The sequence below is a fragment of the Pseudomonas sp. LB3P31 genome (assembly GCF_054897945.1).
The window spans coordinates 1599475-1655896 of record NZ_CM142710.1 but is presented as its reverse complement, the minus strand read 5'-3'; the positions used below and the strand labels follow the sequence as shown (position 1 = coordinate 1655896).

Annotated in this window: 50 protein-coding genes and 1 riboswitch (2 of these 51 running past the window's edge); of the genes, 35 read left to right on the top strand and 15 right to left on the bottom strand. The window is 60.8% G+C overall.

The features are described 5' to 3' along the window. The 3 genes from ACYZTK_RS07425 to htpG form a co-directional block, all read left to right on the top strand. Positions 1-164, top strand: the 3' portion of a protein-coding gene (locus ACYZTK_RS07425) for a PaaI family thioesterase (RefSeq protein ID WP_462013837.1). The gene continues 313 nt to the left of window position 1, outside the view; only the last 164 of its 477 coding nucleotides appear in the window; its start codon lies beyond the left edge, outside the window; it ends in the stop codon at positions 162-164. Then, entirely contained in the window at positions 161-613 is a 453-nt protein-coding gene (locus ACYZTK_RS07420; RefSeq protein ID WP_462013836.1) for a PaaI family thioesterase, read from the top strand. The genes ACYZTK_RS07425 and ACYZTK_RS07420 overlap by 4 nt, the downstream gene beginning before the upstream one ends. An 81-nt stretch (positions 614-694) precedes the next feature. Next, positions 695-2599 (top strand): molecular chaperone HtpG, encoded by a 1905-nt coding sequence (gene htpG / locus ACYZTK_RS07415; RefSeq protein ID WP_462013835.1) that lies wholly within the window; start codon positions 695-697, stop codon positions 2597-2599. Positions 2600-2818: 219 nt separating this feature from the next. Here htpG and ACYZTK_RS07410 read toward each other — a convergent pair whose 3' ends face one another. Both ACYZTK_RS07410 and ACYZTK_RS07405 read right to left on the bottom strand, forming a co-directional pair. After that, the gene (locus ACYZTK_RS07410) at positions 2819-3679 is read right to left on the bottom strand and encodes a pirin family protein (RefSeq protein ID WP_462013834.1); all 861 of its coding nucleotides are present in this window, start codon (positions 3677-3679) and stop codon (positions 2819-2821) included. A gap of 61 nt (positions 3680-3740) precedes the next feature. Beyond that, complete coding sequence (locus ACYZTK_RS07405; RefSeq protein ID WP_462013833.1) at positions 3741-4157, bottom strand: OsmC family protein; 417 nt, start codon at positions 4155-4157, stop codon at positions 3741-3743. 153 nt (positions 4158-4310) lie between these two features. Between ACYZTK_RS07405 and ACYZTK_RS07400 the strand changes: the two genes are divergently transcribed. Further along, a complete protein-coding gene (locus ACYZTK_RS07400; RefSeq protein ID WP_462013832.1) occupies positions 4311-5321 on the top strand; it encodes an amidohydrolase family protein in 1011 nt (336 codons plus the stop codon). A gap of 64 nt (positions 5322-5385) precedes the next feature. On the opposite strand, the gene ACYZTK_RS07395 is transcribed toward ACYZTK_RS07400, so the two are convergent. The 3 genes from ACYZTK_RS07395 to purM are packed head-to-tail and all read right to left on the bottom strand — an operon-like array spanning position 5386 to position 7816. Next, positions 5386-6099, bottom strand: coding sequence for a DUF3108 domain-containing protein (locus tag ACYZTK_RS07395; protein WP_462013831.1), 714 nt, complete (start codon positions 6097-6099; stop codon positions 5386-5388). 8 nt (positions 6100-6107) lie between these two features. Then, positions 6108-6758: a phosphoribosylglycinamide formyltransferase gene (gene purN, locus ACYZTK_RS07390; RefSeq protein WP_462013830.1), complete on the bottom strand. Its 651-nt coding sequence runs from the start codon at positions 6756-6758 to the stop codon at positions 6108-6110. Continuing rightward, positions 6758-7816: a phosphoribosylformylglycinamidine cyclo-ligase gene (purM, locus tag ACYZTK_RS07385; RefSeq protein ID WP_128873302.1), complete on the bottom strand. Its 1059-nt coding sequence runs from the start codon at positions 7814-7816 to the stop codon at positions 6758-6760. The genes purN and purM overlap by 1 nt, the downstream gene beginning before the upstream one ends. A gap of 382 nt (positions 7817-8198) precedes the next feature. Between purM and ACYZTK_RS07380 the strand changes: the two genes are divergently transcribed. From ACYZTK_RS07380 to ACYZTK_RS07360, 5 genes are all read left to right on the top strand, one after another. Continuing rightward, a complete protein-coding gene (locus ACYZTK_RS07380) occupies positions 8199-9260 on the top strand; it encodes a DUF2066 domain-containing protein (RefSeq protein ID WP_462013829.1) in 1062 nt (353 codons plus the stop codon). 33 nt (positions 9261-9293) lie between these two features. Next, positions 9294-10367: an AI-2E family transporter gene (locus tag ACYZTK_RS07375; RefSeq protein WP_462013828.1), complete on the top strand. Its 1074-nt coding sequence runs from the start codon at positions 9294-9296 to the stop codon at positions 10365-10367. 228 nt (positions 10368-10595) lie between these two features. Further along, positions 10596-11300: a DnaA regulatory inactivator Hda gene (gene hda, locus ACYZTK_RS07370; protein WP_462013827.1), complete on the top strand. Its 705-nt coding sequence runs from the start codon at positions 10596-10598 to the stop codon at positions 11298-11300. Between the two features lie 213 nt (positions 11301-11513). Continuing rightward, on the top strand, positions 11514-12155 hold the full coding sequence (locus ACYZTK_RS07365; RefSeq protein ID WP_462013826.1) for a C40 family peptidase: 642 nt from the start codon (positions 11514-11516) through the stop codon (positions 12153-12155). 164 nt (positions 12156-12319) lie between these two features. Beyond that, on the top strand, positions 12320-12862 hold the full coding sequence (locus ACYZTK_RS07360; protein ID WP_462013825.1) for a C40 family peptidase: 543 nt from the start codon (positions 12320-12322) through the stop codon (positions 12860-12862). A gap of 565 nt (positions 12863-13427) precedes the next feature. Here ACYZTK_RS07360 and ACYZTK_RS07355 read toward each other — a convergent pair. Then, positions 13428-14741, bottom strand: coding sequence for a PQQ-dependent sugar dehydrogenase (locus ACYZTK_RS07355; protein ID WP_462013824.1), 1314 nt, complete (start codon positions 14739-14741; stop codon positions 13428-13430). A 129-nt stretch (positions 14742-14870) separates the two neighbouring features. Then, positions 14871-15104, top strand: a riboswitch (cobalamin riboswitch). 81 nt (positions 15105-15185) lie between these two features. Here ACYZTK_RS07355 and cobO point away from each other — a divergent pair. The 14 genes from cobO to ACYZTK_RS07285 all read left to right on the top strand — a co-directional run bounded on the left by cobO (position 15186) and on the right by ACYZTK_RS07285 (position 26812). Continuing rightward, positions 15186-15797 carry a cob(I)yrinic acid a,c-diamide adenosyltransferase gene (cobO, locus tag ACYZTK_RS07350; RefSeq protein ID WP_462013823.1) on the top strand — a complete coding sequence of 204 codons (612 nt, stop codon included), beginning with the start codon at positions 15186-15188 and terminating at the stop codon, positions 15795-15797. Further along, positions 15794-17194, top strand: coding sequence for a cobyrinate a,c-diamide synthase (locus ACYZTK_RS07345; RefSeq protein WP_462013822.1), 1401 nt, complete (start codon positions 15794-15796; stop codon positions 17192-17194). The genes cobO and ACYZTK_RS07345 overlap by 4 nt, the downstream gene beginning before the upstream one ends. Then, positions 17191-17841: a 5,6-dimethylbenzimidazole synthase gene (gene bluB, locus ACYZTK_RS07340; protein WP_462013821.1), complete on the top strand. Its 651-nt coding sequence runs from the start codon at positions 17191-17193 to the stop codon at positions 17839-17841. The genes ACYZTK_RS07345 and bluB overlap by 4 nt, the downstream gene beginning before the upstream one ends. Beyond that, entirely contained in the window at positions 17838-18746 is a 909-nt protein-coding gene (gene cbiB / locus ACYZTK_RS07335) for an adenosylcobinamide-phosphate synthase CbiB (RefSeq protein ID WP_462013820.1), read from the top strand. The genes bluB and cbiB overlap by 4 nt, the downstream gene beginning before the upstream one ends. Then, a complete protein-coding gene (cobD, locus tag ACYZTK_RS07330) occupies positions 18739-19731 on the top strand; it encodes a threonine-phosphate decarboxylase CobD (RefSeq protein ID WP_462013819.1) in 993 nt (330 codons plus the stop codon). Before cbiB ends, cobD begins: the two co-directional genes overlap by 8 nt. After that, positions 19728-21179, top strand: coding sequence for a cobyric acid synthase (locus tag ACYZTK_RS07325; RefSeq protein ID WP_462013818.1), 1452 nt, complete (start codon positions 19728-19730; stop codon positions 21177-21179). Before cobD ends, ACYZTK_RS07325 begins: the two co-directional genes overlap by 4 nt. 120 nt (positions 21180-21299) lie before the next feature. Next, on the top strand, positions 21300-21821 hold the full coding sequence (gene cobU / locus ACYZTK_RS07320; RefSeq protein WP_462013817.1) for a bifunctional adenosylcobinamide kinase/adenosylcobinamide-phosphate guanylyltransferase: 522 nt from the start codon (positions 21300-21302) through the stop codon (positions 21819-21821). Next, on the top strand, positions 21818-22873 hold the full coding sequence (gene cobT / locus ACYZTK_RS07315) for a nicotinate-nucleotide--dimethylbenzimidazole phosphoribosyltransferase (RefSeq protein ID WP_462013816.1): 1056 nt from the start codon (positions 21818-21820) through the stop codon (positions 22871-22873). The genes cobU and cobT overlap by 4 nt, the downstream gene beginning before the upstream one ends. Then, on the top strand, positions 22870-23445 hold the full coding sequence (gene cobC / locus ACYZTK_RS07310; protein WP_462013815.1) for an alpha-ribazole phosphatase family protein: 576 nt from the start codon (positions 22870-22872) through the stop codon (positions 23443-23445). The genes cobT and cobC overlap by 4 nt, the downstream gene beginning before the upstream one ends. Positions 23446-23447: 2 nt before the next feature. Then, on the top strand, positions 23448-24179 hold the full coding sequence (locus ACYZTK_RS07305; protein WP_462013814.1) for an adenosylcobinamide-GDP ribazoletransferase: 732 nt from the start codon (positions 23448-23450) through the stop codon (positions 24177-24179). 203 nt (positions 24180-24382) lie between these two features. After that, entirely contained in the window at positions 24383-24787 is a 405-nt protein-coding gene (locus ACYZTK_RS07300) for a MarR family winged helix-turn-helix transcriptional regulator (RefSeq protein ID WP_462013813.1), read from the top strand. 52 nt (positions 24788-24839) lie between these two features. Further along, positions 24840-26048: an MFS transporter gene (locus ACYZTK_RS07295; RefSeq protein WP_462013812.1), complete on the top strand. Its 1209-nt coding sequence runs from the start codon at positions 24840-24842 to the stop codon at positions 26046-26048. After that, positions 26045-26167: a hypothetical protein gene (locus ACYZTK_RS07290; protein WP_462013811.1), complete on the top strand. Its 123-nt coding sequence runs from the start codon at positions 26045-26047 to the stop codon at positions 26165-26167. The genes ACYZTK_RS07295 and ACYZTK_RS07290 overlap by 4 nt, the downstream gene beginning before the upstream one ends. A gap of 93 nt (positions 26168-26260) precedes the next feature. Next, complete coding sequence (locus tag ACYZTK_RS07285) at positions 26261-26812, top strand: glutathione peroxidase (RefSeq protein WP_462013810.1); 552 nt, start codon at positions 26261-26263, stop codon at positions 26810-26812. A gap of 78 nt (positions 26813-26890) precedes the next feature. Here the strand turns inward: ACYZTK_RS07285 and ACYZTK_RS07280 are convergent, their stop codons facing one another. From ACYZTK_RS07280 to ACYZTK_RS07270, 3 genes are all read right to left on the bottom strand, one after another. Further along, positions 26891-28162 carry an OmpP1/FadL family transporter gene (locus ACYZTK_RS07280; RefSeq protein WP_462013809.1) on the bottom strand — a complete coding sequence of 424 codons (1272 nt, stop codon included), beginning with the start codon at positions 28160-28162 and terminating at the stop codon, positions 26891-26893. A gap of 146 nt (positions 28163-28308) precedes the next feature. Further along, complete coding sequence (locus ACYZTK_RS07275) at positions 28309-28791, bottom strand: hypothetical protein (protein ID WP_045060574.1); 483 nt, start codon at positions 28789-28791, stop codon at positions 28309-28311. 275 nt (positions 28792-29066) lie between these two features. Next, positions 29067-29291 (bottom strand): hypothetical protein, encoded by a 225-nt coding sequence (locus ACYZTK_RS07270; RefSeq protein WP_008031832.1) that lies wholly within the window; start codon positions 29289-29291, stop codon positions 29067-29069. Positions 29292-30273: 982 nt separating this feature from the next. Here ACYZTK_RS07270 and ACYZTK_RS07265 point away from each other — a divergent pair. Together ACYZTK_RS07265 and ACYZTK_RS07260 are read left to right on the top strand one after the other, a co-directional pair. Next, positions 30274-30597 carry a sel1 repeat family protein gene (locus ACYZTK_RS07265; protein ID WP_462013808.1) on the top strand — a complete coding sequence of 108 codons (324 nt, stop codon included), beginning with the start codon at positions 30274-30276 and terminating at the stop codon, positions 30595-30597. 175 nt (positions 30598-30772) lie between these two features. Next, positions 30773-32137 carry a DNA recombination protein RmuC gene (locus ACYZTK_RS07260; protein WP_462014872.1) on the top strand — a complete coding sequence of 455 codons (1365 nt, stop codon included), beginning with the start codon at positions 30773-30775 and terminating at the stop codon, positions 32135-32137. Between the two features lie 184 nt (positions 32138-32321). Here ACYZTK_RS07260 and ACYZTK_RS07255 read toward each other — a convergent pair whose 3' ends face one another. Further along, a complete protein-coding gene (locus ACYZTK_RS07255; RefSeq protein ID WP_462013807.1) occupies positions 32322-35792 on the bottom strand; it encodes a hybrid sensor histidine kinase/response regulator in 3471 nt (1156 codons plus the stop codon). A gap of 349 nt (positions 35793-36141) precedes the next feature. Here ACYZTK_RS07255 and ACYZTK_RS07250 point away from each other — a divergent pair, with 349 nt between their 5' ends. Next, positions 36142-37293 (top strand): TDT family transporter, encoded by a 1152-nt coding sequence (locus tag ACYZTK_RS07250; RefSeq protein WP_462013806.1) that lies wholly within the window; start codon positions 36142-36144, stop codon positions 37291-37293. 108 nt (positions 37294-37401) lie between these two features. Further along, positions 37402-39276, top strand: coding sequence for an MFS transporter (locus ACYZTK_RS07245; RefSeq protein ID WP_462013805.1), 1875 nt, complete (start codon positions 37402-37404; stop codon positions 39274-39276). Between the two features lie 45 nt (positions 39277-39321). On the opposite strand, the gene ACYZTK_RS07240 is transcribed toward ACYZTK_RS07245, so the two are convergent. The 5 genes from ACYZTK_RS07240 to ACYZTK_RS07220 all read right to left on the bottom strand — a co-directional run bounded on the left by ACYZTK_RS07240 (position 39322) and on the right by ACYZTK_RS07220 (position 44310). Further along, on the bottom strand, positions 39322-40248 hold the full coding sequence (locus tag ACYZTK_RS07240; protein ID WP_462013804.1) for a GGDEF domain-containing protein: 927 nt from the start codon (positions 40246-40248) through the stop codon (positions 39322-39324). 375 nt (positions 40249-40623) lie between these two features. Continuing rightward, on the bottom strand, positions 40624-41364 hold the full coding sequence (locus tag ACYZTK_RS07235; protein ID WP_462013803.1) for a YciK family oxidoreductase: 741 nt from the start codon (positions 41362-41364) through the stop codon (positions 40624-40626). A gap of 179 nt (positions 41365-41543) precedes the next feature. Further along, positions 41544-42215, bottom strand: a complete 672-nt coding sequence (gene mupP, locus ACYZTK_RS07230; RefSeq protein ID WP_462013802.1) for an N-acetylmuramic acid 6-phosphate phosphatase MupP — start codon at positions 42213-42215, stop codon at positions 41544-41546. A gap of 4 nt (positions 42216-42219) precedes the next feature. After that, on the bottom strand, positions 42220-42918 hold the full coding sequence (gene ubiG, locus ACYZTK_RS07225; protein ID WP_095130152.1) for a bifunctional 2-polyprenyl-6-hydroxyphenol methylase/3-demethylubiquinol 3-O-methyltransferase UbiG: 699 nt from the start codon (positions 42916-42918) through the stop codon (positions 42220-42222). A gap of 57 nt (positions 42919-42975) precedes the next feature. Continuing rightward, positions 42976-44310 carry a TRZ/ATZ family hydrolase gene (locus ACYZTK_RS07220; RefSeq protein ID WP_462013801.1) on the bottom strand — a complete coding sequence of 445 codons (1335 nt, stop codon included), beginning with the start codon at positions 44308-44310 and terminating at the stop codon, positions 42976-42978. Positions 44311-44417: 107 nt separating this feature from the next. Between ACYZTK_RS07220 and mtnA the strand changes: the two genes are divergently transcribed. The 8 genes from mtnA to rpsA all read left to right on the top strand — a co-directional run. After that, a complete protein-coding gene (gene mtnA, locus ACYZTK_RS07215; RefSeq protein ID WP_462013800.1) occupies positions 44418-45494 on the top strand; it encodes an S-methyl-5-thioribose-1-phosphate isomerase in 1077 nt (358 codons plus the stop codon). A 412-nt stretch (positions 45495-45906) separates the two neighbouring features. Then, on the top strand, positions 45907-48564 hold the full coding sequence (gene gyrA, locus ACYZTK_RS07210; RefSeq protein WP_462013799.1) for a DNA gyrase subunit A: 2658 nt from the start codon (positions 45907-45909) through the stop codon (positions 48562-48564). A gap of 230 nt (positions 48565-48794) precedes the next feature. After that, complete coding sequence (serC, locus tag ACYZTK_RS07205) at positions 48795-49880, top strand: 3-phosphoserine/phosphohydroxythreonine transaminase (RefSeq protein WP_462013798.1); 1086 nt, start codon at positions 48795-48797, stop codon at positions 49878-49880. Next, positions 49880-50974 carry a prephenate dehydratase gene (gene pheA / locus ACYZTK_RS07200; protein ID WP_045060590.1) on the top strand — a complete coding sequence of 365 codons (1095 nt, stop codon included), beginning with the start codon at positions 49880-49882 and terminating at the stop codon, positions 50972-50974. Before serC ends, pheA begins: the two co-directional genes overlap by 1 nt. 13 nt (positions 50975-50987) lie before the next feature. Next, positions 50988-52100: a histidinol-phosphate transaminase gene (gene hisC, locus ACYZTK_RS07195; protein ID WP_462013797.1), complete on the top strand. Its 1113-nt coding sequence runs from the start codon at positions 50988-50990 to the stop codon at positions 52098-52100. Positions 52101-52128: 28 nt separating this feature from the next. Then, positions 52129-54336 (top strand): bifunctional prephenate dehydrogenase/3-phosphoshikimate 1-carboxyvinyltransferase, encoded by a 2208-nt coding sequence (locus ACYZTK_RS07190; RefSeq protein ID WP_462014871.1) that lies wholly within the window; start codon positions 52129-52131, stop codon positions 54334-54336. Next, positions 54333-55022 carry a (d)CMP kinase gene (gene cmk / locus ACYZTK_RS07185; RefSeq protein ID WP_045060592.1) on the top strand — a complete coding sequence of 230 codons (690 nt, stop codon included), beginning with the start codon at positions 54333-54335 and terminating at the stop codon, positions 55020-55022. The genes ACYZTK_RS07190 and cmk overlap by 4 nt, the downstream gene beginning before the upstream one ends. 119 nt (positions 55023-55141) lie before the next feature. Next, positions 55142-56422, top strand: partial view of a 30S ribosomal protein S1 gene (gene rpsA / locus ACYZTK_RS07180; RefSeq protein WP_162436111.1) — the 5' portion only. 414 nt of this gene lie beyond the right edge of the window; 1281 of the gene's 1695 nt are visible here — the first part of the coding sequence; it begins with the start codon at positions 55142-55144; the stop codon falls past the right edge of the window.

Here is a 56422-nt window from a genome sequence, read left to right as displayed (position 1 = left end):
AGTGCTACCGGGTGACCACCGACGTGATCTTTGCCCGCGGTTTCGCCTATCAGGACGATCCCGAACAACCGATCGCGCATGTGGTGGGCACTTTCATGCGCATGGGCAAAGCAGTGAGAGGCACCAAAGGCTTTGGCGGCGCGATTGCCGGGGGTGCAAAATGAACGACGCTTTCAAAACGCAGCTGCAGCAAGCCCATGAGCAGGGCGACTATGCCTCGCTGTTGCACCTGATTCCCTACGCCAAGCTGATTGGAGTCGAATGTTCGCGAGTGGGCGATGAGCTGCTGTTCCGCTTGCCGGCCAGCAAGGACAACATTGGTAACCCTTTACTGCCGGCCATCCATGGCGGGGTCATCGCCGGGTTTATGGAACTGTCCGCAGCGCTGCACCTGCTGGTGTTCACTGGCTCACCAGGAGTGCCGAAGATTATCGATTTCTCCCTGGATTACCTGCGGGCCGGGCAATTTCGCGATACCTGGGCCAGATGTCAGGTCTGTCGCCAGGGCCGGCGCGTGGCCAACGTGGCTGTCACAGCCTGGCAAACGACCGAAGCGGAACCCATTGCCACCGCTCGGGCGCATTTCAAAATCGAAGAGCCCTTGAAATCCTGAAGGAAGCCCCCAACTTTGATGACAACCCGCCGCCGACCCTGAAGGTCGTGGCCACTGCCATCTGATTGGAGTTTGATGACCATGAGTGTGGAAACTCAAAAGGAAACCCTGGGCTTCCAGACCGAGGTGAAGCAGCTGCTGCACCTCATGATCCATTCGCTGTATTCCAACAAGGAAATTTTCCTTCGCGAATTGATCTCGAACGCCTCTGACGCTGTCGACAAATTACGTTTCGAAGCCCTGGCCAAGCCAGAGCTGCTGGAAGGTGGCGCCGAACTGAAAATCCGCGTGAGCTTCGACAAAGACGCCAAAACCGTCACCCTCGAAGACAACGGCATCGGCATGAATCGCGAAGAAGCGATCACCCACCTGGGCACCATCGCCAAATCCGGCACGGCCGACTTCATGAAACACCTGTCGGGCGACCAGAAGAAGGACTCGCACCTGATCGGTCAGTTCGGCGTGGGGTTCTACTCTGCGTTCATCGTTGCCGATAAAGTCGACGTTTACAGCCGTCGTGCCGGCGATGCCGCCAGTGAAGGCGTGCACTGGTCGTCCAAGGGCGAAGGTGACTTCGAAGTTGCCACTATCGAGAAAGCCGAGCGCGGCACGCGTATCGTCCTGCACCTGAAATCCGGCGAAGACGAATTCGCCGATGGCTGGCGTCTGCGCAACGTCATCAAGAAGTACTCCGATCACATCGCCTTGCCGATCGAGCTGCCAAAAGAAGTCACTGCAGCTGAAGGCGAAGAGCAGCCGGCCGTTGAATGGGAAACCGTCAACCGTGCCAGCGCCCTGTGGACTCGCCCGCGCAACGAAGTGAAGGACGAGGAATACCAGGAGTTCTACAAGCACATCGCTCACGATTTCGAAAATCCGCTGAGCTGGAGCCATAACAAGGTCGAAGGCAAGCTCGAGTACAGCTCGCTGCTCTACGTTCCGGCCCGTGCTCCGTTCGACTTGTACCAGCGTGAAGCGCCGAAAGGCCTGAAGCTGTACGTACAGCGCGTGTTCGTCATGGACCAGGCTGAGTCGTTCCTGCCGTTGTACCTGCGCTTTATCAAAGGCGTGGTCGATTCCAATGACCTGTCCCTGAACGTGTCGCGGGAAATCCTGCAGAAAGACCCGATCATCGACTCTATGAAGTCGGCGTTGACCAAGCGTGTCCTCGACATGCTGGAAAAACTGGCGAAGAACGAGCCTGAGCAATACAAGGGTTTCTGGAAAAACTTCGGTCAGGTCATGAAAGAAGGCCCGGCTGAAGATTTCGCCAACAAGGAGAAAATCGCCGGCCTGCTGCGCTTCGCGTCCACCCAGGGCGAGGAAGGCGAGCAAGTGGTGTCCCTGGCCGAATACCTGGCTCGCGCCAAGGAAGGTCAGGACAAGATTTACTACCTGACCGGCGAAACCTACGCCCAGGTCAAGAACAGCCCGCACCTGGAAGTCTTCCGCAAGAAAGGCATCGAAGTGCTGCTGCTGACTGATCGCATCGACGAGTGGCTGATGAGCTACCTCAGCGATTTCGACGGCAAGAGCTTTGTCGACGTGGCACGTGGCGACCTGGACCTGGGCAACCTGGACTCGGAAGAGGACAAGAAGGCTGCTGAAGAAGTCGCCAAGTCCAAAGAAGGCCTGGTTGAGCGTTTGAAAGCTGCACTGGGCGATTCGGTTGCCGAAGTGCGGGTTTCCCACCGCCTGACCGATTCCCCGGCGATCCTGGCCATTGGCGAGCAGGACCTGGGCTTGCAGATGCGCCAGATTCTCGAAGCCAGCGGACAGAAGGTTCCGGATTCGAAGCCGATCTTCGAATTCAACCCGGCTCACCCTCTGATCGAGAAGCTCGACAATGAGCAGAGCGACGAGCGCTTCGGCGATCTGTCGCACATCCTGTTCGACCAGGCGGCCCTGGCGGCCGGCGACAGTCTGAAGGACCCGGCGGCGTATGTGCGTCGTCTCAACAAGCTGTTGGTTGAACTGTCGGTTTAACCGAGCTGCAATAAAAAACCCGCTTCGGCGGGTTTTTTTATGGCGAGATTTTGGCTTAACGTTGTGGGATGGGCGTGCAGGGATGGCGATCCTGATGCCGCCATCGCGAGCAGGCTCACTCCTACAGTTGACCGCGTCGCACCGCCGCTCCCACAGGAAACGCTGCCCACTGTAGGAGTGAGCCTGCTCGCGATGGCGCCGGCACTACCGCCTCATATCTCAAGGCAACTCGATGCGCTCACTCTCCCCGGGCACCGTCGGCCAATCCCCAGCCGCCCAGCGCCGGCGTGCTTCATCGATAGCTGCCGGATCACTCGCCACAAAATTCCAGTTGATCCGCCGCGGCCCATCCAGCGGCGCGCCACCAAACAGCACAGCATGGCAATCACCCTCGGCAAACAGCATCATCTCCCGCCCCGCAGGCAACACCACCAGCGAATGCGCTTCCACGCGCTCACCATCAAGTTGCACATCGCCATCCAGCACATACAGCGCCCGCTCTTCGTGCTCGGTTGGAATCAACAAGGTCGTCGCCGTCTGCAGGTGCAGTTCCGCGTACAGGGTGGGAGAGAGCACCGGCACCGGCGATTCCAGGCAAAAGCCCGACCCCGCAATCATCCGGATCTGCACCCCAAGGTTGTCGCTGACCGGCAAGCTGGCTGCCGGATGGTGGCTGTAGTGCCCAGGCCCTTGTTCATGTTCCTTGGGAGAGGCCAGCCAGACTTGCAAGCCATGCATGGTAAAGCCGCTTTCCTTCAAGACTGCAGGCGTACGCTCGACGTGGGCGATTGCGCTGCCGGCGGTCATCCAGCTGACGTCACCGGCCGCAACCATCTGATCGGAGCCGATGCTGTCCTTGTGCTGCAGTTGCCCCTGAAACAGGTAGGTGAGGGTGGAAAGCCCGATGTGCGGATGCTGGCGGATATTCATGCCGGTGCCCGCCGCATAGCGGGTCTCCAGCATGTGATCAAAAAACACAAAGGGCCCGACGCTGCGGCATTTGGCCGACGGCAGCGGGCGAAGAATCGGTTGGCCCTCTACATCTTCAGGGCGAGGGCGGATCACGAGCGGAGTGTTCATGGTGCGTTCCAGGCTGAGCGGGTGACGCCAAGAGCATAACCCGCCTGCGCAGCCCTTGCCGCTATTGGCTGAACGCACCTTCAGACAGGTGGGTTTCGATGCTGACGTCGGTGGTGGTCATCAGCTTGTGAACCGGGCAGCGATCGGCCACACGGTGCAGTTCGTCACGCTGGGCGTCGGTCAGCACACCCTTGAGTGTCAGCTTGACGTGCAGCGCATATTTGCCTTTTTGCTCTTCGCTGTTGTCGCGCTTCACCTCGACAGTGACGCCGGTCAGCGGGATGTCTTTCTTCTTCGCGTACATTTTCAGGGTCAGGGCCTTGCAGGCGCCCAGAGCGGCGTCGAAGTAGTCGTGCGGCTCAGGCGCCGTGCCTTCGCCCCCTGAGGTTGTTGGTACATCGGCAAAGAGTTCGTGATCGTCGATCTGCACGCTGTGGCGAAAACCTTCGGCGGAGACGGTATTGACGGTAACGGTCATGGTGAACCTCGCAGGTGGCAGGAAAATTCGTTCGATCAAAAAGGGCTTTGAAGTTATAGAGCATTGTTACAGGTGCGCGTTCCACTTTCCTAGCCGGTGAACCCTGATGCTAGCCTGGGGGTCTACGCTGTTCCTGTTCTGTGGAGATTGCCCGTGCAGCCGTTACGACTCAGCATTGCCTGCCTGCTGGCCCTTTCAAGCGCTGTTGCCAGCGCGCGCGAATATGCCTATAGCGATGCGCATCTGCATTACGTGGATTTTTTCCAGGAAACGGCGGGCATGCCGAAGTTACTCAAGGCAATGGCCGATAATCGCATTGAGCACGTGATGATCTCCGGCATTCCGGTGGCGAAGAAATGGCATGAAGATGAGCCCAAGCGCCCCCGTTATTACGCAGGCGATGACGCTGATGCCTATTGGTACAGCGCAACCGACGTCATCGTCGCTGCAGCAGTAAATAAGCTGACCGCCGAGCAGCGCCGACATTTTCACCCGTTCCTTTCGGGCTTCAACCCCAACGACAAGAACTCTGCTGCGCATATCCAGCGCATGCTGGATCTCAACCCTGGCATGTGGCAGGGCATCGGCGAAGTATTTACCCGGCACGACGATCTGACTGCGCTGACCTCGGGCGATACGCCAAGGGCAAACAACGAGGCAATGACGCGGATCTACCACTTGGCCGCGGAGAATGACCTGCCGGTGATGGTGCATTCCAACATCACCTCCAAGCGTGAGAAAAACCCCCTGTACCTGGCGGAAATCGAAGAGCCACTGCGCAACCATCCGCACACCCGATTGATCTGGGCGCATGCCGGCACCAGTGCGGAAATTCATCGGCATCAGGTGCAGATGGATTTTCTGCTGCCGACCCTGAGCCGCATGCTGGAGGCCTATCCCAATTTGTTCATCGACCTGTCCTGGAGCATGCTGACGCCTTACTTGCTGGACGAACAGGGCAAGCCGCGCAAGGAGTGGCTGGCACTGGTGGAACGCTTTCCGGAGCGCTTCATGCTCGGCTCGGATGTGGTGGGGCGTTTCAACAAGCTGGGTAAGGAGATACACAGCTTCGATCCGTTCCTCGACGCTTTACCGGAAGCAGTTGCCAGAAAAGTCGCCCGGGACAACTTCCTCGCCATCCTGCCCCGCACGGTCTCGCGGTAATGGCATCCCTTGCCATAAGACAAAAAAAACCCCGCAAATGCGGGGTTTTTTAATGCGATGCGGGTCAGCTGCCTTTGACAGCCTTGCCGTTCACCGTACCGTCGAGGAGCATGATGTTGTACTCCTTGCCGTCGGTTTCAACCTGTTGCAGGCGAACCAGCAGGTAATCCCAGTCCTTGGCGAACCACAGCACTGTGGTGCGCTTGCTTTGAGTCGGGTCGCGTACGCGCTCGACCTTGATCGCGTCAATCTGGCCAGCCTTGGTGTCGACTTTTTCCGAACCCAGCACGCGGAAGTCATAGGTATCGACTTCACCATCATCGACCACCTGATAGCTCATGCTTTTCTTGCCGGCAGCCACGTCATGCTGCAGCGCCAACTGGTAAGTGGATTTGTCGACCATGCCGCGGTTCAGCGGGAGCTTGACCGGGTCACCGCGATCGGTGCCAGTGACCATTTTGGTGGTCCAGTCAAAATCCAGGTCGGCTTTCTTGGCTTTGCCCAGGCCGCCACGTTCGAAGTGGTAGGACTGCGGCAGCAGGGTGTCCTTGTCCAGCGTCAGGGTGCTTTCTTCCGTCAGGCTGGCGATCATCATCGAAGCCTTGAAGCTGAGCTTCCAGATGCCGTTGGCTTCCTTGGTCAGGCTGCGCGAAGCCGTGCCGCTCATGGGCAGCTGTTTCCAGTCGGCGGTGTAGCTGGCGGAGAAAGGTTGAAGTTCAGCTGCCTGCGCCAGTGGCAGGGCGAGCAGAGCGCAAGCGAAGAGCAGGGCGCGACGCATAATATCTCCTAGGTTCGAATCAAGTGGCCGCTGGCGGCGAGTAACTTCCCGTCCAGTAAAGCACCTTGCTCGCCGAGTGATAAGCGACCTTCGGCAAACCAGCGTACGGCCATCGGGTAGATCAGGTGTTCCTGGGTGTGGACTCGCTGCGCCAGACTCTGCGGCGAATCATGCAACTCTACCGGTATTACTGCCTGTACGACCAGTGGTCCGCCATCGAGTTCCTCGGTGACGAAGTGCACGGAGCAGCCGTGTTCAGTGTCACCGGCTTCCAGCGCGCGCTGATGAGTGTGTAACCCTTTGTATTTGGGTAGCAGCGAGGGATGGATATTAAGCAGGCGACCCGCGTAGTGACGCACGAAATCAGCGCTGAGAATGCGCATGAATCCGGCCAATACCACGAGTTTTGGGTTGAATGCGTCGATCAGTTCGATCAGCGCGGCATCGAAGGCCTCGCGGCCGTCGAATGCCTTGTGATCCAGGGAGCGGGTAGCGATACCCGCGTCTCTGGCGCGTTGCAGGCCGTAGGCGTCGGCGCGGTTGGAAATCACCGCGGCGATGCGGACCGGGCTGTCGCCGGTCCGCATGCTGTCGATCAAGGCCTGCAAGTTACTGCCGGTGCCGGAGAGCAGCACCACCACATCACAGGGGACGGACATTAATGCGCCTTAAGGTTCTTCAGTTCGACCTGTGCCGCGCCTTCGGCAGCGGTGGAGATCTGGCCGATGACCCAAGGTTGCTCGCCGGCTTCACGCAATACGTTGAGCGCGGTTTCAACGTGCTCCTGAGCCACGCAGATAACCATGCCAACGCCGCAGTTCAGCACGCGGTGCATTTCGTTTTCGTCAACGTTGCCTTGCTCTTGCAGCCAGTCGAACACGGCAGGGCGAGTCCAGCTTGCCACGTCAACTACCGCTTGGGCGCCCTTTGGCAGAACCCGCGGGATATTGTCCAGCAGGCCACCACCGGTGATGTGGGCCATGGCCTTGACGGCGCCGGTGTCTTTGATCAGCTTGAGCAGCGGCTTCACGTAGATGCGGGTCGGGGCCATCAGCAGGTCGGTCAGCGGCTTGCCGTCGAGCTGGATGTTCTCGATGTCGGCGCCGGACACTTCGATGATCTTGCGGATCAGCGAGTAACCGTTGGAGTGCGGGCCGGAAGAAGGCAGGGCGAGCAAAGCGTCGCCGGCAGCGACTTTCGAACCGTCGATGATTTCGGATTTTTCCACGACGCCAACGCAGAAGCCGGCCAGGTCGTAGTCTTCGCCTTCGTACATGCCAGGCATTTCCGCGGTTTCGCCGCCTACCAGGGAGCAGCCCGACAGTTCGCAGCCAGCGCCGATACCGGTCACCACCTGGGTCGCGGTTTCGACGTTCAATTTGCCGGTGGCATAGTAGTCGAGGAAAAACAGTGGCTCAGCGCCGCAGACCACCAGGTCGTTCACGCACATGGCCACCAGGTCGATGCCGATGCTGTCGTGCTTGTTCAGGTTCAGCGCCAGGCGCAGCTTGGTGCCGACGCCGTCGGTGCCGGAAACCAGTACAGGCTGCTTGTAGCCGGCCGGGATTTCGCAGAGGGCGCCGAAACCGCCCAGGCCGCCCATGACTTCCGGGCGCGCAGTGCGCTTGGCGACGCTCTTGATGCGTTCGACCAATGCTTCACCGGCGTCGATGTCTACACCGGCGTCCTTGTAGCTCAGGGAGGGTTGCTTGCTCATGATCCAGGCCTTTAGGGGGGATTCAGGGGTAACGACCGAGTCCAGCGGGACCGCAAAAACAAGCGAAGGCGGGAGCCATGCGCGAATTCCAGGGTGCCGGGCTGTAGCCGGTCTGCGAAGGCGCGCGATTTTATCAGGCTTGAAGGGCAGCGGCCATCCTCAGGCCGACGGCAGGGGGCATATCGGCCGAAAAAAACCGTCATATCCCGTATTGGTCCGCTTCCTCATGGCTGTATAAGGTAGCGCCATTAACCGTCTATCGTTATGACAGGGCAAAAACTTGCCAGGGGCGGGTGAATGTTTTGCCGGGGGGTGTGGTCACAGCCATGCGCCGCCGGTTCACGCGGCCTGTTCCAGCCGCTTCAGTCTTCAGGAATCTTCCATGGGTTTTTTTTCGAAATGTTTAGTTGTGGGCTGCTTGTCGCTGTTCAGCCTGGTCAGTCATGCCGAGACCCTCAAGCGTCTTTATGAGGTCCGCCAGCCTGTGAGCGGCCAGTCGCCGGAGATCCGCGACCAGGCGACCCAGGAAGCACTGGATACGCTGGTGCTGCGCCTGACCGGCGACCCCAAGGCCGCACAAAATCCCGGCTTGGCCGCCATCCGCAAGGACCCGCAACAGATCATCAGCCAGTACGGCTTTGAAGCGGGACCGCCGGTGGTACTGAAAGTCGACTTCGATCCAGCGACCACGGAACAAGCGCTGCGGCGTGCCGGATTGTCCCTGTGGGGCGCCAATCGGCCGTCGATCCTGGGTTGGTGGCTGAACGATGCCACCGAAGGTTCGAGCCTGGTCGGCGATGGCCAGGCCAGCGCGGCGCCACTGCGGCGCGCGGCACAACATCGGGGGCTGCCGTTGCGTCTGCCGCTGGCAGACCTGAGCGAACAGTTGGTGGCGACCGCACCGACCCTGGAAGGCACTGATGCGGCGCCGCTGCGAAGCGCCTCCGAACGTTACAACGCCGACGCGCTGCTTGCCGTGCACGCCAAGGAGGAGGGCGGCCAGTGGCAGGCCAAATGGAATTTGTGGATGGGTGACAAGAAAGAAACGGGTAGCGTAGAGGGCGCCGATCAGGCGGCCGTAGCGGATGCCGTGATGCTGGCGGTCAGTCAGCGGCTGGCACCGCGTTATGTGGTCAAGCCCGGCGCTTCGGGCGAGCAATTACTTGAAGTCCAGGGCATGAACCTGGAGCGTTATGCCGCACTCGGGCGGCTGCTGGAACCCTTTGGCATGCGCTTGCAGAGTGTGAATGGCGACCGGATTCTCTATCGAGTCCGTGGCAGTGCCGAGCAATTGAAAGCGCAGTTGTCCCTGGCCAAGTTGCAGGAGTTGCCGGCAGGTGAGGCGCCCGCGCCGGTGCCACCGGTACAGCCGGCAGCCGATGGTGCGGCGCCTGCGATAGCGCCAACTCCGGCCCCGGTTCCGCAGTTACGTTTTCGCTGGTAGTTTTTCTTTCCTTATATAAAGCAGGAGTGGTTCATGGCCGATACGCGGCGTTGGTTCTGGTTGGGTGGGATAGTCCTGCTCTGCGCGTTTGTCTGGCTGTTGCATCCGATCCTGACGCCGTTTCTGGTGGCGTTGCTCCTGGCCTATCTGTTCGACCCGTTGGTGGATCGACTGGAGAAGGCCGGGCTATCGCGGACTTGGGGCGTGGTCGCGGTGTTTGCGCTGTTCACGTTGATTTTCACCACGCTGCTGCTGGTGTTGGTGCCGATGCTGGCCAAGCAATTGTTCCGCCTGTATGAACTGGCGCCACAGATGCTCGATTGGCTGCAGCACACCGCATTGCCGTGGGCGCAGTCGAAGTTCGGCCTGTCGGATGGCTTCTGGAAGTTTGACAAGCTCAAGGCCGCGATCAGCGAGCATATGGGTCAGACCACCGACATAGTAGGCGTGGTCCTGAGCCAGGCGACTGCTTCCAGCCTGGCGTTGATCGGATTGCTGGCGAATCTGGTGCTGATCCCGGTGGTGAGCTTCTACCTGCTGCGGGACTGGGACGTGATGATGGCCAAGATCCGCAGCCTGTTGCCCCGGGATCGTGAAGAACGCATCGTCAGTCTGGCCGGTGAATGCCATGAAGTGCTCGGTGCATTTGTGCGCGGGCAGTTGCTGGTCATGGTGGCGCTGGGTGTTATCTACGCGGCGGGTCTCATGCTCGTCGGGCTCGAGCTGGGGCTGTTGATTGGCCTGATCGCCGGGCTGGCGGCCATCGTGCCTTACATGGGCTTCGTGATCGGTATCGGTGCGGCGTTGATCGCTGGGCTATTCCAGTTCGGTGGCGACCTGTACCCGATGGTCGGCATCGTTGCCGTGTTCATGGTGGGCCAGGCCCTGGAAGGCATGGTGCTGACACCGTTGCTGGTGGGAGACCGGATCGGCTTGCACCCGGTGGCGGTGATATTCGCCATTCTGGCCGGCGGCGAGCTGTTCGGGTTTACCGGTATCCTGCTGGCATTGCCGGTCGCTGCGGTGATCATGGTGCTGCTGCGGCACATGCATGATTTGTACAAGGATTCGGAGATCTACAGCGGCGAGGATGAGCCCGAGCTTTAGGGCCTCTTTTAGAATGTCATCAGCCGCCCGGTCCCGTGCCGGGCGGTGTATTTCTCGCTTACAGCATTCGCCTACGCTGTCCGCAAATCTGTCACAAAACCAGCCTGTTAACGCAAACCTTTGATTTTGCTTGTGGTCTGTCGCATTGTGCGGTCAGCCTCACGGGTATAAACTTCGCAAACTTTACACAGAGGCCACTAACGGTTCCGTCGGAACTGTTCAGTCAGGATGAAACCGATTCAGCTGCCCCTAGGTGTGCGTCTGCGTGATGACGCCACCTTTATCAACTACTACCCAGGCGCCAATGCCGCTGCACTCGGCTATGTCGAGCGGCTCTGCGAAGCCGACGCCGGCTGGACCGAAAGCCTGATCTACCTGTGGGGCAAGGACGGCGTAGGGCGTACGCACCTGTTGCAGGCCGCCTGCCTGCGCTTCGAACAGCTGGGCGAGCCGGCGGTGTACCTGCCATTGGCCGAACTGCTGGATCGTGGCATCGCAATTCTCGACAACCTCGAACAATACGAACTGGTCTGTCTGGATGACTTGCAGGCAGTGGCCGGGCGTGCCGATTGGGAAGAGGCGCTGTTCCATCTGTTCAATCGCCTGCGCGACAGCGGCCGGCGTTTGCTGATCGCCGCTTCGACTTCCCCGCGGGAGCTGCCGGTGAAGTTGGCGGACCTCAAGTCACGACTCACCCTGGCGCTGATTTTCCAGATGCGCCCACTGTCCGACGAAGACAAATTGCGCGCGCTGCAATTGCGCGCGTCCCGTCGCGGCCTGCACCTGACTGATGAAGTGGGGCACTTTATCCTGACTCGCGGAACTCGCAGCATGAGTGCGCTGTTTGAACTGCTTGAGCAGCTGGACCAGGCGTCGCTGCAAGCTCAACGCAAGCTGACGATTCCGTTTCTGAAAGAGACTTTGGGCTGGTAAAGCCCAGGTCCTACAGGCGTTTTGCCATATTTCAGACGGCAAAAAATCCGCTTTCCTACAGGGTGCAGGCTGCGCAAGTGTCTAAATGGGGCATTAGCGCTTAGATGAAATCGCGAAACCGAAAAGTCACATAAAGTTCGATTGAATTTGCAAATGAGGATGATAGCGGGCATAGTCTCGGCTTCTTTACACCTATCAGCCACGGTCGTGCCCATGCTAAATCGCTTCGCACCCCTCGTGCCTCTCGCACTCGTTACCCTGTTGTTCGGCTGCGCCGCTCACTCTCCAGTCTCCGAGCCAGCGCCCCAGCAACCGGTTAAATCCTCCGTTACCGCCCAGTCCTCTTCCGTTCGTTATCTGGAATCTCCCTTCCAGGAAGAGTCGGCTACCGAAAAACAACTGGCCAGCTTCGCTGGCGGCAAGTCGTACCAGCTGCCAGTTCTGGCAGACAGCATTCTTGAACGTGGCATGTCCCTGATCGGTACCCGTTACCGTTTTGGTGGTACCTCTGAAGCCGGTTTTGATTGCAGCGGTTTCATCGGCTACCTGTTCCGTGAAGAGGCTGGCATGAATCTGCCGCGTTCGACTCGGGAAATGATCAACGTGGATGCGCCGCTGGTGTCTCGCGGTAATCTCAAGCCAGGTGACCTGCTGTTCTTCGCTACCAATGGTCGTCGCGGTCGCGTCAGCCATGCCGGCATCTACCTGGGCGATGACCAGTTCATCCACTCCAGCAGCAGCCGCAGCGGTGGAGTTCGGGTCGATAGCCTGGGCGACAGCTACTGGAGCAAAACCTTCATTGAGGCCAAGCGGGCGCTTGCGATGGCGCCGACCATAGTCACTGCTCGCAAGTAAGCCTACAGTTTGTAAGGCGAACTTAAAGTCTTACTTGAAGTTTGCCGTATAGCGTCTAGAATCCTGATCTATTATTGATGGCTAACCGCCTGCGCACTGCGCCGGCGGTTTTCTTTTCTGCCCCCCGGTAGAATTAGCCCCAGCCAGATCAGGGTGTTCTGTAAATGAAGACGTCGGCCCGCCTTGTACTCTTGATCGCCGCAGCGCTGCTCAGCGCCTGTGCCAGCCGCACTCCGCCGCCCGCTCCGGCGCCGGTGATTCGCGCTCCCCTGGTTTTTGGTCCTGCCCAACCGTTTTCGCCTGAAGCTGAAGATGTGCTTTTTCGCGCGTTGGGTTTGGTCGGTACGCCTTATCGTTGGGGTGGCAACACGCCGGACTCCGGGTTTGATTGCAGTGGGTTGATTGGCTACGTTTACCGCGATGTCGCCGGGATTACGCTGCCGCGCACTACCCGCGAGATGATCGGGATGCAGGCGGCCAGTGTGGGCAAGGAGGGGTTGCAGACGGGGGACCTGATTTTCTTTGCCACTAATGGTGGGTCGCAGGTCAGTCATGCCGGGATTTATGTGGGCGAGGGGCGGTTTGTGCATGCTCCTGCGACTGGGGGGACGGTCAAGCTTGATAGTCTTTCGAAGGCTTATTGGCAGAAGGCTTATTTGAGTGCGAAACGGGTGTTGCAGCCGGAGCATTTGGCGCGGAATCCTTGATCGGGGTGTACGGCGAGGCACACCCGTAGGAGCTGTCGAGTGAAACGAGGCTGCGATCTTTTGATCTTGCTTGTTTTGTGTACATATCCATTGCTGCGGTAACGGCCGGTAATGGTTTCGCCCTTACGGCGAGTCACTTTTGGCAAACGCCCCAAAAGTAACCAAAAGGTCTATGCCCCACCACTCGGCACCTCGCCTAGGCTCGGTGTGCCCTCACTCCGGCATTGCTCCGCGGGCCCGCCGCGATGGCCCATCCATGGGCCAGCGCGGCTAAACCGGCATCCTTGCCGGTTTACCCGCTACGCAATACCTGCGTTCGGCCAGCGTGGTTAACGGGGCGCCTCAGATCAAAATCAAAAGCCTTGCCGTGGCGGCCTTCGGGCCGACCAAGGCATCAAGCCGGCGCGCTGCGCTGGTTTGGTCGTGCACATTTCTGACTTTTAAATGAGGATCTATGGGTGGTGATACCTGTGGGAGCAAAGCTTGCTCGCGATGGCGTCATGTCTGTCGACATCAATGTTGAATCCATCGCGAGCAAGCTTTGCTCCCACAGTCCCTGCTGTATCTATTTAGTTGCCGAAACCCGCCACACCTTGTTCCCCACATCATCCGCCACCAGCAAATCCCCCTGCTGATCAATCACCACACCCACCGGCCTGCCCATGGCCTTTTCGTCTTTGTTAAGGAACCCGGTCAGCACATCAATCGGCTGACCGGTCGGTTTGCCGGCGCTGAATGGCACAAAAATCACCTTGTAGCCACTGTGCGGTTTGCGGTTCCACGAGCCGTGCTGGCCAATGAACACGCCTTCCTTGAATTGCGCAGGCAAGGTGTTGCCTTCGGCGAATGTCAGGCCGAGCGAGGCGGTGTGCGGGCCTACTGCGTAGTCCGGGGCGATGGCCTTGGCGACCAGGTCGGGGTTTTGCGGCTCGACGCGCACGTCCACATGTTGGCCGTAGTAACTGAACGGCCAGCCATAGAAGGCGCCGTCCTTGACCGAGGTGATGTAGTCCGGCACCAGGTCGCTGCCGATTTCGTCACGCTCGTTGACCGCGGTCCACAGCGCACCGCTCTGGGGTTCCCAGGCCATGCCGTTGGGGTTGCGCAGGCCGGAGGCGAAGATTCGGTGATTGCCGGTGGCGCGGTCCACTTCCCAGATCGCCGCGCGGCCTTCTTCCTTGTCCATGCCGTTTTCTGCGACGTTACTGTTCGAGCCGACAGTGACGTACAGCTTGCTGCCGTCTTTGCTGGCGATAACGTTCTTGGTCCAGTGGTGATTCAGCGTGCCGCCTGGCAGGTCGACTACCTTGATCGGTTGCGACTTGATCGATGTATCGCCGGTTTCATAATGGAAGCGCAGCAGTCGATCGGTGTCGGCGACGTACAGATCATTGCCCACCAGGGTCATGCCAAACGGCGAATTGAGATTTTCCAGGAACACCGTGCGGGTTTCGGCGATACCGTCGTGATCTTTATCGCGCAGCAGAGTGATGCGGTTCGGGCTGGGGACGCCGGCGCCGGCGCGGCCCATGACTTTCTTCATGACCCAGCCCTTGATGCCTTTGCCGTCGTCGGGTTTGGGCGGGGCGTTGGTTTCGGCCACCAGCACGTCACCATTGGGCAGCACGTAAAGCCAGCGCGGGTGATCGAGGCCTTCGGCAAACGCAGCCACCTGGGTTCCAGTGGCGGCAGTCGGTTTGGCGCCGTCCGGCCAGCCGATTGCCGGGGCGATGTTCACCGTCGGCATCAGGGTCTTGTTCGGTTCTGGCAGTTTGGGTGACGGACCGGTGCCGTCGGAGACTTGCAGGCTGGAAGTTTCACCGCAGGCGGCGAGTCCTCCGGCTAACGCGACAACGAAAACGAGTTGGGACTTGCGCATGCTGACCTTCCCTATGAATGCAGTGACCTGTTCAGTAGAGAAGCGCAAATGCGCGATGGTTCAACGGTGCGACAGCAAATCAGCCGTTGAAGCCGCTCTTTAATTGACGCTCCACCCCCAACCCTCTAACCTTCGCGGCTTGTTTCAGGTGCCCTGTGACGTTGTCGACAGGGTGAAACAGGGAAGCCGGTGAGTGATCATCTCCATGGAGGACCGATCACGATCCCGGCGCTGCCCCCGCAACGGTAAATGAGTGAAGACTGCGCCGAGTGCCACTGTGTCGAGCGATCGATATGGGAAGGCGCGCAGTCCGGCCTGCAGCCGCTCATGAGCCCGGAGACCGGCCTGATCCATCCAGCGGCATCACGGTGGGCGATGCCAGGCTTCTTGCCGTCTATTCTTGTGCCTGCCCGCCGTTATCCAGCCCCAACGGAGAGCTTCCCCATGTCTGATACCCCCGAGCGTGACGAACGCCACCTGGCGCGCATGTTGCGCAAAAAAGCCGTGATCGACGAACGCATCGCCAACTCCCCGAATGAATGCGGCTTGCTGCTGGTGCTTACCGGTAATGGCAAGGGCAAAAGCAGCTCGGCGTTCGGCATGCTCGCGCGGTCCATGGGCCATGGCATGCAGTGCGGCGTGGTGCAGTTCATCAAGGGGCGTAACAGCACCGGAGAAGAACTGTTCTTCAGGCGCTTTCCGGAGCAGGTGCGGTTCCACGTCATGGGCGAGGGCTTCACCTGGGAAACCCAGGACCGCCAGCGTGATATCGCCGCCGCCGAGGCCGCCTGGGCGGTGTCCCGCGAGTTGCTGCGCGACCCGTCGATCGGCCTGGTGGTGCTCGATGAGTTGAACATCGCCCTCAAGCACGGCTATCTCGATCTCGATCAGGTGCTCAGTGATCTGCAGGCCCGCCCGCCGATGCAGCACGTGGTGGTGACTGGCCGCGGAGCCAAGCCGGAGATGATTGAACTGGCCGATACCGTGACTGAAATGGGCGTGGTCAAACACGCGTTCCAGGCCGGGATCAAGGCGCAAAAAGGCGTTGAGTTGTGAGTCAGCCTCGGCATTGCCCGGCGGTACTGATTGCCGCGCCGGCCTCCGGTCAGGGCAAGACCACCGTGACCGCTGCGCTGGCCCGGTTGCATCGCAACCAGGGGCGCAAGGTGCGCGTATTCAAGTGCGGCCCGGACTTTCTCGACCCGATGATTCTCGAGCGCGCCAGTGGTGCGCCGGTCTATCAACTGGATATGTGGATGGTCGGCGAGCAGGACAGTCGTCGGCTGCTGTGGGAAGCCGCCGGCGAGGCGGACCTGATCCTGATTGAAGGGGTGATGGGGCTGTTCGACGGCACACCATCAAGTGCCGACCTGGCGCGGCATTTCGGCGTGCCGGTGCTGGCGGTGATCGACGGCACTGCCATGGCGCAGACCTTTGGCGCCCTGGCCCTGGGACTGGCGCGTTATCAGCCGGACTTGCCATTTGCCGGCGTGCTGGCCAACCGCGTAGGCACCTTGCGCCATGCGCAGCTGCTGGAAGGCAGCCTGACTGAAGGCTTGCGCTGGTACGGCGCACTGTCCCGGGAAACCGGGATCGAGCTGCCAAGTCGCCATCTCGGCCTGGTGCAAGCCAGTGAATTGAACGACCTCAACCTGCGCCTGGATGCAGCGGCGAATGCCCTTGGCAGCAGCTGTGAAGTGGCGCTGCCACCGGCAGTGGAGTTTGCCGCCCCAGATGTAATCGTCGCCGAACCCTTGCTGGCCGGCGTGCGCATCGCCGTGGCCCACGATGAGGCCTTCGCATTTACCTACGGCGCGAGCCTGGATCTGTTGCGGGCCATGGGCGCCGAATTGCGCTTCTTCTCGCCGATCCGTGATGCCGGCTTGCCCGAGGCCGACAGCCTTTACCTGCCCGGCGGTTATCCTGAGTTGCACCATGTGGCGCTGTCGCGCAATACCTCGATGCTCACGGCGATCCGCGCGCACCATGCGGCGGGCAAGCCATTGCTGGCGGAGTGCGGCGGGATGCTTTACCTGCTGGATTCGTTGACTGACGTCGAGGGTACGCGTGCTGAAATGGTAGGTTTGCTGGCAGGCGATGCGGTGATGCAGAAGCGCCTGGCTGCGCTGGCCTTGCAGGCGGTCGAGCTGCCCGAGGGGTCGTTGCGCGGGCATACCTATCACCACTCGCTGACCAGCACCGAACTTGAGCCGATCGCCCGGGGGTTGAGCCCGAACGGCGGACGTGGGGCGGAGGCGGTTTATCGTGAGGGGCGGATGACGGCTTCTTATGTGCACTTTTATTTTCCGTCGAATCCGGTGGCGGTGGCTGCGCTTTTTGCGCCTGACCCTGCGACCGTTATCGCGAGCAGGCTCACTCCTACAGTGGACGATGTAAAACCTGAAGAAATGCGATCCCCTGTAGGAGCGAGCCTGCTCGCGAAGAGTCCATGACTGACAACAAATTTTCCCAAGCCGAACGCGCTGCGGTCTACCGCGCCATCGCCGAGCGCCGCGACATGCGCCACTTCAGCGGTGGCACGGTCGAGCCCGAATTATTGCAGCGTCTGCTCGAAGCCGCGCACCAGGCGCCCAGTGTCGGCCTGATGCAACCCTGGCGCTTCATCCGCATCAGCGATCGCGCCTTGCGCAAGCAGATCCAGGCCCTGGTCGAAGAAGAACGCATTCGCACCGCCGAAGCCCTGGGCGAGCGCACCGATGAATTCATGAAGCTCAAGGTCGAAGGCATCAACGACTGTGCCGAAGTGCTGGTCGCCGCGCTGATGGATGATCGCGAGCGCCACATCTTCGGCCGTCGCACCTTGCCGGAAATGGACCTCGCCTCGTTGTCCTGCGCGATCCAGAATCTGTGGCTGGCGTCACGCGCCGAAGGGCTGGGCATGGGCTGGGTCTCGCTGTTCGAACCGCAGGCCCTGGCCGCTCTGCTGCAGATGCCGCCTGGCGCCAAACCGATGGCCGTGCTGTGCCTGGGCCCGGTGCAAGAATTTTATCCAGCGCCGATGCTGGTCCTCGAAGGCTGGGCGCAGGCGCGGCCGCTGGGTGAATTGCTGTATGAAAATGTCTGGGGAGTGAGTCAATGAGTGTGGCGTTGTTGAGTGTCGCCGCAGTGGCGCTGGATGCGCTGCTGGGTGAACCCAAACGCTGGCATCCGCTGGTGGCGTTCGGCCGATTTGCCGAGCGCATCGAGCAACGGTTTAACAGCGCTGGACGGGGCTGGCGCAGCCACGGCGTGACCGCCTGGGTGATCGCCGTGTTGCCCTTGACCTTGCTGGCCACGGCGTTTTCCTGGGCGCCGTATGTGGGCTGGATCGTCGAGATTCTCGCGCTGTATTGCGCCCTCGGAATGCGCAGCCTCGGCGAACACGTCGAGCCGGTAGCCAGGGCGCTGCGCAGCGATGACCTGGACGAGGCACGCACCCGCGTCGGTTACCTGGTCAGCCGCCAGACCAGCGAACTGGATAAGACCGAAGTCGCCCGCGCCGCCACCGAATCGGTCCTGGAGAACGGCAGCGACGCGGTGTTCGCCGCGCTGTTCTGGTTTGTTGTCGCCGGCGCCCCGGGCGTGGTGCTCTACCGGTTGAGCAACACCCTGGATGCCATGTGGGGTTATCGCAACGAACGCTTCGAGCGCTTCGGCTGGGCTGCGGCGAAGATCGACGATGTGCTCAACTACATTCCTGCACGGCTGGTGGCATTGACCTATGCCGTGCTCGGCAAAACCCGCCTGGCGCTCAAATGCTGGCGCACCCAGGGCCCGACCTGGGACAGCCCGAATGCCGGTCCGGTGATGGCCGCAGGCGCCGGCGCACTGGGCGTCGAGCTGGGTGGGGCGGCGATCTACCACGGTGAGCTGCACCAGCGTCCGCAGCTGGGCGAGGGTGTTCCTGCGGATGCGGACTCCATCGACCGTGGCTGGCAATTGGTCCAGCGCGGGGTATGGTTGTGGCTGCTGATCATCTGCGTGGGGGCGGAATTTTATGCTTGAACACGGCGGTCGTTTGCGCAAGGCGGCACTCGAATATGGCATCGCCGAGACCGACTGGCTCGACCTGTCCAGTGGCCTGGCGCCGTGGCCGTTCCCGATCCCGGAGATCCCGCTGAGCGCCTGGGCGCGACTGCCGGAAACCGATGACGGCCTGGAGCAGGCGGCTTGCGATTATTACGGGGCGACTCAGGTGCTGCCGGTGGCCGGTTCGCAAATGGCGATCCAGTTGCTGCCGCGCTTGCGCCGCGCCGGTAAGGTCGGTGTGCTGTCACCCTGTTATGCCGAACACGCTGAAGCGTGGCGCCGCAGCGGTTATATCGTGCGCGAAGTGCTGGAGCAGGAAGTTGATTTCTTTATCGACAATCTGGACGTGCTGGTGGTGGTCAACCCGAACAACCCCACAGGCCTGAGCCTGAGCCCCAATCGCCTGCTCGACTGGCACTCGCGGCTGGCCCAGCGCGGTGGCTGGCTGGTAGTGGACGAGGCGTTCATGGACAACACCCCGCAGTTGAGCGTGGCGTCCTATGCCCATCAGGTCGGCTTGATCGTGCTACGTTCGTTCGGCAAGTTCTTTGGCCTGGCCGGCGTGCGGCTGGGGTTTGTGCTGGCCGAACGCAAGTTGCTCAAATTGCTCGCCGAACAGGTCGGGCCTTGGGCCGTGAGTGGGCCGACCCGAGTGCTGGGCCAGGCCTGCCTGCTGGATACCCAGGGGCACATTCGCCAGCGCTTGCGTACCGCAGCGGCCAGCGAGCGCCTGGCGTTGCTGCTGGCGCAATATGGTTTTCAGCCCCAGGGCGGGTGCGCATTGTTCCAGTGGTTGACGACCGATCGCGCCGAAACGCTGCATCAGTTCATGGCCCGCCGCGGCATCCTGTTGCGCCTGTTTATCCACAATAGCAGCCTGCGCTTTGGGCTGCCCGCCGAGGAAGCGGACTGGACGCGTCTTGAGTTGGCGCTTGAAGCCTTCGTAGGGGAAACACGATGACTACGTTGATGGTGCAGGGCACGACCTCTGACGCCGGTAAAAGCACGCTGGTGACGGCGCTGTGTCGGTGGGCGGTGCGCCAGGGCGTCAGCGTCGTGCCGTTCAAGCCGCAGAACATGGCGCTCAACAGTGCGGTCACCGCCGACGGTGGCGAGATTGGCCGTGCGCAGGCGGTGCAGGCCCAGGCCGCCAATCTCGAACCGCATACCGACATGAATCCGGTGCTGCTCAAGCCCAACAGCGACACTGGAGCCCAAGTGATTATCCATGGGCGCGCGGTAACGACCATGAACGCGGTCGCTTATCACGACTACAAGGCAATCGCGATGCAAGCGGTGCTCGCCTCCCATGAGCGCTTGAGTGCAGCGTATCCACTGGTGATGGTCGAAGGCGCGGGCTCGCCTGCCGAGATCAACCTGCGCGCCGGCGACATCGCCAACATGGGCTTTGCCGAAGCTGTCGACTGCCCGGTGGTGCTGATCGCCGACATCAATCGTGGTGGGGTTTTCGCGCATCTGGTCGGGACCCTGGAGTTGCTGTCGGCGAGCGAGCAGGCGCGGGTCAAGGGTTTCATCATCAACCGTTTTCGCGGCGACATTGCCTTGCTGCAGCCGGGCCTGGACTGGTTGGAAGAACGCACCGGCAAGCCGGTCATCGGCGTGCTGCCCTACGTGATGGACCTGCACCTGGAGGCCGAGGACGGCATCGATCAGCGCCAGACAGACAAGGCGCAGCAGGTGCTCAAGGTGCTGGTGCCGGTGCTGCCGCGCATCAGCAACCACACCGATTTCGATCCGCTGCGCCTGCACCCGCAGGTGGACCTGCAGTTCATCGGCCCGGGCCGGGCGATTCCCCCGGCCGACCTGATCATCCTGCCCGGCTCGAAAAGCGTGCGCAGCGATCTCGAGTACTTGCGCGCCAATGGCTGGGACACTGCGATTGCCCGTCATCTGCGTTATGGCGGCAAGCTGCTGGGGATTTGTGGCGGCCTGCAAATGCTGGGTGAGCAGTTGCACGATCCCCTGGGTCTGGAAGGGGCGCCGGGCTCCAGTGAAGGTTTGGGTTTACTGGAATTTGAAACGCGACTTGAAGAGGAGAAACAACTGCGCAACGTACGTGGCCGCCTGGTGCTCGAAGATGCAGAGGTCAGTGGTTACGAGATCCATGCCGGGGTGACTACCGGAGCGGCGCTGGAGCGGGCGGCGGTGTGGCTGGACGATGGTCGCTGCGACGGCGCGCAGAGTGTCGACGGGCAGATTTTTGGCACGTATCTGCATGGCTTGTTTGAATCGCCAGCGGCGTGCAGTGCGCTGTTGCGCTGGGCGGGGCTGGAGGATGTGCAGGAAGTGGACTATCACGGGTTGCGCGAGCGGGATATCGAGCGGTTGGCGGATCTGGTGGAGGGGCATCTGGATACCCGGTTGTTGCGTGAACTTTGTGGGTTTTGATGTGAGCTTGAGGGCCTTATCGCGAGCAGGCTCACTCCTACAGGGGGGCGGCGTACCTGTAGGAGTGAGCCTGCTCGCGATGGCGTCATCCGCCCCAATACAGATTTCAAGGAATCAACCATGCTGCAACTAATCCTCGGCGGCGCCCGCTCCGGCAAAAGTCGCCTGGCCGAGAGGCTCGCCTGCGACAGCGCACTGGCCGTCACGTACATCGCCACCAGCCAACCCCTCGACGGCGAAATGAGCGAACGGGTGGCCCATCACCGCGCCCGGCGTCCAGCCGAATGGGCATTGATCGAAGAACCTGTGGAACTGGCTCGCATCCTGCGCGACAACGCCAGCGCCGATCGCTGTCTGCTGGTGGATTGCCTGACCCTGTGGCTGACCAACCTGCTGATGCTCGACAACGCTGAACGCCTGTCGGCCGAACGCGACGCTTTACTCGACTGCCTGGCGACCTTGCCCGGTGAAATCATTTTTGTCAGCAACGAAACCGGCATGGGTGTTGTGCCGCTTGGCGAGTTGACCCGGCGTTATGTCGATGAAGCCGGCTGGCTGCATCAGGCATTGGCCGAACGTTGCCAGCGAGTCGTCCTGACCGTCGCCGGCCTGCCCCTGACTCTTAAAGGAACTGCGTTATGACTCAAGCCTGGTGGCTCAACCCGTGCAAGCCGATCAATGCCCAGGCGCTGGAACAGGCTACGGCGCGCCAGCAACAGCTGACCAAACCGGCCGGCTCGCTCGGTCGGCTGGAGTCGGTAGCGGTGCAACTGGCCGGGCTGCAGGGGCAACTCAAGCCGACGCTCGACCAGGTGTGGATTGCAATATTTGCCGGTGACCATGGCGTAGTCGCTGAAGGCGTGTCGGCGTTTCCCCAGGAAGTGACCGGGCAGATGTTGCATAACTTCGTCAGCGGTGGCGCGGCGATCAGTGTGCTCGCCCGGCAGTTGGGCGCTGGCCTGGAAGTGGTCGACTTGGGCACCGTCAACCCGGCACTCGAGCTCAAGGGTGTTCGGCACTTGAACATCGGCCCGGGCACGGCGAATTTTGCCCTGACCTCGGCGATGACCGAGGCGCAGGGCGCACTGGCGCTGCAGGCCGGTCGCGACAGCGTGCAGCGGGCAGTCGCTGACGGTGCGCAGCTGTTTATCGGTGGTGAAATGGGTATCGGCAATACTACCGCCGCCAGCGCCCTGGCCTGCGCATTGCTCGATTGCCCGGTGCTGCACCTGACCGGGCCGGGCACCGGATTGAACGCGGCGGGGGTCAGCCGCAAGGTCCAGGTTATCGAGCGTGCGTTGGCGCTGCACAATGTACAGCGCGGTGATCCCTTACAGACGTTGTACAACCTTGGCGGTTTTGAAATTGCGGCGCTGGTTGGCGCCTATCTGGCCTGCGCCCAGGAGGGCGTGGCAGTGCTGGTGGACGGCTTTATTTGCAGCGTCGCCGCGCTGGTGGCAGTACGGCTGAATCCGCAATGCCGTGAGTGGCTGTTGTTCGCCCATTGCGGCGCCGAACCTGGCCATCGCCACGTATTGGAAACACTCGGTGCCCAGCCATTGCTGGAGCTCGGCCTGCGTCTGGGCGAAGGCAGCGGTGCGGCGCTGGCCGTGCCGTTGTTGCGCCTGGCCTGCGACCTGCACGGGCAGATGGCAACCTTCGCCGAAGCCGCCGTCGCGGACCGTCCGGCATGACCTTGCGCCTCGACCTGCTGCGCCATGGCGAAACCGAACTCGGCGGCGGCCTGCGCGGCAGTATCGACGATGCGCTGACCGAGACCGGCTGGACGCAGATGCGCGCGGCTGTGGTCGAACAGGGCCCTTGGGATCGTGTGATCAGTTCGCCGTTGCAACGCTGTGCGCGCTTTGCTGAAGAACTCGGGGCGCGCTTGAACGTGCCGGTGCAGCTGGACCAGGATCTGCAGGAACTGCATTTCGGCGCCTGGGAAGGGCAGAGCGCTGCGGCGCTGATGGAAACCGACGCCCAAGGCCTGGGGTTGTTCTGGGCCGATCCCTACTCGTTCACGCCGCCACAGGGCGAGCGGGTCGAGGATTTCTCCGCGCGGGTATTGGCTGCTGTCGAGCGTTTGCATGGGGCATACGCGGGTGAGCGAGTGTTGCTGGTCAGTCATGGCGGGGTCATGCGCCTGCTCTTGGCCCAGGCGCGGGGGCTGCCCCGCGAGCAGTTGCTGAATGTTGAAGTCGGTCACGGCGCGATGTTTGCCCTGGTGGTCGAATCCGCCGGACTATTGCGGGAAGCGAGCTGAGCATGTTGCCGTTCTGGATCGCCCTGCAATTTCTCAGCAGCCTGCCGGTTCGTCTGCCCGGCATGCCAACGCCACAGGAGCTTGGGCGCTCGCTGTTGTTTTATCCGCTGGTAGGGCTGCTGTTCGGGGTGATTCTGTGGGGCATGAACTGGCTGCTGAGCGGCGCCCCGTTACTGCTTCACGCGGCGCTATTGCTGACGGTGTGGGTGCTGCTCAGTGGCGCCTTGCACCTTGACGGCCTGGCGGACAGTGCCGATGCCTGGCTCGGTGGGTTCGGTGATCGCGAGCGCACGCTGACCATCATGAAGGACCCGCGCAGTGGGCCGATTGCGGTGGTGACGCTGGTGCTGGTGCTGTTGCTCAAATTTGCCGCGTTGCTGGCGTTGATCGAGCAGCAGCATGGCGTGTGGCTGCTGATTGTTCCGCTGATTGGGCGGGGGGCGTTGCTGGGGTTGTTTCTCACCACGCCTTATGTGCGTGCCGGTGGACTTGGGCAGGCGTTGGCCGATCATCTGCCGCGCCGGGCTGGCGAGCAGGTGTTGGCGGTGAGTGCGTTGGCGTGTGTGTTGCTGGCGGGGCTCAAGGGTGTTTTTGCCTTGGTGCTGGCGGGATTGGCATTTGCCTGGCTGCGGCAGGTGATGCTGCGGCGGTTGGGTGGAACCACAGGCGACACGGCGGGGGCGATGCTGGAGTTGCTGGAGGTTGGAGTGTTGGTTGGGCTGGTGGTGATCTGATCCGGCCCCATCGCGAGCAGGCTCACTCCTACAGTCCCAAATGCTGACCTGAAAAGGTGACCTGTGGGAGCAAAGCTTGCTCGCGATGACGGATTGCCATTCAACACATTTGTCGCCTGCCAAAACTCCATCGCGAGCAAGCTTCGCTCCCACGGTTTTGGAAGAAACTTGATTTAACTTACTCACGGGTATATACACGCATCATGCTCGACTCCCAATGCTTATGCACCAACCTGCGTCGCGCTGCCCGTGGCGTCAGCAGGCATTACGACGGCGCCCTCGACGGCTTCGGGATCAACGTCGCCCAGTATTCTCTGCTCTGCAATCTGCAACGCCTCGACCAGCCAAGTATCTCCACCCTGGCCGAAGCCATGGGCCTGGATCGCAGCACGCTGGGGCGCAACCTGCGGGTGCTGGAAGGGGAAGGGCTGGTGATGCTGGTTGAGGGTGAAGACATGCGCAATCGCATCGTCAAGCTCACCGACAGCGGCGCCGAACGCCTGGCTGCCGCGTTACCGGCCTGGGAAGCGGCGCAGCAGCGGCTGATCGACCGTCTCGGCGCGGAAAAACGCGAAACCTTGATCAAATTGCTGGATGAATTGGCTTGACGCCGGTTTGTTCGAATATAAGCGGGTATATACCCGCAACCGGAGAACAATAATGACTTCCATGTGGCGTACATGCGGTTGGGTATTACTGGGCAGTGCGCTGATTCTTGCGCTGTCGCTGGGCGTTCGACACGGCTTCGGCCTGTTTCTCGCGCCGATGAGTGCCGAGTTCGGCTGGGGCCGCGAAACGTTTGCCTTTGCAATCGCCCTGCAGAATCTTATCTGGGGTCTGGCGCAGCCGTTCACCGGCGCGTTGGCGGACCGTTTTGGCGCAGCCAAGGTCGTGCTGGTCGGCGGCGTGCTGTACGCCGCTGGCCTGGTGTGCATGGGCCTGTCTGATTCAGCGGTGACCTTGTCGCTGAGTGCCGGGCTGTTGATCGGTATCGGCCTGTCGGGCACCTCGTTCTCGGTGATTCTCGGCGTGGTCGGGCGCGCGGTGCCGCCGGAAAAACGCAGCATGGGCATGGGCATCGCCAGTGCGGCGGGCTCCTTTGGTCAGTTCGCCATGCTGCCCGGCACCTTGGGGCTCATTGGGTGGCTGGGCTGGTCGGCGGCCTTGCTGGTGCTAGGCTTGCTGGTAGCGCTGATCGTGCCTTTGGTCAGCATGCTCAAGGACAAGCCCCTGCCATCGCTCGGCCATGAGCAGACGCTCTCCGAAGCGCTGCGCGAAGCCTGTTCCCATTCGGGTTTCTGGCTTTTGGCGTTGGGCTTTTTCGTCTGCGGTTTTCAGGTGGTGTTCATCGGTGTCCACTTGCCGGCCTACTTGGTGGACCAACATCTGCCGGCAACCGTCGGCACTACGGTGCTGGCGCTGATCGGCCTGTTCAATATCTTCGGCACCTACACGGCCGGCTGGCTCGGCGGACGGATGTCCAAGCCGCGGCTGCTGACCGGGTTGTACCTGTTGCGCGCGGTCGTCATCAGCCTGTTCCTGTGGGTGCCGGTCACGACCACCAGCGCCTACCTGTTCGGCATGGCGATGGGCTTTTTGTGGCTGTCGACGGTGCCATTGACCAACGGCACCGTGGCCACCTTGTTTGGCGTACGAAACCTGTCCATGCTCGGTGGGATTGTCTTCCTGTTTCACCAGTTGGGCTCATTTCTGGGTGGCTGGTTGGGCGGGGTGGTGTATGACCGAACCGGGAGCTATGACTTGATCTGGCAAGTGGCGATTCTCCTCAGTCTGCTGGCGGCGGCCTTGAACTGGCCTGTGCGCGAGCAGCCGGTAGCGCGCCTGCAGACGCAACTGAGTGCGTCATGAGCAGTCTGTGGCCACGCATCGGCCTGACGGCGGCTGGCGCCCTGCTGCTGGCACTGGCGTGGTGGGGCTGGCATCAGGGCGGGCTGGCATTGATGCAGTTGGGCATGGCTGTCTGCTAGGAACGCTGGGGAGCTTTTAACAGATAGCCGCTTGCTAGAGGCAGCCGTGCACGAGTAACTTCGTGCTCAAGACCCTCTCAAGGATGCACGGATATGCTCATGCGCTGGCTTGCAGTACCCGCGTTACTGGTGGCGTTTTCTGGACTGGCCCAGGCGGCCGAATGCCCGGAGCTGTTGCAAGGCTCGCTGCCCAAGTTGCGCGCCAAGGAATCGATCGATCTGTGCCAGCGTTTCGCCGGCAAGCCGCTGGTGGTGGTCAATACCGCCAGCTTCTGCGGGTTCGCCCCGCAGTTCAAAAGCCTTGAGGCGCTGAACCAGAAGTACAAGTCCCAGGGCCTGGAGGTGATCGGCGTGCCGTCCGATGACTTCAAGCAGGAGTCCAAGGATGGCGCCGAGACTGCCAAGGTCTGCTACGTGAACTACGGCGTGACGTTCACCATGACCGAGCCGCAGAAAGTCCGCGGCGACGACGCGACTCACCTGTTCAAGGTGCTTGGCGAGCAGACCACTGCACCGAAATGGAATTTCTACAAATACGTGGTCGATCGCCAGGGCAAGGTGATCGCCAATTTCTCCAGCCTGACCAAGCCCGACGATCCTGAATTCATCGCTGCCGTCGAGAAGGCTATCGCGTCGCACCCCTGATCGACGCCCATTAAAAAGCCCCGCTGCTGTCACTCAGAGCGGGGCTTTTTTGATTTCAGACGCTGGAAGCGTCCGTCATCAGAAGCGGTAGGTTGCACCTACACCAAAACCGTTCGCCCAGTTTTCATACTTGGCGTTGTAGCTCTGGCCACGGTCATTGCTGTTGTTGACCTTGACCGCTTCTTCACGCAGGTACGAGTACGCCACATCGATGGTCAGGTCGTCGGTCGGGCTCCAGCCGGCGCCCAGGCTGAAGATCTTGCGATCGCCCGTCGGGATGCGTGGGGAACGGTCGACGTTGTTGGTCGGCGCCTGGTCGAAGGACAGGCCGGTACGCAGGACCCATTGCTTGTTCAGCTGGTAGGACGCGCCGATGGCGTGAGCCCAGGTGTCGTGCCAGTTCTGGTCTTCGGTGATGGTACCGAATTGGCCATTGAGTACCCCAGGTACACCGCTGTTTTCCACGGTAATTTCTTTCAGGCGGCTCCAGCGAGTCCAGGTGCTGCCTGCGTACAGGGTCCACTGGTCGTCGAGCTGGTGGGTAACCGAGAAGTCGACAGATTCAGGAGTAGTCAGGTCCAGGGACGCGTCGTACTTCTGGTTCGGGTTCTGACCGATCAGGCCCAGAACGTTGTAGTTGACCTTGGTGTTGCCTTCCAGCTTGTACTTCACTTTCGAGTGATAAGTCAGGCCCAGGCGGGTGCTGTCGGTGGCTTGAACCAGCACGCCGATGTTGTAGCCCAGCGCGGTGTCGTCACCCTTGATCTTCACTTCGCCATCGCCGGCGGCCTGGGTGATCGACAGGTTCGATTCCAGCTTGCCGTCGATACGGTTGATGGTCGGACCGAAGCCGATCGACACCTTGTCGTTGAAGGCGTAGCTGACGGTGGGCTGCAGGGTCACGATTTTAACGTCGCTCTTGCTGCCGAAGTAGCGGCCGCCGAAGTTGTTCTCGTAGTCGGTCACCAGGCCGAAGGGGGCGTAGACACCTACGCCGACTGCCCACTTGTCATCGATTGGCTTGACGTAATAGCCCATCGGTACGGCGATGAACGGCACCATGTCGCCGTGGTTGGTGCCACTGTTAGGGCTGGAGCTGGCGTTGCTGATGTCGGTATGTGCGTCGAGCATTGCAACACCGCCGGTCACTTGTTCGCGCTTGATCCGCGACATGCCGGCAGGGTTGCCAAAAATGGTGCTTGCGTCATCGGCAGAGGAAGATCGCCCGGCAAAACCTGTACCCATCCCGCTGATGCTTTGTTCGTTGATGGCAAAGCCAGCTGCAAAGATCTGGGTGGATGCCAGGGTAACGGCGAGGCTAAGGGTGGTTTTGAGCATTACTTTTTTCATTATTAGAACTCCTGGTGATCACCGGGGCGAAAATTACCAACATTTTCGTCCCAGCGCTATAGGCTGTGAGGCTTGAGTTAGAGCGGTTTTGTAGGACAATCAGACCGGATTCGCCGCGTGTTGGGCGATCTTCTGAATTGGGGGGATCAGCAGGCGACCTGATTCAGCGTTGAAACACAGGTGTGCCAGGCGTACGTGAAGTCCCGAAGTCGGCCTTGGGGCTGGAAGGTCTGGCGCCAGATGCGGGCCATTCCAAGCAGATCATCCGCTTCGGGCAGGGAGGTGTTCTGTTCTTCGACCAGCAGCCAGGCGATGGCAGTGGCGTAACGCAGGTTGACGGTCAATTCCAGGTGCGGGCTGCTGAGGAAAGCATGCTGGCTGGCGAGGCCGCGCACCAGGCTGGCGCGCTCCGGGTCCAGGGCCAGGTAATGGTCCCAGAGCGCCTGGTGGCGAGGTTCGGCAATTCGGTACAGGCCGTGTCCACGGCGGTCGTGCAGGGCGGAGCCGAGGGCTGACTGACTGGCGGCGATGCCCAGCAGCAGGGATTCGGCAGTTGCGCTGTGGCGTCCGAGATAAAGCAGGGTCGGACGGATCACATAACGGCACAGTTCGCTGGCAGCGATACCCATAACACCCTCGAAACGGAAGTAGGCGGCGACACCTGAAAGGGGGCCTTGGCAGCGGTGGATCGGTTCAGGCTCGCCGGAAGCGGATCAAGCCGCTTGAGTTGAAGTGTAGTGTCATATTCGCGACGTAAAGGCCTGTTTTTACAATATTTCCGGCTGCCAGTTATAATCGTTATATCGGATAGTACTTAAGCCAGAGCGACTGAAAGGGAAATATCAGGCAATAAAAAGCCCCGCGTTTTAAGCGAGGCTTTTGATGTTTCAGTCTTTTCGGCGTATCAGGCAACCAGTGCCTGACGGGTACGCTCGATCACAGCCTGCAGCGGTTCGGCGCTGGAGTACTGATCAGGGTAGAGGCGTTCGCTGTGACGAGCGATGCCGTGTTCGTTGACCAGAGTGAAACTGAAGCAGCCTTTGCGAGCGGCCATGATCAGGCAGTTCATTGGTGCAAAAGCGTTGGTTAGGGTGCGGATAGCATCCTGGGTGTGGATTTGAGTAGTCATTATTGGGTGTTCCTACAAGCGACACGGATAAGAGCCGTGCAAAATTAAAACGTTCCAGTGACGACGACCACCGTTGGTCGAACGAAGAACCCGACTGGAACAAAGCAGCCAGTTTGAAGCGCTGATAATTGGCGCGCTTGGGCTGGCAGGTAGGTACTTAGGAGGGCAGGCAACACATCAAGGGCAAAGGTTCTGGGCCCGGGGTGAAGATCCTGATCAATTTGCAGGCTGGTTCGGTCAGAGTAAGTGAGCCTGGCAATACCCTTTGCTTTCGATCAAAGGCTGTATTGACGCAAGGTTTACCTGGAAACCATCGAGGTGGTCGATCCCGCTTGTTCGGATGAAGCTTCGTTTTCGAATGCTGTCCGGGGGGATTTGTTCGACCAGAATTGACTTTCAGCTTGGTACTAACGCTGTGGATTCTATCAAATCAGTTTGGGTAATGGAAGTGGAATAACAAAAAAGATTTGAGCGGGGCTAAAAATCCCCCTGTGGCACCTCGACCTTTGGTCGGGATCGCTCTGTACTAGCACAGAATCCGACCGCTGGCAGCCGCAGCGGGTTTTGCCCAGACAGGCCTGGCGCAAGGCTTTGACCGGGGTTATCCCCGGACCCCTGAGTCAAAACGCGCCGAAAAAGCGCATCGATATAACCGTCGTGAAGGTACTTGTACACATTAGTTGCGCGGACTGTAACCGCACTGTCATTTGGCTCACAAGCGCAGTGGGTGCCTGTAACGAAAATTTAAGTCAATGAAAAACATCGCTTTTTTTTGCTGGTGAAAAAATCGTCAGTTTGACTGCGAGCCCCATTCCACAGGGGTTTGCGAGAGTTCAAGGCGGGTTGTCCACTGAGTTATCCACAGCTTCTGTGGATTGTCCCGAGCGCTTGCTCTAGGACGGGCGTGCCGGGTTTTTTAAGCTTTACCTGTAGGAAAAAAAGAGTACAGTGGCGCGCCTTCCGATCTGCCCTACAGTGCTTTATGAAGTTTCGTTCAGTATCAGTCTCCGATTCCTCGTCACCCACCGCTTCCATCCCACCCAAGTGCTTTTCCATGCGAGTGGCGGAGTGGTTGCTGGACAGCCCGCGCCTGGGCGAAAACACCAACGTCAAACATTTCGCCGGACACTTGCTCAAACAGCCGGCACGTGAAGGTGTCGTGGCTGCGCAAAGCCGTCTTGGCCAATTAATGTGCCGCGAGTGTGGCAATGCCCGGGACCGCCGTATCGGCCAGGACCTGCTGCGCCAAGCCGCGCGGGCAGGGGATCGGCGCGCACAACGTGAACTGGGCCTGGTCGAAGACTGAGCTGTCCAATAGCCGGCGCCTTGGTTAACCTTCAAGCTTTACCGAATGGACAGGAATGGCTATGGCTATGGAGTTGACCAGCATTCTGCTTGGTCTGGCGGGGGCTGCACTGCCGTTGTTGGTACTGGCCTGGCAACTTCAGCGCCGCGCCAGCGCGACGCAGTCCGAAGGTGCCCTGCTGCAGGAGCGCCTGGCGATGTCCCTGCTGGCGCAGGATGGGCTGAATGCCCAGCTCGAAACCAGTCGCGATGAAATCGCCGACCTCAGCCAGATCAATACCACCCGGCAGGCCGAGCTGGCAGCGCTGCGGCGTGAAGTCGAGCTGCTGCAGATCGAGCGCGATGACGCCCGGGACGCCGCACATGCCTGGAACATCGAACGCGCTGGCAAAGAGACCGAGCTGCGCCGCCTTGACGCCCAGGCCGCCTCCCTCAACGCCGAGCTGCGCGAGCAACAGGACAGCCATCAGCAACGCCTCAGCGACCTGCAGGGCTCGCGGGACGAGTTGCGCGCGCAGTTTGCCGAGCTTGCGGGGAAGATTTTCGATGAGCGCGAGCAGCGGTTTGCCGAGACCAGCCAGCAACGCCTGGGGCAGTTACTGGACCCGTTGAAGGAACGCATCCAGTCGTTCGAAAAGCGTGTGGAGGAAAGCTACCAGGCCGAAGCGCGGGAGCGTTTTTCCCTGGCCAAGGAGCTTGAGCGCCTGCAGCAATTGAATCTGCGCTTGAGCGACGAAGCCACCAACCTGACCCGCGCGCTGAAAGGGCAGAAAACCCAGGGCAACTGGGGTGAGTTGATTCTTGAGCGGGTGCTGGAGCACGCCGGATTGGAAAAGGGCCGTGAGTACCAGACCCAGGTCACGCTCAAGGGCCCGGATGGCGAACGTTTCCAGCCGGACGTGATTATCTATCTGCCCGGTGACAAGCAGGTAGTGGTCGACTCCAAGGTCAGCCTCACCGCCTACCAGCAGTACGTGGCGGCCGATGATGACGCCATCGGCCAGATTGCCCTCAAGCAACACGTGCTGTCCCTGCGCACTCACGTCAAAGGCTTGTCCGGCAAGGACTACAAGCGCCTGGACGGTTTGCACAGCCTGGATTTCGTATTGCTGTTCGTGCCGATCGAAGCGGCGTTCTCGGCGGCGCTGCAGGCGGAGCCGACGTTGTTTCAGGAGGCGTTTGATCGCAACATCGTGATTGTCAGCCCGACCACGCTGCTGGCCACTCTGCGAGTTATCGACAGCCTGTGGAAGCAGGAACGCCAGAGCCAGAACGCCCGGGAAATCGCCGAGCGGGCCGGGTGGCTGTATGACAAGTTTGTGTTGTTTATCCAGGATCTGGATGAGGTCGGCAATCGCCTGCAGCAGCTGGACAAGGCCTACAGTTCGGCGCGCAACAAGCTGACCGAAGGACGGGGTAATCTGGTCAGTCGCAGTGAACAGCTGAAGTTGCTGGGCGCGCGGGCGAGCAAGAGCTTGCCGGCGGATCTGTTGGAACGGGCGATGACGGATGTGGACGGGTTGGCGGAGTTGCCGGAGTAGGGTCGGAAGATCAAGAGATCAAGAGATCAAGAGATCAAGAGATCAAGAGATCAAGAGATCAAGAGATCAAGAGATTAAGAGATTAAGATCAAAAGATCGCAGCCTTCGGCAGCTCCTACGGGGGGGTGTGCATCCATGCGATCCGGTAGGAGCTGCCGAAGGCTGCGATCTCTTGATCTGGCTGTTACAGGGGCAAATGTTTACTCAACAACGCCCTCAGCGCCGCCGGCTTCACCGGTTTCGCCAGGTACCCAAGCCCCGCCGCATGCACCTGCGCCACCATCTCCGGGCGGCCATCGGCGCTGATCACCACGCCCGGCACCGGCTCGCCCAGGCGGGTGCGCAGCCAGGCCATCAGGTCGGTTCCGGTTTCGCCATCGTCCAGGTGGTAATCCACCAGTGCCAGTTGCGGACGCATCCCCTCGCTGAGCAACGCCGCACACTCATCACGATTACGCGCAGTCCAGACCTGACACCCCCAGCGGGTCAGCAGGCTGTTCATGCCAATCAGAATGCTGTCTTCGTTATCGACACACAGCACCTGGGCGCCACTCAACAGCTTGCCGTTGAGCTCCGCAGCTTTCACCGGCAGCGCGGTTTGCGCTCGTGCCAGGGGCACACTGACACTGAACACACTGCCGCGCCCCGGCCAGGAGCGCACTTGCAGGCTATGGCCAAGCACCCGGCATAACCCGTCGGCAATCGCCAGCCCCAACCCCAGGCCTTTCTCGGCACGGGTCTGATGGCTGTCGAGACGTTTGAACTCTTCGAAAATCACCTTCAGTTTGTCTTGCGCAATGCCCGGGCCGCGGTCCCAGACCTCCAGGCACACCTCGCCCTTGCGTCGCCGAACGCCCAGCAACACCGGCCCTTTGGCGTAGCGGAAAGCGTTGGTGAGGAAGTTTTGCAGAATGCGGCGCAACAATTTGATGTCGCTGTCGACCCGCAGCGTGCTGCCGCGCACGCGGAACTTCAGGCCCTGATCCCGGGCCAGCGCCTTGAACTCGGCACCGAGCACGTCGAACAGTTCGTTGAGTTCGAACGGCTGCGAATCGGGGTTGATCTTGCCGTTTTCCAGGCGGGAAATGTCCAGCAGGTCGCTGATCAGGTCTTCGGCCGAGCGCAGCGATGTATCGAGGTGCTGCACCAGTTTCTGCGCATCGGCGGACAGGCCGTCGTCCTGGTGGGAGAGGGCGGCGGAGAATAGCCGTGCGGCATTCAGCGGCTGCATCAGGTCGTGGCTGACAGCGGCCAGGAAGCGGGTTTTCGACTGGTTGGCGGACTCGGCCGTGCCCTTGGCCTCGGTCAGCGCAACGTTGAGTTGCGACAGTTCGTGGGTGCGTTCGGTCACCCGACGCTCCAGGCCTTCGTTGGCTTCGGTCAGCGCCTGCTCGGCCTCGCGGAACGCGGTGATGTCGGTGAAGCTCATGACGAAGCCGCCGCCGGGCATCGGGTTGCCGATCAGTTCGATCACCCGGCCGTTGGGGAACAAGCGCTCGGAGGTATGGGCGCGTCCCTGGCGCATCCAGTGCAGGCGCCGCGCCACGTGCACTTCAGCTTCGCCCGGACCGCACAGGCCGCGCTCGGCGTTATGGCGAATGATGTCGGCAATCGGCCGGCCGACGCTGATCAAACCGTCCGGGTAATTGAACAGCTCAAGGTAACGCCGGTTCCACGCCACCAGCTTCAGCGACTGGTCGACCACGCTGATGCCCTGGGTGATGTTCTCGATCGCACCTTGCAGCAATGCGCGGTTGAATTGCAGGACTTCGGAGGCTTCGTCGGCGATTCGTACGACATCTTCGAGCTGCATTTCGCGACCTTCAATGGCCGCTTTTACCACTGCGCGGGTTGAAGAGGCGCCTAGCACACCCGCCAGCAAGCGCTCGGTGTGGGCGATCCACTCGCCATCGGCGTTCTGGTTCGGGTTGAAGCCTTTGCCCTGACGATAGGCGAAGCGGATGAAACTCTGGCGAGCGCGTTCCTCGCCGACAAAACGTGCGGCGAGTTCCAGCAGGTCGTTGATCTGCACCGCCAGCATCGAGCGTGCGCTGGGGCGGGCGCTGATCTCCTGGCCGATAAAACGCCCGGCCTGCCAGTGCTCCGACACCCGGGTGCGCGACAGCACCGAGACCCAGGCGAACAGCGTGAAGTTACCCACCAGCGACAACACCACGCCTTGGGTCAGCGGAGTGATCGGCAGGTCCAGCGGGTTGCCCTGCAGCCAGGCCAGGCCCGGGAAGGTATGCAGCGACCAGCCCAGGCTGTGCGCGGCGATAGGCAGAACCAGCGTGTAGAACCACAGGAAGGTGCCGGCAGCGAGGCCGGCGAACACGCCGCGGCGGTTCGCCTGTTTCCAGTACAACGCACCGAGCATGGCCGGGGCCAGTTGGGTGACGGCGGCGAACGCGATCTGGCCGATAGTTGCCAGGCTCGCGGTCGAGCCCAGCAGGCGATAGCTCACATAGGCCAGCAGCAGAATCACCACGATGCTGACGCGGCGCACCGACAACATCCATTGGCGGAATACTTCGAACGGGCGCTCGGCATTGTTACGCCGCAGCAACCACGGCAACAACATATCGTTGGAGACCATGGTCGACAGCGCCACACTGGCCACGATCACCATGCCGGTCGCCGCCGAAGCGCCGCCGATAAAGGCCAGCAATGCCAGGGCAGGGTGCGCCTGGGCCAGCGGCAGGCTGATGACGAACGAATCCGGCAGCACCGAGCTGGGCAACAGCATTTGCCCGGCCAGGGCGATCGGCACGACAAACAATGCCGCCAGCGCCAGGTAAGCGGGAAACACCCACTTGGCCAGGCGCAGGTCTTGCGGATCGATATTTTCCACCACGGTGACGTGGAACTGCCGTGGCAGGCAGATGATCGCCATCATCGCCACGCCGGTCTGCACGATCATCGACGGCCAGTTGATCGTTTCCTTCCAGTATTCTTCCAGGCGCGGCGCCAGCTTGGCCTGGTCGAACAGGTCTTCAAAACCGTCGTACAGGCCGAAGGTGACGAACGCGCCCACGGCGAGGAAGGCGAACAGCTTGACCAGCGATTCGAAGGCAATGGCCAGCACCATGCCGCGGTGGTGTTCCGTGGCGTCGAGGTTGCGCGTACCGAACACGATAGTGAACAGCGCCAGCACCAGGGACACGATCAGCGCCGTATCCTGGGCCCGCACGCCCATGGCGTCGGCCCCGGCGCCGATCAGCAGGTTCACGCCGAGCACGATGCCTTTGAGTTGCAAGGCGATGTACGGCAACACCCCGACCAGGCAGATCAGCGCCACCACCACCGCCAGGGACTGCGATTTGCCATAACGGGCGGCGATGAAGTCGGCGATCGAGGTGATGTTCTCCTGCTTGCTGATCATCACCATCTTCTGCAGGACCCACGGCGCACACACCAGCAGCAGGATCGGTCCGAGGTAGATCGGAAGGAACGACCAGAGCTGTTCGGCGGCCTGGCCGACGGCGCCGAAGAATGTCCAGCTGGTGCAATAGACTGCGAGCGACAGGCTATAGACCCAGGCTCGCACGCGCGGCGGCAGCGGCGTGGCGCGCCGGTCGCCGTAGAAGGCGATGGCGAACATGATGGCCATATAGGCCAGGGCGACGGCGGCGATCAGCCCGGTGGACAGCGGCATGGGAACTCCAGGGCAAAGACATCCGGGACTCCAGCCCGGTCAGACAGTCTCGCACGATGGAGGGGGATAGTCAGTGTCGACCAAGGTCGAGGCGTGGTGGGGTGTCGCAGGGTGTTTGGCCCGTGGAATGTTTGGTGTCTGAATGGTCCCCATCGCGAGCAGGCTCACTCCTACAGCGTCCACAACGATTGGCGGCGGCTGACACACCTGTAGGAGTGAGCCTGCTCGCGATGAGGCCGATACGGTTTATATCTATAATACCGATAACAGTTAGAGATATTACCCGTTATATAGATATTCGATTCGGTTCTACCATGAGTTCTACCTCACCAGAGGACAGGAGTTCGCCATGACCTGCACCACTATCGCAAAACCAGGCTTCAGACCTTTCAGTCATTTGCAGCACCCGCGCGAAGTCATCCGCCAGTTCACGCCGAACTGGTTCGCCGCCACCATGGGCACCGGCGTCCTGGCGCTGGCGCTCACTCAGTTGCCCCTGAATATTCCCAGTTTGCGCGTTGCAGCCGAAGCCCTGTGGCTATTCAACATCGGGCTGTTCGTGTTGTTTAGCGCGCTGTACGCCGCACGCTGGGTGCTGTTCTTCGACGAGGCGCGACGCATCTTCGGCCACTCCACCGTATCGATGTTCTTCGGCACCATCCCCATGGGCCTGGCGACGATCATCAACGGCTTCCTGCTGTTCGGCCTGCCACGCTGGGGCGATGGCGTGATCCAGCTCGCCGAGGTGCTGTGGTGGCTGGACGTGGCGATGGCGCTGGCGTGCGGGGTGCTGATTCCTTACATGATGTTCACGCGCCAGGAGCACAGCATCGACCAGATGACTGCAGTCTGGCTGTTGCCCGTGGTCGCGGCAGAAGTCGCGGCGGCTAGCGGTGGCCTGCTCGCACCGCACCTGGGCGACGCGCATTCGCAGTTGGTGGTGCTGGTGACCAGCTACGTGCTGTGGGCATTCTCCCTGCCAGTGGCCTTCAGCATCCTGACCATTCTGATGCTGCGCATGGCCTTGCATAAACTGCCCCATGAAAACATGGCCGCTTCAAGCTGGCTGGCACTGGGCCCCATCGGTACCGGTGCCCTGGGCATGTTGTTGCTGGGCGGCGACGCGCCGGCAATCTTCGCTGCGAATGGTATGAACGGCATCGGCGAAATCGCCGCCGGCCTGGGCCTGATCGCCGGGATCACCCTGTGGGGCTTCGGCCTGTGGTGGATGCTGATTGCACTGCTGATCACCGTGCGCTATCTGCGCGCCGGCATACCGTTCAACCTCGGCTGGTGGGGCTTCACTTTTCCCCTGGGCGTGTATGCCCTGGCAACGTTGAAACTGGCCAGCACCTTGCACCTGACCTTCTTCAGCGTGTTTGGCTGCCTGCTGGTGGCATTGCTCGCAGTGATGTGGCTTATCGTCAGCAAGCGCACGGTGCAAGGCGCGTGGCGGGGCGAGCTGTTTGTTTCGCCGTGCATTGCAGGTTTAAGGAAATAAACAAAGGAGACAGGTAATGTGTGGCCTGGAGCGCGATTCGGCATTCCAAGTACTGTATCCACGCCACTCGCTACCCACTCTCTACCCCACAACAGGGACACACGGAAGATGAGTCATCCCTCACAGTTCACCTTGCTGCGCACCCGGCGCTTCCTGCCTTTTTTTGTCACACAGTCCCTCGGGGCCTTCAACGACAACATCTTCAAGCAGTCGCTGATCCTCGCCATCCTCTACAAGCTGACCATCGATGGCGATCGCTCGATCTGGGTCAACCTGTGTGCATTGCTGTTTATCCTGCCGTTCTTCCTGTTCTCGGCGCTGGCCGGACAGTTCGGCGAGAAGTTCGCCAAGGACGCGCTGATCCGCCTGATCAAGCTTGGGGAGATCGCCATCATGGCGGTGGGCGCGGTCGGGTTCATGTTCGACCACCTGTGGCTGATGCTGCTGGCGCTGTTCGCCATGGGCACGCATTCGGCGCTGTTCGGGCCGGTGAAATACTCCATTCTGCCCCAGGCTTTGCACGAAGAAGAACTGGTCGGCGGCAACGGCCTGGTGGAAATGGGCACCTTCCTGGCGATCCTTGCGGGGACCATTGGCGCCGGCATCATGATGTCGTCCAGTCACTACGCGCCCATCGTCTCGACCGCGATTATCGGCATTGCCGTTCTCGGTTACCTCGCCAGCCGCAGCATTCCGCGGGCTGCCGCTTCCTCACCGCACATGCGCCTGAACTGGAACATCTTCAGCCAGTCCTGGGCCACCCTGAAGCTGGGCCTGGGCCAGACTCCGGCGGTGTCGCGCTCGATTGTCGGCAACTCGTGGTTCTGGTTTGTCGGAGCGATCTACCTGACGCAGATCCCGGCCTACGCCAAGGAATGGATGCACGGCGACGAAACCGTGGTGACGCTGATCCTCACCGTGTTCTCGGTAGGCATTGCGCTCGGCTCGATGCTCTGCGAAAAACTCTCGGGGCGTAAAGTCGAGATCGGCCTGGTGCCGTTCGGTTCGTTCGGTTTGACCGTGTTTGGCCTGCTGTTGTGGTGGCACTCCGGAGGGATTCCGGACAGCGTCACCGGCCACGGCTGGATCGAAGTGCTGGGCTTTGCCCACACCTGGCTGGTGTTGATCGACATCCTCGGGCTCGGCGTGTTCGGCGGTTTTTACATCGTGCCGCTGTATGCGCTGATCCAGTCGCGCACCGCCGAGAATGAGCGGGCGCGCGTGATAGCCGCCAACAACATCCTCAATGCGCTGTTCATGGTGGTGTCGGCGATTGTCTCGATCGTCTTGCTGAGTGTGATCGAGCTGTCGATTCCCCAGCTGTTCCTGGTGGTTTCGCTGCTGAACATCGGCGTCAATGCCTACATTTTCAGTATCGTGCCCGAGTTCAGCATGCGCTTCATGATCTGGCTGCTCAGTCATTCCATGTACCGCGTCGAACATCGCAACCTGGAGTTGATTCCCGACGAGGGCGCGGCATTGCTGGTGTGCAACCACGTGTCTTTCGTCGATGCCTTGCTGATAGGCGGGGCGGTGCGCCGGCCGATTCGCTTCGTGATGTATTACAAGATCTACAACCTGCCGGTGCTCAATTTCATCTTCCGCACCGCCGGCACAATCCCGATCGCCGGGCGCCAGGAAGATATCCAGATCTACGAGAAGGCGTTCAAGCGCATCGCCCAGTACCTGAAGGATGGCGAACTGGTGTGCATCTTTCCGGAGGGTAAGTTGACCACCGATGGCGAAATCAACGAGTTTCGGGGTGGCCTGACGCGCATTCTCGAAGAGACGCCGGTGCCGGTGATTCCGCTGGCGCTGCAGGGGCTGTGGGGCAGTTTCTTCAGTCGCGACCCGGGCAAAGGGCTGTTTCGCCGATTGTGGTCGCGGGTAACTCTGGTGGCGGGGGCTGCAGTGCCTGTGGAGGCGGCTACGCCGGCCATTCTGCAAAGTCAGGTGGGCGAGTTGCGCGGCACAGTGCGCTGATTAAGTTCCCGGCGGGCCGCCTGAACAGCGTGCCCGCAGGTGAACTCAGCCGGCCATCGCCAACCGGTTGCGACCCTCGCGCTTGGCCACATACAGCGCGCTGTCGGCCCGACGCAGCAGGCTCTCGGCGGATTCGCCGGGCAGCAAGGTCGAGCAGCCGAGGCTGACCGTCAGTTCAATAGGTTGGCCGTCCGCCGAGTATTGCCCGGCCTGGGTGGCAAAGCGCAGGCGTTCGCCGATCATGGCCGCCGCTTCACGGCCAGTGTTCGACAGCAGGATCAGGAACTCTTCACCGCCGAAGCGGAACACCATGTCGACATTGCGCAGCTGGCCCTTGATCGAGGCAGCAACGGCCTTGAGCACGTCGTCGCCGGCACTGTGTCCGTGGCTGTCGTTGATGCGCTTGAAGTGATCGATGTCCAGCATCAACAGCGACAGTGGCTGCAAGTGCCGCCGCGACATGTCGATTTCCCGCTGCAGTGTCTGGTCCATGGCCACGCGGTTGCCGGTGTCCGTCAGCGGGTCACGCAGGGCACTCTGGGTGGCGGCGCGGTAGAGCAGGGTGTTGCGCATCGGAAACAGCAGCGCCGACAGCAGTGATTCGAGGTTGCCCTGTTCCTGTTCGGTGAAGCGCTGGTTGCGGCGGAACGTCAGCTCACCCAGGTGCTCGCCTTCATGGCTCAGGCTGTAGCTGATGGAGTGATGGCCGCGCTGGCCGAATTCCAGACGCAGATCGCTGGCCTTGTGCTGGTAGCTCAGGGCGTCGAGCGGGACAAGTCGCTGGATCTCGCGGAAAAACAGCCCGAGTATGCGTTGTGGCTCCAGACTGGTTTGCAGCTGCAAAACCAGTTGCTGGCGTACTTGCGCAAGACTGACGGGCCTTTCCAGAATCCGGGGCTGCTGACCAAAGCCCAGGCGTTGCAATTTGGCACTGTCGAAGTCAATTGCGTTGGTCTGGGAAGGTGATTTCATATGGCATGCGCCCCTGAGCAGTAAGACTGTCTTACAAGCTGGGTGAGAGCGGCTTTTGGGCTGCGCGTCGTACTGGTCCATCAGTCCCGTAGGACATATGCGCCAAGTCTAGTCCGCTTTGTCGACGATTAGTAACCTATCGACTGGAGCCCTGCCCCTAAATGCTTTCACTCGCGTGTCTGAGCAAAATTAGAGCGAAACTCATGCCATTCGGTTCATTCGAATAAAACAGCTTTTAAATCATGGGGTTGGTAGCGAAAAAGCCTGCGCGAGGCGATTTGAGCGGCAGTTGTTTGACTAACAGTAAGCTCATTTGCATCACCTGGTGCGTGCCGCGGCGGGAAGCCGGCGCGGCACGCGAAGCGACGTGCGGTGTTACTGGGCGTCGAAAGCCTGCCCGTTGACAACGGTACTGTCCGGGCCCATGAGGTAGAGATAGACCGGCATGATCTCCTCAGGCGTCGGATTGTTCAGCGGGTTTTCCCCAGGGTAAGCCTGGGCACGCATGCTGGTGCGGGTCGCACCCGGGTTGACGCTGTTGGAGCGCACCGGGGCAACCGTGTCGACTTCGTCGGCCAGTGTTTGCATCAGGCCTTCGGTGGCGAACTTGGAAACACCGTAGGCGCCCCAGTAAGCCCGGCCCTTGCGTCCGACGCTGCTGGAGGTGAACACCACCGACGCATCCTGGGACAGCTTGAGCAATGGCAGCAGGGTGCTGGTGAGCATGAACATGGCATTGACGTTGACTTGCATGACTCGCATGAAGTTTTCGCCCGACAGCTGTTCGATCGGTGTACGCGGACCAATGATCGAGGCGTTGTGCAGCAGGCCATCGAGGTGGCCGAACTCGGTTTCGATCATCGCTGCCAGCTCATCGTATTGATGGGGCAGGGCGGTTTCCAGGTTGAACGGAATAACAGCCGGTTGCGGCTGACCTGCGGCTTCGATCTCGTCGTAGACCTGGGTCAGGTTGGCCTCGGTCTTGCCCAGCAGCAACACGGTGGCGCCATGGGCGGCGTAGGTTTTGGCAGCGGCAGCACCGATACCCCGGCCAGCGCCGGTGACCAGGATGACCCGGCCCTTGAGCAGGTCGGGACGGGCGGAATAATCAAACATAAAAAACCTCGGCTAAAACAAAAAACAGATTGCGGCGTGGATATTCGCGGGCAAGCCCGCTCCCACAAGGATCGAGAGTGTTCACACAATTTGTGCCCGGCATCGGGACCCTGTGGGAGCGGGCTTGCCCGCGAAGGCGTCAGCATTCACGCCACATTCCCAGGGTCCGAAGCCCGCTCTCAGCAGCTGCAAAGCGCGCTATCGAGCACCTTGCGCAATTCCAGCGGATGATCCACCACCACATCCGCACCCCAGTGCCGCGGGTTGTCATCCGGATGGATGTAGCCATAGGTAACCGCCGCCGTTTTGGTTCCGGCATCGCGCCCAGACTCGATGTCGCGCAGGTCGTCGCCAATGAACAACACGCTGGCCGGGTCCAGGTCGAGCATCTTGCAGGCCAGGATCAACGGTTCCGGATCCGGTTTGCTGTTCTTCACATGATCCGGGCAGATCAGCAGTGCTGAGCGCTCTGCCAGGCCCAGCTGCTGCATGATCGGTTCGGCAAAACGCAGCGGCTTGTTGGTGACCACACCCCAGATCAGGTTGGCTTTCTCGATGTCGGCCAGCAGTTCGCCCATACCGTCGAACAACTTGCTGTGCACCGCGCAGCCCTGGAGGTAGCGCTCGAGGAATTCCAGGCGCAGCTCTTCGAAGCCGGGTGATTCCGGGTCCATGGAGAAGGTCGCTGCGACCATCGCCTTGGCACCACCGGAGATCTCGTCGCGGATGTGTTTGTCATCGATCGGCGGCAGGCCGCGCTCGGCCAGCATGGCCTGGCAAATGGCGATGAAGTCCGGCGCGGTGTCGAGCAGCGTGCCATCCATGTCGAAAAGGACCGCTCTGATACGCATCGGCTTATTCCTCGCGCAGGGTCTGGATCATGTAGTTGACGTCCACGTCGGAGGCCAGTTTGTAGTGCTTGGTCAGCGGGTTGTAGGTCAGGCCGATGATGTCCTTGACCGTCAGCCCCGCCATGCGGCTCCAGGCACCCAGTTCGGATGGGCGGATGAATTTCTTGAAGTCATGGGTGCCGCGCGGCAGCAGCTTCATGATGTATTCAGCGCCGACGATGGCGAACAGGTACGCCTTCGGATTGCGGTTGATCGTCGAGAAGAACACCTGGCCGCCCGGCTTGACCATGCGGAAGCAGGCGCGGATGACCGAGGAAGGGTCCGGCACGTGCTCGAGCATTTCCAGGCAGGTGACCACATCGAACTGCTCAGGCATTTCCTCGGCGAGGGCTTCGGCGGTGATCTGCCGGTATTCCACGGTGACGCCCGATTCCAGCTGGTGCAACTGGGCAACCGCCAGTGGAGCCTCGCCCATGTCGATACCCATCACGGTCGCGCCGCGCTGGGCCATGGCTTCACTAAGGATACCGCCGCCGCAACCGACGTCGAGCACCTTCTTACCGGCCAGGTTGACGCGTTCGTCAATCCAGTTGACCCGCAGCGGATTTATGTCGTGCAGCGGTTTGAACTCGCTTTCGCGGTCCCACCAGCGATGGGCAAGGGCTTCGAATTTGGCGATTTCGGCGTAGTCGACGTTGCTCATGGTTCAGTCCTCTAAAACTTGAAAAATCCTGTAGCCCCGGAAGCTGTTCCGGGGGACTTACGATTCGGTGTGGCCGCTGATGCGCTGGCCCCAGGCCTTGGCGGTGGCGCACAGCTGTTCCTCGTCAAGGCGGGTCAGCCTGCGGTCGTCGAGCAATTGTTTGCCGGCGACCCAGAGGTGTTTCACGCAGTCGCGACCGGTGGCATATATAAGCTGCGAAACCGGGTCGTAGACCGGCTGTTGCGCCAGGCCAGACAGGTCGAAGGCGACGATGTCCGCAGCCTTGCCAACTTCCAGCGAGCCGACCTCGGCATCGATCCCCAGCGCCCGGGCACCGTTGAGCGTGGCCATGCGCAATGCGCGATGCGCGTCCAGGGCGGTGGCCGAACCGGCGACGGCCTTGGCCAGCAACGCGGCGGTGCGGGTTTCGCCCAGCAGGTCCAGGTCATTGTTGCTGGCCGCGCCATCGGTACCCACGGCCACATTGACCCCGGCCTGCCACAAACGCTCCACCGGGCAAAACCCGCTGGCCAGCTTGAGGTTCGACTCCGGGCAGTGAATAACGTTGGTATTGCTTTCTACCAGCAACTGCAGGTCGTCATCGCTGATCTGGGTCATATGCACCGCCTGGAAACGCGGGCCCAACAGGCCCAGGCGAGCAAGGCGGGCCAGCGGGCGTTCGCCGCGCTGTTCAACCGACTGCTGCACTTCGAATGCGGTTTCATGCACGTGCATGTGGATCGAGGCGTCCAGCTCTTCGGCGATGACCCGGATTTTTTCCAGGTTTTCATCACCCACGGTGTAGGGTGCATGGGGGCCGAAGGTGATTTTGATGCGCTCGTGGTGCTTGAGATCGCCAAACAGCTCCACGCCCTGACGAATGGCATCGTCCGCCGTGCTGGCGCCAGGAATGGGGAAGTCGAGGATAGGAATGGCGATCTGCGCGCGAATCCCGCTGTTGTGCACCCGCTCGCTGGCAACCTTCGGGAAGAAGTACATGTCAGAGAAACAGGTGATGCCGCCTTTGATCTGCTCGGCAATGGCCAGGTCGGTGCCGTCGCGCACGAAGTCTTCGTCGACCCACTTGGCTTCCGCCGGCCAGATGTGGTTTTCCAGCCAGGTCATCAGCGGCAGGTCATCGGCCAGGCCGCGGAACAGTGTCATGGCCGCATGGCCATGGGCATTGATCAGGCCGGGGCTAAGCAGCATGTCCGGCAATTCACGAACTTCGCGGGCCTCAAGCTTCAATGCCGCGTCGCGCGGGCCGATAAAGACGATGCGGCCGTCGCGGATGCCAAGTGCATGCTCCTTGAGCACAACGCCCGCGGGTTCGACGGGTACCAGCCAGGTCGGCAGCAATAACAGGTCGAGCGCAGCGGCAGTGTTCGGCATCGAAGATCGGTTCCAGAGCTTTTGTTAAGGATGGCGAAGTATACCCGAGCGTCTTGGCGGGGGGATCGCTATAATCGGCGGCTTTGTTCATGAGTGCGGGGTGAGGGATGCGCGATCGACTGTTGGCTGCGGAGAAAGTGAAGGCCATCGATTGGCGTGATGGCGCCCTGTACCTGCTGGATCAGCGCGTTTTACCGTTTGAGGAAACCTGGATTGCCTACACCAGCGCGGCAGGTGTGGCCGAGGCGATTCGTTCGATGGTGGTGCGAGGTGCCCCGGCAATTGGCATCAGTGCGGCTTATGGCATCGTATTGGCAGCCCGCACCCGGATTGCCGAAGGTGGCGACTGGTATGCGGCGCTGGAAGAGGATTTCGCCCTGCTGGCTGATTCTCGTCCGACTGCGGTCAATCTGTTCTGGGCCCTGGGTCGCATGCATGACCGGCTTGATCGCCTGAAGAGTCAGGCAGATCCGCTGGCTGCGCTGGAAGCCGAAGCGCTGGCCATTCATGAAAGTGATCGCGAAGCCAACCTGACCATGGCGCAGCTGGGCGTTGACTTGATCCGCAAGCACCAGGGCAACGCCCAGGCGATCCTCACCCACTGCAACACCGGCGCACTGGCCACCGGCGGCTTTGGTACGGCGCTCGGCGTAATTCGCGGAGCGTTCATCGAAGGCATGGTCGAGCGCGTCTACGCCGATGAAACCCGACCATGGCTGCAAGGTTCGCGGCTGACTGCCTGGGAATTGGCCAATGAAGGCATTCCGGTGACAGTCAACGCCGACTCCGCCGCTGCGCACATCATGAAGACCAAGGGCATCACCTGGGTGATCGTCGGCGCCGACCGGATCACCGCCAACGGTGACGTGGCGAACAAGATCGGCACCTACCAGCTGGCGGTCAACGCCATGCACCACGGCGTGCGCTTCATGGTCGTGGCGCCGAGCTCGACGATTGACATGCACCTGGCCAGCGGCGATGACATTCCCATCGAGGAGCGCGACGGGCGCGAATTGCTGGAAGTCGGCGGCAAGCGGGTCGGGGCGGATGTCGATGCGTTCAATCCGGTGTTCGACGTGACGCCGGCGGATCTGATTGACGCGATCGTGACCGAGAAGGGCATCGTTGAGCGTCCGGACACGGCGAAGATGGCGCAGTTGATGTGCCGTAAGCGGCTGCATTAAAGCCAGCGCGATCCAATGTAGGAGCTGCCGAAGGCTGCGATCTTTTGATCTTGATTTTAAAGATCAAAAGATCGCAGCCTTCGGCAGCTCTTACAGGTCGGTATTTGCAAGTGAAAAATGCGAATTTAGCCAGCTGTTCGCAGCTCTGAGCCTCTCTCGTCCCCTTCAAGCCCGCCACCAGTCAACTAACTACACTCCATGCGCATTAGGGGGATAGGTGCGTGGCGGCTCTTGTGATAACATTCGGCGGTTTCCAAGGTAGCCCGATGTGGCTGCCTTTACTGCGCAGATCCATGGCATAACTCGTTGATTTGTCGTAAGTCGGTGCATGGCACTCAGCCTGCAGCGGCGAGCTTCGTTCGTCCCATATGGATGTGACGAGGTTTCACCAGAAAAAGGAATCAGGCTTCTCATGGGCGAACTGGCCAAAGAAATCCTCCCGGTCAATATCGAAGACGAGCTGAAGCAGTCCTACCTCGACTACGCGATGAGCGTAATTGTCGGGCGGGCACTGCCGGATGCGCGCGATGGCTTGAAGCCCGTGCACCGGCGTGTGCTGTTCGCGATGAGCGAGCTGGGTAACGACTTCAACAAGCCGTACAAGAAATCTGCCCGTGTTGTCGGTGACGTGATCGGTAAGTATCACCCGCACGGTGATACCGCGGTGTACGACACCATCGTTCGGATGGCGCAGCCATTCTCGCTGCGCTACCTGCTGGTAGACGGCCAGGGCAACTTCGGTTCGGTGGACGGCGACAACGCCGCGGCCATGCGATACACCGAAGTGCGCATGACCAAGCTGGCGCACGAACTGCTGGCTGACCTGCATAAAGAAACCGTGGACTGGGTGCCGAACTACGACGGCACCGAAATGATCCCGGCGGTCATGCCGACCCGTATTCCCAACCTGCTGGTCAACGGCTCCAGCGGGATCGCCGTGGGCATGGCGACCAACATCCCGCCACACAACCTCGGTGAAGTCATCGACGGTTGCCTGGCCCTCATCGACAACCCCGAGTTGACCATCGATGAGCTGATGCAATACATCCCGGGTCCGGACTTCCCGACCGCCGCGATCATCAACGGTCGCGCTGGTATCATCGAAGCCTACCGTACCGGTCGCGGCCGCATTTATATGCGTGCCCGCTCGACGATCGAGGACATCGACAAGGTCGGTGGCCGCCAGCAGATCGTCATCACCGAACTGCCGTACCAGTTGAACAAGGCTCGCCTGATCGAGAAGATCGCCGAGCTGGTCAAAGAGAAGAAGCTGGAAGGCATCACCGAATTGCGCGACGAGTCTGATAAAGACGGTATGCGCGTCGTGATCGAGCTGCGTCGCGGCGAAGTGCCTGAGGTGATCCTCAACAACCTCTACGCCCAGACCCAGCTGCAAGCGGTATTCGGCATCAACATCGTTGCGCTGATCGACGGCCGCCCACGCATCCTGAACCTCAAGGACCTGCTGGAAGCCTTCGTTCGCCACCGTCGCGAAGTCGTTACCCGTCGTACCGTATTCGAACTGCGCAAAGCCCGTGAGCGTGGCCACATCCTGGAAGGCCAGGCAGTTGCCCTGTCGAACATCGACCCGGTCATCGCCCTGATCAAGGCTTCGCCGACTCCGTCGGAAGCCAAGGAAGCGCTGATCAAAATGGCGTGGGAATCTTCCGCCGTGGTCGCGATGGTTGAACGTGCCGGTGCCGATTCGTGCCGTCCAGAGACCCTGGACCCGCAATACGGTCTGCGTGAAGGCAAGTACTTCCTGTCCCCGGAACAGGCGCAAGCCATCCTGGAACTGCGTCTGCACCGCCTGACCGGCCTGGAACACGAGAAACTGCTGGCCGAGTACCAGGAGATTCTCAACCAGATCGGCGAGCTGATCCGCATCCTCAACAGCGCCACGCGCCTGATGGAAGTCATCCGCGAAGAGCTGGAAGTGATCCGCGCCGAATACGGCGACGTGCGCCGCACCGAGATCCTCGATGCCCGTCTCGACCTGACCCTGGGTGACATGATCCCGGAAGAAGAGCGCGTCGTGACCATCTCCCACGGCGGTTATGCCAAGACTCAGCCATTGGCTGCGTACCAGGCCCAGCGTCGTGGCGGTAAAGGCAAGTCGGCAACCGGCGTCAAGGATGAGGACTACATCGCTCACCTGCTGGTCGCCAACAGCCACACCACACTCCTGCTGTTCTCCAGCAAGGGCAAGGTGTACTGGCTGAAAACCTACGAAATCCCGGAAGCGTCCCGCGCTGCCCGTGGTCGTCCGCTGGTCAACCTGCTGCCGCTGGACAGTGATGAATACATCACCACCATGCTGCCGGTCGAGGAATACACCGAAGGTCACTTCATCTTCATGGCGACCGCCAAAGGCACCGTGAAGAAGACCCCGCTGGAATCCTTCAGCCGTCAACGCAGCGTCGGCCTGATCGCGCTGGAGCTGGACGAAGGCGACGTGTTGATTTCTGCCGCGATCACCGATGGCGAGCGTGAAGTCATGCTGTTCTCCGACGGCGGCAAGGTCACGCGCTTCAAGGAATCCGACGTGCGTGCCATGGGCCGTACCGCCCGTGGTGTGCGCGGCATGCGTCTGCCGGAAGGGCAGAAGCTGATTTCCATGCTGATCCCGGAAGAAGGCAGCGAGATCCTTACCGCTTCCGCCCGTGGTTACGGCAAGCGTACAGCGATCAGCGAGTTCCCTGAGTACAAGCGCGGCGGTCAGGGCGTCATCGCCATGGTCAGCAACGATCGCAACGGCCGTCTCGTTGGTGCGGTGCAGGTGCTCGATGGCGAGGAGATCATGCTGATTTCCGACCAGGGCACCCTGGTTCGTACCCGTGTTGACGAAGTGTCCAGCCTGGGTCGTAACACCCAGGGCGTGACCCTGATCAAGCTGGCCAGCGATGAAACGTTGGTAGGCCTGGAGCGGGTTCAGGAACCGTCGGAAGTCGAAGGCGAAGAGCTCGAAGAAGGTGAAGAAGGTGCAGTGTTCGACGGTGAGGTCGTGATCGACGACGTTGCCGAAGACCAGCAACTCGACGCCGCAGCCGACGAAGAACCGCAGGAATAAGCGGACACACAGGGGGGCGGATGAAAATTCGCCCCCTTCTTGTTTCTCCTGTTTGAATATGGAATGTAGGACCCTGTAGGAGCTGTCGAGTGAAACGAGGCTGCGATCTTTTGATCTTGCTTTGTAGGATCCAGGAAAAGATCGCAGCCTCGTTTCACTCGACAGCTCCTACAGGATTTCGAGTTTTCAGATTTATTGCGTGATACCACCAAATCAGAGCGAGATTGGATGTGAGCAAGAGAGCCTATAACTTCTGTGCCGGTCCTGCGGCGCTTCCTGAAGCTGTCCTGAAGCGCGCTCAGGGCGAACTCCTTGATTGGCACGGCAAAGGCCTGTCGGTCATGGAAATGAGCCATCGCAGCGATGAGTTCGTGTCCATTGCCACCAAGGCCGAGCAGGATCTGCGTGATCTGCTCAATATCCCGTCCAACTATAAAGTGCTGTTCCTGCAAGGTGGCGCCAGCCAGCAATTCGCGCAGATTCCGCTGAACCTGCTGCCGGAAAGCGGCACCGCCGACTATATCGACACCGGGATCTGGTCGCAGAAAGCCATTGAAGAAGCGTCGCGCTACGGCCACGTCAACGTCGCCGCCACCGCCAAGCCTTACGACTACTTCGCCATTCCCGGCCAGAACGAATGGCAGCTGTCCAAAGACGCCGCTTACGTGCACTACGCCCCGAACGAAACCATCGGTGGCCTGGAATTCCAGTGGATCCCGGAAACCGGTGACGTCCCGCTGGTGGCCGACATGTCCTCGGACATCCTGTCGCGCCCGATGGACGTCTCGCGCTTCGGCATGATCTACGCCGGCGCGCAGAAAAACATCGGCCCGAGCGGCATCGTCGTCAACATTGTTCGCGAAGACCTGCTGGGTCGCGCGCGTTCCCTGTGCCCGACCATGCTCGACTACAAGGTCGCGGCTGACAACGGCTCGATGTACAACACTCCGCCGACCCTGGCCTGGTATCTGTCCGGCCTGGTGTTCGAGTGGCTCAAAGAGCAGGGCGGCGTCGAAGCCATCGGCAAGCTCAATGAAGTGAAACAGCGCACGCTGTACGAATTCATCGACTCCAGCGGCCTGTACAGCAACCCGATCAACAAATCGGACCGCTCGTGGATGAACGTACCGTTCCGCCTGGCGGACGACCGTCTCGACAAGCCGTTCCTGGTCGGCGCCGAAGAACGTGGCCTGTTGAACCTCAAGGGTCACCGTTCCGTGGGCGGCATGCGCGCCTCCATCTATAACGCCGTCGACATCGTTGCGGTCAACGCACTGATTTCGTACATGGCAGAGTTCGAGAAGGAACATGGCTAATGTCTGAGCAAGAACTCAAGGCACTGCGCGTTCGCATTGACGCCCTGGACACCAAGGTCATGGAGCTGATCAGCGAGCGTGCTCGCTGCGCCCAGGAAGTTGCGCGGGTAAAGATGGCCTCGCTGGCCGAAGGCGAAGTGCCGGTGTTCTATCGTCCTGAGCGCGAAGCCCAGGTGCTCAAGCGCGTGATGGAGCGTAACCAGGGGCCGCTGGGCAACGAAGAGATGGCGCGGTTGTTCCGCGAAATCATGTCCTCGTGCCTGGCCCTCGAGCAGCCGCTGAAAGTGGCTTACCTCGGCCCTGAAGGCACCTTCACCCAGGCCGCAGCCATGAAGCACTTTGGTCACGCCGTGATCAGCAAGCCGATGGCGGCGATCGACGAAGTGTTCCGTGAAGTCGCGGCGGGTGCGGTGAATTTTGGCGTGGTCCCGGTGGAAAACTCTACCGAAGGCGCGGTCAACCACACCCTCGACAGCTTCCTCGAACACGACATGGTGATCTGTGGTGAAGTCGAGCTGCGCATCCACCACCACCTGCTGGTGGGTGAAAACACCAAGACCGACAGCATCAGCCGCATCTACTCCCACGCCCAGTCCCTGGCCCAGTGCCGCAAGTGGCTGGACGCGCATTACCCGAACGTCGAGCGCGTGGCGGTTTCCAGCAACGCCGAAGCGGCCAAGCGGGTCAAGGGTGAGTGGAACTCGGCGGCGATTGCCGGCGACATGGCGGCGGGCCTCTACGGGCTGACGCGCCTGGCGGAGAAAATCGAGGATCGTCCGGACAACTCCACGCGATTCCTGATGATCGGCAGCCAGGAAGTGCCACCGACCGGCGACGACAAGACTTCGATCATCGTGTCCATGAGCAACAAGCCTGGCGCGCTCCACGAGCTGCTGGTGCCTTTCCATGACAATGGCATCGACCTGACGCGAATCGAGACTCGGCCTTCGCGCAGCGGTAAATGGACCTACGTGTTCTTTATCGACTTCGTCGGCCATCACCGCGATCCATTGATCAAGGGTGTGCTGGAAAAGATCAGTCAGGAAGCCGTGGCACTCAAAGTGTTGGGCTCCTACCCGAAAGCAGTTCTCTAAGGGCGATAGCAAAATGAGTGGTGACTTCCTCGCTCTGGCACAGCCGGGCGTGCAACAACTTTCGCCTTATGTTCCGGGCAAACCCGTGGACGAACTGGCGCGCGAGCTGGACATCGATCCGGCCAGCATCGTCAAACTGGCGAGCAACGAAAACCCGCTGGGCGCAAGTCCCAAGGCCCTGGAAGCGATTCGCCAGGAACTGGCCGAGCTGACCCGTTATCCGGACGGCAACGGTTTTGCCCTCAAGACCCTGCTGGCCGAACAGTGCCGCGTCGAGCTTGACCAGGTGACATTGGGCAACGGTTCCAACGACATTCTGGAGCTGGTCGCGCGGGCTTATCTGGCGCCAGGCCTGAATGCCGTGTTCAGCGAGCACGCGTTTGCGGTCTATCCGATCGTGACCCAGGCAGTGGGCGCTGAAGCGCGAGTGATCCCGGCGAAGGAATGGGGTCACGACCTGACGGCCATGCTCGCGGCAATCGATGCCAGTACTCGGGTGATCTTCATCGCCAACCCGAACAATCCGACCGGCACCTGGTTCGGCGCCGAAGCGCTGGATGAATTTCTCCAGGATGTGCCCGAGCACGTGCTGGTAGTGCTGGACGAGGCTTACATCGAGTACGCCGAAGGCAGCGACCTGCCGGATGGCCTGGATTATCTGGCGGCCTACCCGAACCTGCTGGTCTCGCGCACCTTCTCCAAGGCTTATGGCCTGGCGGCGCTGCGTGTCGGCTACGGCCTGTCGACTGCGGTGGTGGCCGACGTGCTCAATCGCGTGCGCCAGCCGTTCAACGTCAACAGCCTGGCCCTTGCGGCCGCCTGTGCAGCGCTGCAGGACACTGACTACCTGTCTGAAAGCCGTCGCCTGAACGAAGCTGGCATGCAACAACTGCAAGCGGGCTTCCAGGCGTTGGGGCTGAGCTGGATTCCATCCAAGGGCAACTTCATCTGCGTTGACCTGGCACGCGTCGCCGCGCCGGTTTTTCAGGGCTTGCTGCGCGAAGGCGTGATCGTGCGCCCGGTGGCCAACTACGGCATGCCGAACCACTTGCGCATCACTATTGGTCTGCCTTCCGAGAACAGCCGCTTCCTTGAGGCGCTGACCAAGGTTCTGGCTCGTGGTTGATGTCACTGCACTGCAATCTGCTGCACCTATGATCGGGCGCCTGGTGGTAGTCGGCCTGGGGTTGATCGGTGGTTCGTTTGCCAAGGGTTTGCGTGAAAGTGGCCTGTGCCGCGAAGTGGTGGGGGTCGATCTCGACCCGCAGTCGCGCAAGCTGGCGGTAGAGCTGGGCGTGGTCGATCGCTGCGAGGAAGACCTGGCGGTTGCCTGCCAGGGTGCCGACGTGATCCAGCTCGCCGTGCCGATCCTGGCCATGGAGAAAATGCTCGCCCAATTGGCTGGCATGGAGCTGGGACAAGCGATCCTCACCGATGTTGGCAGCGCCAAGGGCAATGTGGTGCGTGCGGCGACCGCGGCGTTTGGCGGCATGCCGTCGCGTTTCGTGCCGGGCCATCCGATTGCCGGGTCCGAGCAGAGCGGGGTGGAAGCCTCGAATGCCGAGCTGTTCCGTCGGCATAAAGTGATCCTGACGCCGCTTGAGCAAACTGATCCGGCAGCCCTGGCAGTGGTCGATCGTCTGTGGCGCGAATTGGGCGCCGACGTCGAGCACATGCAGGTCGAACGTCACGACGAAGTCTTGGCGGCGACCAGCCACTTGCCGCACTTGCTGGCGTTCGGTTTGGTCGATTCGTTGGCCAAGCGCAATGAAAATCTTGAGATCTTCCGTTACGCTGCCGGCGGTTTCCGCGATTTCACGAGAATCGCGGGCAGCGACCCGGTCATGTGGCACGACATCTTCCTCGCCAACCGCGAAGCTGTCCTGCGTACACTCGATACATTTCGCAGCGACCTCGACGCCTTGCGCGACGCGGTCGATGCAGGGGATGGGCACCAACTGTTGGGCGTCTTCACTCGCGCCCGGGTTGCCCGCGAACATTTCAGTAAAATCCTGGCCCGCCGGGCTTATGTGGACGCTATGAACTCCAACGACCTGATTTTCCTGGCACAACCTGGTGGCCGCCTGACTGGGCGGATTCGAGTACCAGGCGACAAATCGATTTCCCACCGCTCGATCATGCTCGGCTCCCTTGCCGAAGGCGTCACCGAAGTGGAAGGTTTCCTCGAGGGCGAAGATGCCCTGGCGACCTTGCAAGCCTTCCGCGACATGGGTGTCGTGATCGAAGGTCCGCACCACGGTCGCGTGACCATTCACGGCGTTGGCCTGCATGGCTTGAAGCCTGCCCCGGGTCCGATCTACCTGGGCAACTCCGGTACCTCGATGCGCCTGTTGTCCGGCCTGCTGGCTGCCCAGGATTTCGACAGCACGCTGACCGGCGATGCTTCGCTGTCCAAGCGCCCGATGAACCGCGTGGCCAACCCGCTGCGCGAAATGGGCGCCGTGATCGAGACCGCCGCCGAAGGCCGTCCACCGATGGTCATTCGCGGTGGCAACAAGCTCAAAGGCCTGACCTACACCATGCCGATGGCCAGTGCCCAGGTTAAATCCTGCCTGCTGCTGGCCGGCCTGTACGCCGAAGGCAAAACCACCGTGACCGAGCCGGCACCGACTCGTGACCATACCGAGCGCATGCTGCGCGGCTTCGGCTACCCAGTGAGCGTTAACGGCGCGACCGCTTCGGTCGAGTCCGGGCATAAGCTGACTGCTACCCACATTGAAGTACCGGGCGATATCTCGTCCTCGGCGTTCTTCCTGGTGGCAGCATCGATCGCCGAAGGTTCGGAGCTGGTGCTGGAGCACGTCGGCATCAACCCGACCCGCACCGGCGTCATCGACATCCTGCGCCTGATGGGCGCGGACATCACTCTGGAAAACCAGCGTGAAGTCGGCGGCGAGCCCGTGGCTGACCTGCGCGTTCGAGCAGCTAAGCTCAAAGGTATCGAGATTCCAGAAGAGCTGGTTCCGCTGGCGATCGATGAATTCCCGGTATTGTTCGTCGCCGCTGCCTGCGCCGAGGGTCGTACCATCCTGCGTGGCGCGGAAGAGCTGCGGGTCAAGGAATCGGACCGCATCCAGGTCATGGCCGATGGCCTGCTGGCACTGGGCGTCAAATGCGAGCCGACCCCGGACGGCATCATCATCGACGGCGGCCTGATCGGCGGCGGCGAAGTGCACGGTCACGGTGATCACCGGATTGCCATGGCGTTCAGCGTTGCGTCATTGCGCGCCACGGCGCCGATCCGCATCCATGATTGCGCGAACGTCGCTACCTCGTTCCCCAACTTCCTCGCGCTGTGCGCGCAGGTCGGCATCCGCGTAGCGCAAGAGGCTCAGTCGTGAACATCAAGCCACCGGTCATCACCATCGACGGCCCGAGCGGGTCGGGCAAGGGCACCATCGCCGGGATCCTGGCCAAACGCCTGGGCTGGTGCCTGCTGGATTCCGGTGCGCTGTACCGCCTGCTGGCATTTGCCGCGCGCAACCATGGTGTCGACCTGACCAATGAAGAGTCGCTGAAGCTGCTGGCCGCTCATCTGGACGTGCAGTTCGTCGGCGCGACAGAAGGTCATCCGCAACGCATCATCCTCGAAGGCGATGACGTGACCGATGATCTGCGCAACGAACAAGTCGGCGCCTGGGCCTCGCAAGTGGCCGCCCTGCCGGCCGTGCGCGACGCTTTGCTGCAGCGCCAGCGGGCGTTTCAGGAGGCACCGGGGCTGGTAGCCGATGGCCGCGATATGGGTACGGTAGTTTTTCCGGACGCACCCTTGAAGATTTTTCTCACCGCCAGTGCCGAGGAGCGTGCGCGCCGTCGTTACTTGCAGTTGAAGGGAAAAGTCGATGGTGTTAGTCTGTCGAGTCTGCTAGATGAGATACGTGTCCGCGACGAGCGTGACACCCAGCGAGCGGTGGCCCCGCTCAAGCCGGCGGCTGACGCCATACAGCTGGATTCCACGGAATTATCCATCGATCAGGTGTTGCAACGCATCATGAGCGAGATCGCAATCCGCGATATCGCCGGGTGACCAAGAAGCGCTTCAGGGGACCAGTCTTAGTCTTGCGGCGCTTCTTTAATTGAACGTAACCCACGTCGTCTGGGATGTGGAGATGGGCGTATTCTTCGCCCTTATACTCAGGAATTAAAATGAGCGAAAGCTTTGCGGAACTCTTTGAAGAAAGCCTAAAAACCCTGAACCTTCAGGCAGGCTCCATCATCACCGGTGTTATCGTTGATATCGATTACCAAGCTCGCTGGGTAACCGTTCACGCTGGCCTGAAGTCTGAAGCACTCATCCCGCTTGAGCAGTTCTACAACGACGCTGGCGATCTGACTATCAATGTCGGTGACGAAGTTCACGTTGCTCTGGACTCGGTAGAAGACGGTTTCGGTGAAACCAAGCTGTCCCGTGAAAAAGCCAAGCGCGCTGAGTGCTGGATCGTTCTGGAAGCAGCCTTCGCAGCTGAGGAAGTGGTCAAGGGCGTTATCAACGGTAAGGTTAAAGGCGGCTTCACTGTCGACGTTAACGGCATCCGTGCGTTCCTGCCAGGTTCCCTGGTTGACGTCCGTCCTGTGCGCGATACCACGCACCTGGAAGGCAAAGAGCTGGAATTCAAGGTCATCAAGCTTGACCAGAAACGCAACAACGTTGTCGTTTCCCGTCGTAGCGTCCTCGAAGCCGAGAACTCCGCTGAGCGTGAAGCTCTGCTGGAATCCCTGCAGGAAGGCCAACAAGTCAAAGGTATCGTCAAGAACCTCACCGATTACGGCGCATTCGTCGATCTGGGTGGCGTCGATGGCCTGCTGCACATTACCGACATGGCTTGGAAACGTATCAAGCATCCTTCCGAAATCGTCAACGTTGGCGACGAGATCGATGTCAAGGTTCTGAAATACGATCGCGAACGCAACCGTGTTTCCCTGGGCCTGAAGCAACTGGGCGAAGATCCATGGGTTGCTATCAAAGCCCGTTACCCAGAAAGCACTCGCGTTACCGCTCGTGTAACCAACCTGACCGACTACGGCTGCTTCGCTGAGCTGGAAGAAGGCGTTGAAGGCCTGGTACACGTTTCCGAAATGGACTGGACCAACAAGAACATCCACCCTTCGAAAGTCGTACAAGTCGGCGACGAAGTGGAAGTTATGGTTCTGGACATCGACGAAGAGCGTCGTCGTATCTCCCTCGGCATCAAGCAGTGCAAATCTAACCCATGGGAAGATTTCTCTGGCCAGTTCAACAAGGGCGATAAAATTTCCGGCACCATCAAGTCGATCACCGATTTCGGTATCTTCATTGGTCTGGACGGCGGCATCGACGGCCTGGTTCACCTGTCCGACATCTCCTGGAACGAAGTGGGCGAAGAAGCCGTTCGCCGCTTCAAGAAGGGCGACGAGCTGGACACCGTTATCCTGTCGGTTGACCCAGAG

What these genes read in the sequence shown, in the direction of transcription:
- ACYZTK_RS07420 (WP_462013836.1), top strand. Translation starts at nt 161, where the DNA reads ATGAACGACGCTTTCAAAACGCAGCTGCAGCAAGCCCATGAGCAGGGC.
- htpG (WP_462013835.1), top strand. Translation starts at nt 695, where the DNA reads ATGAGTGTGGAAACTCAAAAGGAAACCCTGGGCTTCCAGACCGAGGTG.
- ACYZTK_RS07410 (WP_462013834.1), bottom strand. Translation starts at nt 3,679, where the DNA reads ATGAACACTCCGCTCGTGATCCGCCCTCGCCCTGAAGATGTAGAGGGC.
- ACYZTK_RS07405 (WP_462013833.1), bottom strand. Translation starts at nt 4,157, where the DNA reads ATGACCGTTACCGTCAATACCGTCTCCGCCGAAGGTTTTCGCCACAGC.
- ACYZTK_RS07395 (WP_462013831.1), bottom strand. Translation starts at nt 6,099, where the DNA reads ATGCGTCGCGCCCTGCTCTTCGCTTGCGCTCTGCTCGCCCTGCCACTG.
- purN (WP_462013830.1), bottom strand. Translation starts at nt 6,758, where the DNA reads ATGTCCGTCCCCTGTGATGTGGTGGTGCTGCTCTCCGGCACCGGCAGT.
- purM (WP_128873302.1), bottom strand. Translation starts at nt 7,816, where the DNA reads ATGAGCAAGCAACCCTCCCTGAGCTACAAGGACGCCGGTGTAGACATC.
- ACYZTK_RS07380 (WP_462013829.1), top strand. Translation starts at nt 8,199, where the DNA reads ATGGGTTTTTTTTCGAAATGTTTAGTTGTGGGCTGCTTGTCGCTGTTC.
- ACYZTK_RS07375 (WP_462013828.1), top strand. Translation starts at nt 9,294, where the DNA reads ATGGCCGATACGCGGCGTTGGTTCTGGTTGGGTGGGATAGTCCTGCTC.
- hda (WP_462013827.1), top strand. Translation starts at nt 10,596, where the DNA reads ATGAAACCGATTCAGCTGCCCCTAGGTGTGCGTCTGCGTGATGACGCC.
- ACYZTK_RS07365 (WP_462013826.1), top strand. Translation starts at nt 11,514, where the DNA reads ATGCTAAATCGCTTCGCACCCCTCGTGCCTCTCGCACTCGTTACCCTG.
- ACYZTK_RS07360 (WP_462013825.1), top strand. Translation starts at nt 12,320, where the DNA reads ATGAAGACGTCGGCCCGCCTTGTACTCTTGATCGCCGCAGCGCTGCTC.
- ACYZTK_RS07355 (WP_462013824.1), bottom strand. Translation starts at nt 14,741, where the DNA reads ATGCGCAAGTCCCAACTCGTTTTCGTTGTCGCGTTAGCCGGAGGACTC.
- cobO (WP_462013823.1), top strand. Translation starts at nt 15,186, where the DNA reads ATGTCTGATACCCCCGAGCGTGACGAACGCCACCTGGCGCGCATGTTG.
- bluB (WP_462013821.1), top strand. Translation starts at nt 17,191, where the DNA reads ATGACTGACAACAAATTTTCCCAAGCCGAACGCGCTGCGGTCTACCGC.
- cbiB (WP_462013820.1), top strand. Translation starts at nt 17,838, where the DNA reads ATGAGTGTGGCGTTGTTGAGTGTCGCCGCAGTGGCGCTGGATGCGCTG.
- cobD (WP_462013819.1), top strand. Translation starts at nt 18,739, where the DNA reads ATGCTTGAACACGGCGGTCGTTTGCGCAAGGCGGCACTCGAATATGGC.
- ACYZTK_RS07325 (WP_462013818.1), top strand. Translation starts at nt 19,728, where the DNA reads ATGACTACGTTGATGGTGCAGGGCACGACCTCTGACGCCGGTAAAAGC.
- cobU (WP_462013817.1), top strand. Translation starts at nt 21,300, where the DNA reads ATGCTGCAACTAATCCTCGGCGGCGCCCGCTCCGGCAAAAGTCGCCTG.
- cobT (WP_462013816.1), top strand. Translation starts at nt 21,818, where the DNA reads ATGACTCAAGCCTGGTGGCTCAACCCGTGCAAGCCGATCAATGCCCAG.
- cobC (WP_462013815.1), top strand. Translation starts at nt 22,870, where the DNA reads ATGACCTTGCGCCTCGACCTGCTGCGCCATGGCGAAACCGAACTCGGC.
- ACYZTK_RS07305 (WP_462013814.1), top strand. Translation starts at nt 23,448, where the DNA reads ATGTTGCCGTTCTGGATCGCCCTGCAATTTCTCAGCAGCCTGCCGGTT.
- ACYZTK_RS07300 (WP_462013813.1), top strand. Translation starts at nt 24,383, where the DNA reads ATGCTCGACTCCCAATGCTTATGCACCAACCTGCGTCGCGCTGCCCGT.
- ACYZTK_RS07295 (WP_462013812.1), top strand. Translation starts at nt 24,840, where the DNA reads ATGACTTCCATGTGGCGTACATGCGGTTGGGTATTACTGGGCAGTGCG.
- ACYZTK_RS07290 (WP_462013811.1), top strand. Translation starts at nt 26,045, where the DNA reads ATGAGCAGTCTGTGGCCACGCATCGGCCTGACGGCGGCTGGCGCCCTG.
- ACYZTK_RS07285 (WP_462013810.1), top strand. Translation starts at nt 26,261, where the DNA reads ATGCTCATGCGCTGGCTTGCAGTACCCGCGTTACTGGTGGCGTTTTCT.
- ACYZTK_RS07280 (WP_462013809.1), bottom strand. Translation starts at nt 28,162, where the DNA reads ATGAAAAAAGTAATGCTCAAAACCACCCTTAGCCTCGCCGTTACCCTG.
- ACYZTK_RS07275 (WP_045060574.1), bottom strand. Translation starts at nt 28,791, where the DNA reads ATGGGTATCGCTGCCAGCGAACTGTGCCGTTATGTGATCCGTCCGACC.
- ACYZTK_RS07270 (WP_008031832.1), bottom strand. Translation starts at nt 29,291, where the DNA reads ATGACTACTCAAATCCACACCCAGGATGCTATCCGCACCCTAACCAAC.
- ACYZTK_RS07265 (WP_462013808.1), top strand. Translation starts at nt 30,274, where the DNA reads ATGAAGTTTCGTTCAGTATCAGTCTCCGATTCCTCGTCACCCACCGCT.
- ACYZTK_RS07255 (WP_462013807.1), bottom strand. Translation starts at nt 35,792, where the DNA reads ATGCCGCTGTCCACCGGGCTGATCGCCGCCGTCGCCCTGGCCTATATG.
- ACYZTK_RS07250 (WP_462013806.1), top strand. Translation starts at nt 36,142, where the DNA reads ATGACCTGCACCACTATCGCAAAACCAGGCTTCAGACCTTTCAGTCAT.
- ACYZTK_RS07245 (WP_462013805.1), top strand. Translation starts at nt 37,402, where the DNA reads ATGAGTCATCCCTCACAGTTCACCTTGCTGCGCACCCGGCGCTTCCTG.
- ACYZTK_RS07240 (WP_462013804.1), bottom strand. Translation starts at nt 40,248, where the DNA reads ATGAAATCACCTTCCCAGACCAACGCAATTGACTTCGACAGTGCCAAA.
- ACYZTK_RS07235 (WP_462013803.1), bottom strand. Translation starts at nt 41,364, where the DNA reads ATGTTTGATTATTCCGCCCGTCCCGACCTGCTCAAGGGCCGGGTCATC.
- mupP (WP_462013802.1), bottom strand. Translation starts at nt 42,215, where the DNA reads ATGCGTATCAGAGCGGTCCTTTTCGACATGGATGGCACGCTGCTCGAC.
- ubiG (WP_095130152.1), bottom strand. Translation starts at nt 42,918, where the DNA reads ATGAGCAACGTCGACTACGCCGAAATCGCCAAATTCGAAGCCCTTGCC.
- ACYZTK_RS07220 (WP_462013801.1), bottom strand. Translation starts at nt 44,310, where the DNA reads ATGCCGAACACTGCCGCTGCGCTCGACCTGTTATTGCTGCCGACCTGG.
- mtnA (WP_462013800.1), top strand. Translation starts at nt 44,418, where the DNA reads ATGCGCGATCGACTGTTGGCTGCGGAGAAAGTGAAGGCCATCGATTGG.
- gyrA (WP_462013799.1), top strand. Translation starts at nt 45,907, where the DNA reads ATGGGCGAACTGGCCAAAGAAATCCTCCCGGTCAATATCGAAGACGAG.
- pheA (WP_045060590.1), top strand. Translation starts at nt 49,880, where the DNA reads ATGTCTGAGCAAGAACTCAAGGCACTGCGCGTTCGCATTGACGCCCTG.
- hisC (WP_462013797.1), top strand. Translation starts at nt 50,988, where the DNA reads ATGAGTGGTGACTTCCTCGCTCTGGCACAGCCGGGCGTGCAACAACTT.
- ACYZTK_RS07190 (WP_462014871.1), top strand. Translation starts at nt 52,129, where the DNA reads ATGATCGGGCGCCTGGTGGTAGTCGGCCTGGGGTTGATCGGTGGTTCG.